Below are 57312 nucleotides of genomic sequence, written 5' to 3'. Positions count from 1 at the left end.
CGCAATCGGTCTCGCCGTCATCCAGGGAGCGCAGATGGCCAAGGCCTCGCGGATCATCGCGATCGACGTCAATCCGGACAAGTTCGAGATGGCGCGTCAGTTCGGGGCGACCGAGTTCGTCAACCCGAAAGAGTACAGCGACCCGATCCAGCAGGTGATCGTCGACCTGACCGACGGCGGCGTCGACTACTCCTTCGAGTGTATCGGCAACGTCAACGTCATGCGCTCGGCGCTTGAGTGCTGTCACAAGGGCTGGGGCGAGTCGATCATCATTGGCGTCGCGGGTGCCGGGGAAGAGATTTCCACGCGTCCGTTCCAGCTGGTCACCGGTCGCGTCTGGAAAGGTTCGGCCTTCGGCGGCGTCAAGGGCCGCACGGAACTGCCGGGCTATGTTCAGCGCTATATGGATGGCGAGATCAAGATCGACGAGTTCGTCACTCACGACATGCCGTTCGAGCAGATCAACGAAGCGTTCGAGCTGCTGCATGCCGGCAAGAGCATCCGGACCGTGCTGCACTTCTGATTCCACGCGCCCGGTGCCGCGCGCAAAGCCAGAGCCTCTGACACACGCGCCCGGTGCTGCGCGCAAAGCCAGAGCCTCTGACATATGCGCCCGGTGCTGCGCGCCTATCGTTCGGTATGCCACGGGCTTACGAAAGGCGCCTGATAAGCGCCCGGGCCGCGAGGAAAACGGCGGTTCCGGGCGCCTCGAGTGCACGGGGTCCGGGGCGCTTGAACAGTCAAGGAGAGATCCATGTCGATGAGCGAACAGCTGGAGCTGGTCTCGGCCACCAAGAGCTTTGGGGGGTGGGTCAAGCGCTACAAGCACTACTCGCGGGCGTTGGACTGCGAGATGATCTTCGCAATCTATCTGCCGCCGCAGGCCGAGGAAGGGCGTGTCCCGCTGATGTGGTGGCTATCCGGTCTGACCTGCAACGACGAGAACTTCATGCAGAAGGCCGGCGCTCAGCGCACAGCCGCCGAACTCGGCATCGCGATCGTTTGCCCGGACACCAGCCCGCGAGGCCTGGACCTGCCGGGCGAGCATGATAGCTACGATTTCGGCTCCGGTGCCGGGTTCTACCTGAACGCCAAGCGTGAGCCGTGGTCGCAGCACTATCGCATGTACGACTACATCACCGAGGAGCTGCCGTCGGTGGTGCGTCTGCACTTCCCGGTCAACGGCCGCGAGTCGATCAGCGGTCATTCCATGGGCGGGCACGGCGCCCTGGTGCTGGCGCTGCGTCAGCCTGGCCGTTATGCGGCGGTATCGGCGTTCGCGCCGATCGTCAATCCGACGCAGGTACCCTGGGGGCAGAAGGCCTTCGAGAACTACCTCGGTGAGGATGCCGGCCTGCGGACTCAGTACGATGCCTGCGAGCTGGTCGCCAAGGGGTCATCGCGTCAGCCGCTGTTCATCGACCAGGGGGAAGCCGACAACTTCCTAGCCGAACAGCTCAAGCCGGAGCGCCTGGAAGCGGTCTGTGAAGAGCACGATCATCCGCTGACGCTACGTCGTCACCCGGGCTACGATCACAGCTACTTCTTTATCGCCAGCTTCATCGATGACCACCTGCGCTATCACGCCGAGCGTCTTCACGCCAAGCGCTGAGTCGTTGCTCCCCCGCGCCAGGACCTTCGTTCACACGAAGCGCCTGGCGCGTCTGTTTCCGCCCTGCCACGGCTAGCCTTGCCGCGAGTTCTATACGTGAACTCCATACTTGAGCCCGACGCGTGAGCCCTATACATGAGCCCTACACCGCTTCTGCGAGTGCGGGGGCCGCATCCCGATGAAACCAGTGCAGATGCTGGACCTTGACGCCGACGCGCTCGCCGACCTCGAGCGCCAGTGCCTTGAAGGCCTGACGGGTGAGTTCGATCGTCAGGCAGTCGTCGTCGATCCTTGGTGCCTCGCCCGCGCCCCGCGCCGGCGTAACGTCGATGCGATAGCTGCTGCCCAGGGGGTGCACGTGGCGAACGCTAACCTGGCAGGGCAGGTGGCGATCGCGAACGATCTCGATGTCGTGGGGGCGCACGAAGACATCCTGGTTCGTCGCGCGCTTTGTGGTGCCGCCATCGGGGAGCGGTAGTCGCCAGCCGCCGCTCTGGAAGTGGCCCGGCTCGAGCGTGCCGTGCAGGACATTGACGCTACCGATGAAGGTCGAGACGAACGGCGTCGCAGGCGTGTCGTAGATCGCGTCCGGCGTTCCCACCTGCTCGATACGACCCTGATTCATCACCACGATACGACTGGCCACCTCCATCGCTTCCTCCTGATCGTGGGTGACGAACAGGCTGGTCACGTGAAGCTCTTCATGCAGTCGTCTCAACCAGCGGCGCAGCTCCTTGCGGACGTTGGCATCCAGCGCGCCGAACGGTTCGTCCAGTAGCAGATAACGGGGTTCCACCGCTAGCGCACGGGCCAGGGCAATGCGCTGGCGCTGTCCACCCGACAGCTGGGGCGGAAAGCGCCTGGCGAGCCAGTCGAGCTGCACCAGGTCCAGCAGTTCGTGAACCCGGCGGCGGATCTCGGCCTCTGGCGGGCGCTGGGCGCGCGGCCTGACGCGCAGTCCGTAGGCCACATTCTCAAATACGCTCATGTGGTTGAACAGCGCGTAGTGCTGGAAGACGAAGCCGACCTGGCGATGGCGGATCGGCTCCCGGGTCATGTCGCGGCCTTCGAGAAGAATACGGCCGCTGTCGGCGAATTCCATGCCGGCGATGCTGCGCAACAGTGTCGTCTTGCCACAGCCGGAAGGGCCGAGCAGCGCGACCAGTTCACCGTCGTCGATGGCCAGATCGATGCCGTCCAGCGCGGTGAAGTCGGCGTAGCGCTTGGTCAGGTGTTCGACATGAATGCTCATGGTGAGGCGTTCTCCCATTGGCGTTGCTGACGCCATTCGATGATCGACTTGAGGACGAGCGTCACGATCGCCAATCCGGCCAACAGCGTGGCGACCGCGAAGGCTGCGCTGAACTGATACTCGTTGTAGAGAATCTCGACGTGCAGCGGCAGGGTATTGGTGGCGCCGCGGATGTGGCCGGAAACGACCGACACGGCGCCGAATTCGCCCATGGCACGGGCGTTGCAGAGAATGACGCCGTAGAGCAGCCCCCATTTGATGCGCGGTAGCGTGATCGTCCAGAACATTCGCCAGGCACTGGCACCGAGCATGATCGAGGCTTCTTCCTGCTCGGCGCCCTGTGCCTGCATCAGCGGAATCAGCTCGCGGGCGACGAAGGGCAGCGTGACGAACAGCGTGGCCAGCACGATGCCGGGCAGGGCGAAGATGACCGGAAAGCCATGTGTGGTGAACCAGCCGCCGAACCAGCCCTGGCTGCCGAAGATCAGGATGAACACGAGGCCGGCGATGACGGGCGACACCGAAAAGGGGAGGTCGATCAGGGTCGTCAACAGGCTGCGTCCCGGAAACTGGAAACGGGCGATGCACCAGGCGGCGGCAATGCCAAACAGCGTGTTCAACGGCACACAGATCAACGCCGTTATCAGCGTGAGCAGCATCGCATGTCGCGTATAGCGATCGGTGATGGCGTCGAGGTAAGCCTGCCACCCTTCGCGAAAAGCTTCCGCGAGAACCGCAACCAGCGGCAGGATCAGGAAGAGTCCAAGGATCGCCAGGGCGAGGGCGCTCAGCCCGTAGCGGACCCAGGGCACCGATCCGGCATCCGGATGTCGCGGCGCCGGGCGTGAGGCGATCGATATCGTGGTGTTCATGCATCGCTCCTCATTCGCGACCGGTGCGTTTGCGGGTCCACTGCTGCAGGCCGTTGACCACCAGCAACATGACGAAGGCCACGACCAGTGAGGCCAGGGCGATCACCGTCGCGCCCGGATAGTTGTATTGCTCGAGTTTGGTCACGATCAGCAGTGGCACGATTTCGGACTTCATCGGCATGTTGCCCGCGATGAAGATGACCGAGCCGTACTCGCCGAGCCCACGGGCGAAGGCCAGAGAGAAGCCGGTCAGCAGCGCCGGCACCAGCGGTGGCAGCAGCACGCGGCGGAACGTCTGCCAGCGCGACGCGCCCAGACTGGTCGACGCCTCCTCCTGCTGACGATCCAGATCCTGAAGAATCGGCTCCACGGTTCTGACCACGAAGGGCAGGCCGATAAAGATCAGGGCGATGGTGATCCCGAGCGGGGTGAAGGCCACTTGGAGACCGAATTCGGCGAACCAGCGACCCAGCCAGCCATTGGGGGCATAAAGCGTCGTCAGCACGATACCGGCGACGGCCGTGGGCAACGCGAACGGCAGGTCGATCAGCGAATCCCAGAGGCGTTTGCACGGGAGCGGGTATCGCACCAGTACCCAGGCGACCACGAGCCCCATGAACAGATTGAGCAAGGCCGCGGCGAATGCGGTCGAGAAGCTAACGCGAAACGCCGCCATGACGCGGCGGTCCGCGAGTGTCTGCCAGATCCCGCCGAGGCCGAGTTCGGCGGAGCGGGTGACGAGGGCCAGCAGCGGGATCATCACCAGCAGCGAGATGGCAAGGACCGTCACCCCCAGGCTCAGCCCGAAACCGGGCAGCATCGATTGACGTTGGCTCATATCGGTCGTGATTCCCTGATATAGCGGCGAGGTGTGGTGGCGTTCAAGGCTGATAGATCGTGTCGAACACGCCGCCGTCGTCGAAATAGGTCGCCTGCGCCTCGCGCCACCCCCCGAATATCTCGTCGATCGTATGGAGTTCGAGATCGGGGAAACGGGCGATATCCTCGGGGTCCGCTGCCTGCGGGGCGATCGGTCGATAATAGTTGGCCGCGATCAGCTTCTGTGCCTCGGGAGAGTAGAGGTGCTCGAGATAGGCGGAGGCCGCCTCTCGAGCGCTATCGCCCTTGCGTTCGATATTGCCGGAGACCACGGCTACCGGGGGTTCGGTCAGAATGCTGACGGCCGGCACGACGATGTCGAACTGGTCCTCTCCCAGCTCTTCGGTGGCGAGAAACGCTTCGTTCTCCCACGCCAGCAGGACATCGCCCAGCCCTCGCTGTACGAAGGTGTTGGTTGCGCCGCGAGCGCCGGAGTCGAGCACGGGCACATGCTGATAGAGCGTTGCTACATACTGCCTGGCCGCCGCCTGGGCCGACGCGACGTCGTCCGCGTACTGCGGATCGTCAAGCTTGCCGAGATCGCCGAGCTCGCGCTTGAGCACGGCGACCCACGCGGCCAGAAAGTTCCAGCGCGCCCCGCCGGAGGTCTTGGGATTCGGCGTAATGACCTCGATGCCGGGCTTCGTCAGGTCATCCCAGTCCTGGATGTGCTTGGGATTGCCCTTGCGAACCAGAAAGACGATCGTCGAGGTATAGGGAGCGCTGTGATGAGGAAACGCACGTTGCCAGTCTTCGGGAATCTTGCCGGTGCGATCGGCGATGGCGTCGATATCGTAGCCCAGCGCCAGGGTGACGACATCCGCGGGCAGCCCATCGATGACCGAACGCGACTGTCCACCGGAACCGCCGTGGCTCTGTTCCACGGTGACGCTGTCACCCGTCTGTTTCTCGTACCACTGACTGAAGAGCGTGTTGTAGTCCTGATAGAGTTCGCGAGTCGGGTCGTAGGAGGCATTCAAAAGCTGGATCTCCTCGGCGTGCGCCGCCAGCGGCATGACGGCAGACAGTCCCAGCGCACCGGTCAGTGCGGCAGTCTTGAGCGTAGGCATCGTCGTTCCTTGCATTCGAGGGTCTCTGTCGCTCGCCCGCAGTTCGCGGGCGAGGTGTCGCCTCACTCTATCCAGCGCACGGAGCTTTGAAGAAGTAATAAAAAACGTAATGCTTATCGCGATTGGCGATTATCGATCAGCGCGAATCCAGTGCCTGCTGCACGCTCGATGCGTCCAGCAGGTTGCTGCAGAGCTGGAGAAACTCGTAGGTGAAGGTGTGCAGAAAATGGCCGCGCCGTAGTGCCAGATAGGTGGTGTTGCGGGGAAACAGCTTCTCGCCCGGCAGCAGCGTTAGGCCCCGGTCTCGTTGGGGATCGTAGGCGAGCGAGGCGATGATGCCGATACCGAGACCTAGCTCGACATAGGTCTTGATCACGTCCGCGTCGAGCGCGGTCAGCACCACGTTCGGCAGCAGACCGGCGTCCGAGAAGGCCTGGTCGATACGCGCTCGCCCGGTGAACCCCTCGTGATAGGTGACGATGGGGTAGTCCGCGATCGTCTCGAGGCGCAGCGTGCCCTGCTGTGCCAGCGGGTGCCCCTCGGGTATGACGACGCTGTGATGCCAGTGGTGGAAGGGGAAGCGCACGAAGGACGAGCCCTCGTCGCTGATGCCTTCGGTGGCGATGCCGATGTCGACCCTGCCCGTCTTGAGCAACGACACGATCTCCGACGGGCTGCACTGATGCAGTTCCAGTTTGACCCGGGGAAAGCGCGCCCGGAATCGGGCGATGATCGGCGGCAGCGAATAGCGCGCTTGGGTGTGGGTCGTGGCGATCGCCAGCTTGCCCTGATCCTGATGGGCCAGCTGGTGGGCCGAGCGCTTGAGGTTCTCGGCCTCGAGCAAAATGCGCTCGACTGTCTCCAGCAGCGTTCCGCCGGCGGTCGTGAGCCCTAGTATGCGTTTACCGCGTCGTTCGAAGAGCTCGACGCCGAGCTCTTCCTCCAGATCCCGGATATGTTTGCTGGCACCGGACTGAGAGGTATACAGCGCGTTCGATGCGTCGGTCAGGTTGAAATGCTGGCGCACGGTCTCGCGCACGATGCGGAGCTGCTGGAGGTTCATGAGATATCCATGGGTTATGGTTATCTTGGAATATAAATAATGTTTTTTATTCCCTTTAATATGGATTTCTCATATCGATAGCCGCCGTCTTGCTGAACCTTCTCCAGCGATGGCTTGGGGATCGGCGAGAAGGTGTTGTCAGTTCGTGTTTAATAGGCGTCGCTTCAGGTCAAATGGCAGGAGGGAAGTCCGTCACAGTAGCCGTAACATGACGCTCGCCCGTGCTGCGGCGTCGTTCACGCTTGACATGTAGCCTGTCCTGCTCGATCCGCGACGGGGTGCGTGCGATGACACGATAACCAGGAGCCAGTTCGATGATGCGACGCCGATTTTTCTCACCTGCATTGGCCGCGGCCGTCATGACCATGACGGGAACGGCGCAGGCCGATCTCGATACCGTTCGCTTTGGCGTGTCGCCGTGGCCGGGTGTGACGGTCAAGACCGAGATCGCCGCGCAGCTGCTCGACGCCATGGGATACCGGACGCAGCAGAACGAGCTGGCGGTGGGCGTGATCATGAACGGGCTGGTCAACGATCAGCTGGATGCCTATCTGGGGAACTGGTATCCGGTTCAGGAGGCGATGACCGAGCCGCGCCTCGAGGATGGCAGCCTCGCCCACGCGGCGAAGAACATCAGCAATGCCAATTCCGGCCTGGTCGTGCCCGAGTACGTACATGAAGCCGGTATCGAGAGCGTTGCCGACCTTGCCGCACATCGTGATCGCTTCGACGGGGAAATTCAGGGGATCGAAGCCGGGACCGGCATCAACGATGCGATCCTGGCAGCCATCGATGCCGACAAGGCCGGTCTCGGTGACTGGCAGCTCAACGAGAGTTCGACGGCCGCCATGCTGGCCTACGCCGACCAGAAGATCGAGGCCAAGGAGTGGGTGACCTTCGTCGGCTGGGAGCCGCACTGGATGAACGTCAACTACGACCTTTACTACCTCCAGGATAGCGACGACAGCGGTGTCGCCGATATCTTGAGCACGGTATGGACGCTGGTGCCGGGCACCCTGGAAGCATCGGATGCCAACCTCTACCGCTTTTTCTCCCAGTACACGGTCGATATCGACGACCAGAACGACTGGGTCTATGCCTACAGTCACGAAGAGCGGCCGGCCGACGAGGTCGCCAGCGCGTGGATTCGTGACCACGACGAGACTGTAGCGCGCTGGCTCGATGGCGTGTCGGCCAAGGACGGTACCCCGGCCATCGAGGCCGTCAGGGCGCAGCTGACGGATTGACGGTTGGCGTCCGTTAGGCCGCCAGTCGTGCCATGATCGCCTCGCAGAAATCCTGCCAGGCGAGCCGCATGGCCGGCAGGTCGGCATGGCCGTGAAGTGCCGAGTGAACCATATTCGGCGCATAGCGGTAGCCGACCGCTGCGCCCGCGTCTCGCCAGTGCTCGACCGCCGACTCGAGCGGGCGCGTCAGTGGGTCCCGCTCGACGGCCAGCGCCTCGATGACCCTGGTAGGTGGACGATGCGGGTGGGTTGGCGGCATCTCGCCCGCGCTCGCCATCTCCCACAGCGCGAGGATGTCGGCGCGCGTCAGCAGCGGGGCATCGTCGCCCAGAGCGGCCAGTGTCGGCGTGCCGACGACCGGATAGACGAGTCCGAGAACGCCCTGCCAGTCCGCGGTGGCGGCTACATCGATCGCCAGGCGTCCGCCGGCGCTATCGCCGATGATCGCGTCTGGCGCCACGGCGGTGACGATACTTCGGCAGTCGGCCAGCGCCTGCGCGTAGCTCGCTTCCGGCAGCAGACGATAATCGACGCTGATCACCTCGCGCTCAAGCCGGGCGGCGAGGTCGGCGGTAATGCCGTGGTGGCTTTCCGTGGACCCCAGATTCCAGCCGCCGCCGTGCAGGTAGACGACGGGCGCTACCGTGGCTGGCGCCGTGTCGGGGCTCGCGGGGAGAAAACGACGGACGCGCACGCCGTCGATCTCGTCGACCGTGACGCGCAAGCCGACTGGATCCATCGGGCGATGTGCACGGTGCAGGGCCTCGTAGAGTCGGCGGCGCTGCGCCAGCGATGCCTCAGGAGTGGCATCGAGCGTGGATAGCCGGCGGATGAACGTCTCGATCTGCATGAACCAGGCTCCAGGTGGGTAAGCTCGCCGATGCACGCCAGCAAGCCCTTGTTATACTGGGCAGCCTACTCTCGACCACGAGCACTTGCCATGCAGTCAGGCTGGCCGCGCACGCTTCTGCGCTATTTGCTGATCGTCATCGCCGCGTTCATCGGCCTGTCGGTGTTGTTCGTGCTGATCTTCCGATTCGTCCCGGTCTTCGGTTCCATGGTGATGGTCGAGCGCAAGGTTTCGTCCTGGCTGCAAGGCGACAATTTGGTGATCGAGCAGACGTGGACGCCCTGGTCGCGGCTTTCCGACAACGCCAAGCTGGCGGTACTGGCCGGCGAGGATCAGCGCTTCCCGGAACACTGGGGATTCGATGTCGCGCAGATCAAGCGCTCGCTGACGACCTGGTCCGACGGCGGCAGCTTGCGCGGTGCCAGCACGCTAAGCCAGCAGACCGCGCGCAACCTGTTCCTCTGGACCGGGCGGAGCTGGATCCGCAAGGGACTGGAAGCCTGGTTCACGCTGCTGATGGAGGCGTTGTGGCCCAAGCAGCGCATCCTCGAGGTCTATCTCAACATTGCCGAGTGGGATACCGGCGTCTTCGGGCTCGAGGCCGCCGCGCAGCGCTACTTCGGTACCTCCGCCGCCAGTCTGACCCCGGCACAGGCCAGCCGACTGGCCGCGATCCTTCCCAACCCGCGAGGCTGGAGCGCCTCGCAGCCGTCCGCCCACGTGCAGCAGCGCGCGGCCTGGATTCAGCGTCAGATGCGCAATCTTGGCGGTACGGCCTTCCTGCGGCGTCTGCAGTGAAGGCCCTCGTTTTATGCCGAGCGCGTCGCGCGAGTGAAACCGTCGATCTCGTCCGGGGCTTGTCATCCGCGTCCTGACGTCGAAAAGGTTTAGACATTGGTCGCAGGCCGCTCATCACCGACGACACCGCGCCGAACGCCGGCAGCGGGCAGGGTAGCGGTGTTCGTCGATGATGGCGATGACACGACGACAACGGATTTGCGGTGGGCAACCGCTTGTCCGTCAATGGATTTCCCGATAACTGCTGACTAGTCTGGAAACGTGCTGGCGAAAGCCGCTGGCGCGCTGGCGATAGACGGTCCCCGATCGCAGGCCGGCCATAACAATTAACGCACCTGGACGAACGGACTCATGGAAGACCTTCAATTCTGGGATTTTGCCGTGGTCGCGGCCTATTTTCTCGTCGTGACATTCATCGGCTTCAAGACGGCACGGGGCAAGACGACGCCCGAAGAGCTGTTTCTGGCGGGCCGCACCCTGGGGCCGATGGCGATCGGTTTCTCGCTGTTCGCCTCCAACATCTCCTCCGACACGCTGATTGGCTTGCCAGGCGCGGCCTATCAGCACGGCATCTCGGCGGCCAACTATGAGTGGATGGCCGGCGTGGTGCTGATGTTCACGGCGATCTTTGTGCTGCCGGTGCTGATGCGGGCGCGCATTACCACCATGCCGGAACTGATGGAAAAGCGCTTCGACTCGCGGCTGCGCAAGTACCTGTCGGTGATTACCCTGTTCCTATCGATCATGCTGGACACCGCCGGGACGCTTTATGCCGGCGGGCTGATCGTCACGACCTTCATACCGGGCACCAATCTCTGGGAGGTCTGTGCGCTGCTGGCGCTGTTCACCAGTATCTACACGGCCTTCGGTGGCCTGCGTGCCGTGGTCTACACCGACGTGCTGCAGGCCTGCGTACTGATCGGTGGCTCGGCGGCGATGACCTGGATCATCTTCGGGCACTTCGACTACAGCTGGAGCAGCGTAAAGGAGGCAGTCAGCCCCGAAAAGCTGTCGCTGATCCGCCCGCTGGACGACCCCAGCGTGCCTTGGTTGGGGCTGATCACCGGTGTGCCGATCGTCGGCTTCTACTACTGGAGCATGAACCAGTACGTCGTCCAGCGCCTGCTCGGCGCCCGCGGTATTCAGGCGGCCGGCCGCGCCTCGGTATTCGCTGCCGCGCTCAAGCTGCTGCCGATCTTTATCATGACGATCCCCGGTGCCATGGTCGTCCCGCTGCTGCCGGGACTCGAGCATCCCGATCAGGTCTACCCGAAAATGGTGCAGGAGTTCACGCCGACCGGGCTGACCGGCCTGATTCTGGCCGGTCTGATCGCGGCACTGATGTCGACGCTGTCATCCACGCTCAACTCGTCCGCCACGCTGCTGACGCTCGACTTCGTCAAGCCGGCCAGGCCGGATCTGAGCGACGGCCAGCTGGCGAAATGGGGGCGTGTCTGCACCTTCCTGCTGGCGGCGGTCGCTGCGCTCTGGGGGCCAATGATCCAGTACTTCTCCGGGCTCTGGGCCTACCTGCAGCAAGTCTTCGCTTTCGTTGCCTCGCCGCTGGTCGCCACGTTCCTGATGGGGCTTTGGGTAAAATCGCTGGGCTCCTCGGCCGCTCTGCGCGGGCTCGCCTGCGGCCATGCGCTCAGCGCCGTGCTGTTCGTGCTGGTCGAGACCGGTCTGGTGCCGATCCACTTCACCATCATCGGCGGCATTCTGTTCCTGGCGACCGGGCTCTTTACCTGGCTGTGGATGACACGGCTGGGCTCGGTGGACCGCCCACCGCAGGAAGATGCGCGTATCGCGGTGATCGCGAAAGAGGGATTGGAGCGAGTACCGCGCGATGTCATGATCGGCATCGCTATCGTCTCGGTCCTGACCGCCATCATCCTCTATATGCTGCGGTGACCTGCGTCGCCGTCCGGGAGCTTTCATGGATATCATTCGTCTCGCGATCGTCGGTTACGGCAAGATTGCGCGCGATCAGCACTATCCCGCGATCACGGGCAATGCCGCCTATCGCTTGAGCGCGGTAGCCAGCCGCAACGCGCAGGTCGATGGCATCGCCCATTTCCCGACGCTCGAGGCGCTGCTCGAGGCTGAAACGCCGATCGATGCCGTGGCGCTGTGCACCCCGGCCAGCGTGCGTACACGACAGGCGCGCCTGGCGATGTCGCATGGCAAGCACGTGCTGCTGGAAAAGCCGCCGGGTGCCACCCTGGCCGAGATCGAGACGCTCAAGGAAGAAGCCCACCGCTGCGGCGTCACGCTGTTCGCGACCTGGCACTCGCGCCACGCCCACTGCGTGGCATCGGCACGACGCTGGCTGACGACGCGACAGATTCTACGAGTGGATATCGACTGGAAAGAGGACGTGCGCGTCTGGCATCCCGGGCAGGCGTGGATCTGGGAGCCCGGCGGCATGGGCGTTTTCGATCCCGGTATCAATGCGCTCTCCATCGCCACCGCGATACTGCCGCGCCCGTTTCACCTCGTCGAGGCGCAGCTGCAGGTGCCGGGCAACTGTCAGACGCCGATCGCCGCGTCACTGGATTTCGTCGATGGCGTCAACGTACCGATTCACGCCGAGTTCGATTTCCGGCAGGCCGATACGCCGCCGATCTGGGACATTCACGTCGAGACCGACGATGGCCGCCTGAGTCTGACCGACGGCGGCAGCCGCATGCTGATCGATGGCGTACTGCAGGAGGAGGGGCCGGATGCCGAGTATGCCGGGCTCTACGAGCGCTTCGCCGCGCTGATCGCTCGCGGGCAGTCGGATGTCGACGTGGCCCCGTTCCGGCACGTCGCCGATGCGCTGATGCTAGGCTATCGCCACACAGTGGAAGACTTTATTGAATAGCCGTTTTCGAATAGCCCTTATCAAATAGTCATAGTCGAGCGCCTTGAACAAAGAGCCTTGATCGTGCCGGCTTGATGGCATCGTGCTCGCCCTTCATACGTCAAAAGGCCCCGGACGCTCATGCGTTCGGGGCCTTTTTCGGAGTCGGGCAGTGCCACCGACAGGGCGGGGAAGCCTCAGCCGCTCATGGCCTGCGGTATATAGAGCACGATCTCCGGGAAGACTCGCATTAGCACGATGGCGACGAGCATCAGCAGGAAGAACGGCAGTGTGGCCTTGGCGATCGTGAAGATATTCTTGCCGGTCAGGCCCTGGATCACGAACAGGTTGAAGCCCACGGGTGGCGTGATCTGCGAGATCTCGACCACGATGATCAGATAGATGCCGAACCAGATCGGGTCGATGCCGGCGGCGGTGACCAGCGGCATGATGATCGAGGTCACCAGCAGAATCAGCGAAATGCCGTCGAGGAAGCAGCCCAGCACCAGCAGGAACAGGGTCAGCATCACCAGCAGCACGTTGGGCGACAGTCCCATCGCCGCAATCGCGTTGGCCAGCTCGCGGGGCAGGTGCGTGAACTCCATTGCCGACGACAGGAACGAGGCGCCGGCAATGATGAAGGCGATCATGCACGATGTGCGCAGCCCGGAGAACATCGATTCGAGGAAGATCGCCTTGTTGAAGTGACCGTTCCAGCGTGCGATCAGCATCGACAGCACCACGCCCACGGCGGCGGCTTCGGTAGGCGAGGCGACGCCGCCGTAAATGCTGCCGAGAATCCCGGCGATGAGCAGCAGCAGCGGAATGAGTCGCCAGCTGTTGCGGACCTTCTCGAGAAACGGCATGGGTGGTTCGGCGTGACCGGCGCCGCCGTGGCGGCCCGCCGTCAGCGACCAGATCACCAGGTAACCCATGAACAGCGCGAGCAGCAGCAGGCCCGGACCGACCCCGGCCATGAATAGCCGCGAGATCGATTGCTCGGTCACCACGCCGTAGACGATCATCATGATCGACGGCGGAATCAGCAGCCCCAGCGTTGATGCGCTTGCCAGCGTGCCCATGGCCAGCGTCTCGCTGTAGCCGCGGCGCTCGAGTTCCGGCAGCGACATCTTGCCGACGGTGGCGCAGGTGGCCGCGGAGGAGCCGCAGACCGCGGCGAACAGGCCGCTACCAATGATATTGGAGTGCAGCAGTCGGCCGGGCAGGCGGTTGAGCCATGGGGAAAGCGCCCGGAACATGTTGTCGGCGAGCCCGGAGCGGAACAGGATTTCGCCCATCCATACGAACATCGGCAGGGCGGTGAGATCCCAGCCATAGCTGGCGCCCCAGAAGTCGGAGGCCAGAATCGGCCCGACCTCGAAGGAAGAGAAGCCGGACAGCGCGACCCAGCCGGTGCCGAGTAGCGCAAAGGCGATCCACACGCCGCCGCCAAGCAGCAACGCGAGGGTGAAGAGCGTAACGAGACTGAGCGTCAGCACGAGTCGAGTCCTCGGTATCGGGCGTCGCTGGTGTGGCCTCGGCGCTGGAGCAGAGCGCTCCAGGCCAGGGGCCGGCGCAGCGCGTCGTCAGGTGTTGTTGTGAAACGGCGAGCTACTCGCCACCGAAGTCGTCGTTGTCGCCGGGCGCTACGTAGCGCGACGGCGCCGTCACGGCCTGGCGCAGCGTGCCCAGCAGCGCTTCGAGAAGCGATAGGGCCAAGAGCACGAGGCCGGCCACCAGCACGGTCTGCGGAATCCATAACGGAATCGCCATCAGCCCCGAGGAGACATCGCCGTACTCGAGGCTTTCACCGACCAGGCCGACCAGTTCCCAGCCGAGCAGCAGACTCAGCGCGAACGCGATGGCCAGGCAGACGACCTCGAACCAGGCGCGCACGGCGGCCGGCAGGCGGGCGATGAGCAGGGTCACGCGAATGTGCGCATGGTGGGTAAACGTGTAGGCCAGACTCAGCGATGTCGCGCCGACGAGAAGATAGGCGGCAATCTCGGAGAGACCGCTGATTTCGTAGCCTAGCCGGCTGATGCCCAGGGCAACGAGCAGTGCATCGATGCAGCGCAACAGCACCTGGATCGTGACCATGGCACAGATCGCGAGCATGCAGGCGGCGGCACCCCAGGCACCTAGCCGGTAGAGCGGGTCGAGTTTGAAAGTCATGGGACTCACCGACGTTCAATAGGTAGGCAAGAGCCCGCCATCCACCGTCGGCGGATGACGGGCGCGGGCGGGGTTACTCGCCCTGCTGGGCCTGACGCTCGCGATAGCGATCGACCAGCGCTTCCGCCTGGTCGCCTGCGCGATCGCGCCAGTCGTCGAACAACTGTTGGCCGGCGGCCTGTAGCTGGCTCTGCAGCTCCTCGCTCGGCTCGCTGATGGTGATGCCGTTCGCTTCCAGCGCCTCGGCGCTCTCGGCACCGTCTTCCTGGCTCATCTGCCAGCCGCGGCGTTCGGCCTGGGCCGCAGCGGCGAGGACGGCCTGTTGCGATGACTCATCGAGACGGTCGAAGGCACGCTTGTTGACAAAGACGATGTTCTTCGGCAGCCACAGGTTGGCGTTGTTGAAGTGCGAGACGTAATCCCACGCCGCCATCGAATCGCCGGTGGAGACCGACGTGATCATCGCGTCGACACGGCCGGTGCTGAACGCGGTCGGAATATCGGACTCTTCCGTCTGCGTCGGAATGCCATCCAGGTTCTCGACGAAACGCTGGGTGTTGATGTTCGGCGCCCGCACGCGCAGCCCTTCCAGCTGGGAAGCGTCGGTCAATTCGAAATCGGTGTAGATGCCCTGAGACGGCCACGGTACGGCGTAGAGCGGCATCAGCCCCTGTTCGGCAAACATCTGGGTGATGATCGGCTTGGAGGCCTGCCACAGGTCGTAGGCGTCCGCGTAGCTGGTGGCCAGCCCCGGCAGGGTGTCGACCTCGTAGATCGGTGACTCGTTGGAGAGCGTGGAGAGGAAGACTTCCCCCGCCTGTACGGTGCCCCGGCGCACCGACGGCTTGATCTCGGCATGGCCGATCAGCGAGCCGCCGCTGTGTACCGTAATGTTCAGCTCGCCGTCGGTCGCTTCCGCGACATCCTCGGCAAACTGCTTGGTGTTCTGGGTGTGGAAGCTGGCATCGCCGTAGGGCGAGGCGAGGTTCCAGTCCGCGGCATAGGCCGGGAGGGCGGCGGTGAGGGAACCGGCCACGGCCAGCGACAGCAGAGAGAGGTTGGGTACGCGCATAGACAGGCCCCGAGTTGTTATTGATTGAAGGAATCATCGGACGACCTCATTCTTCAAGTTCCGCGAGGATATCGTCCAATCGTTAATTCTTATCCGAAGTATCGGGCCAGACTTTCACCTGAGGGACATTGGTATCCTCAACGTGGCGGTCGGCATAGCGAGCGGCGCACTCCTGCGCCAGCTGCGTGACGCCACGGCAAAAGCTGGGATAGTTGCCGGTGCGCCAGATGGCATCGTAATACATGGCGGGCATGGGCGTCGGCAGACCGAGACGCACCAGCTCGCCTCGTTCGCAGGCATCGGCGACGGTCGAGACGGGCAGCGAGCCGATACCGATGCCGTCGACGCTCATGCGCACGATCGTCATCAGCGTGCTGGCGCAGTGAATCTTGGGCTCGTCCAGACCGCGCTCGGCCAGATAGGTGACAAGCTCACTGTAAGGGCGGGCCTGACGAGTGAACGAGACGAACGGAAAGCGAGCCAGCGCGCGCTTGCCGCCGTGGCGCAGGCGCTCGGCATGCTGCGGCGCGACGAACAGGCCCATCTCGTAGGTCGCCAGCGGCAGTTGTTCGACCGACAGCCCCGGCGCGACACCATCCATGGCAAAGATCAGATCGAGATCGTTGTCGGCGAGACGCTGGTGCAATACCGGCGAGATATCCACGGTGAGCTCGATGGTGAGCTGTGGGTGGCGCTCGGCCAGACGCATCAGAAAGGCGCTGAACCAGCTGTGGGCGATGGTTTCGATCACACCGACCCGCAGTGTCCCGGAGAAGTCATCCTGATTCTGGAACAGGCGCAGGGCTTCTTCGCGGCTGTCCAGCAGACGCTCCGCGTGAACATAGAATTCGCGGCCGCGTAGCGTGGGCTGAACGGGGCGGGCGCTACGGTCGAGCAGCGAGTCGCCGACCGCCGCTTCGAGTCGCGTGATGCGATCGGAAATGGAGGGTTGGGTCAGATGCAGGCGGGCGGCGACCTTGCGAAACGAGCCGAGGCGGACCACCCAAACGAAGGCCTCGAGCTCCTTGAAATCGAACATGCCGGATCCCGTCAGCGTCAGCAGAAGAAGGAAGGAGAAGCGCTGATTCTTCGGTGCCGAGGCGCAAACGTCAACTTTCCTCCTGCCGCATCGGCGTCGGTTGGCGACTGCGGAGGCCTCGCACTTGAAAGATTGCGCCGATAATTCGCATCGTGAAAAACGATTGGACCCTATTGCCACGGGTTTCTTAAAGTGCTTTTACAGCCTGCCCGGCGATCATGCTCGGCGACGGCGATCTCTCGAGAACGCTCTCCACTGCGATCTTCCCAGAGCGGTCTTGCGAGACAACGCGCTTTTACAACAACGATACGAGGTAACGCGATGAGCGCTCCGCTGCTCAACTGCGACATGGGCGAAAGTTTCGGCAATTGGCGGCTGGGGCTGGATGATCAAGCCATGCCGTACGTCGACTGCGCCAACATTGCCTGTGGCTTCCACGCGTCCGATCCGGATGTCATGCGCAGAACCGTCATCCTCGCCCGCGACAACGGCGTGCGTATCGGCGCCCATCCCGGCTATCCCGATCTCGCCGGTTTCGGGCGCCGCTCGATGGCCTGTTCGCCGGAAGAGGTCGAGAATCTGATGCTCTATCAGATAGGTGCGCTCGAAGCGATGTGCCGTGCCGAGGGTACCCGGGTCAGCTATGTCAAGCCTCACGGCGCGCTCTACAACGACATGGCCGGCAATCATGATCTGCTGCGTGCCGCCATGCGTGCGGTAGCGCGCTATGACCGCAGCCTGCCGCTGTTGGTCATGTCCACCGCCGACCCCGCGCCGGCGCGCGCGCTGGCCGAAGAGATGGGCGTGACGCTATGGTTCGAGACCTTTGCCGACCGCGCCTACGACGCCCGTGGCCATCTGGTGTCGCGTCGTCAGCCGGGCGCCGTGCATCATGATCGCGAGGTCATCGTCGCGCAGGCGGTAGCGCTGGCCAAGGGCGAGCCGCTGACCGCCAGCGACGGCAGCGAGCTGCGGCTGCCGGCCGACACGCTCTGCGTGCACGGCGACAACGCGGAATCCGTGGCAGCGGTGCAGGCCATTCGTGACGCCTTCCGGCAGTTGGTCGACGCATGAGCCGCCTATCGATTTCCGCCGCCCTCACTCCCCGGCTGGAGACCGTGGGCATGGATGCGCTGATGGTGCGTCTGTTCGATGCCATCGACGAAGCGCACATGCCCTGGATTCTAGCTGCCGACAGCGCCCTGCGTGCGCATCTCGGCGATGCTCTGGTCGACCTCGTGCCGTCCTACACCACGCTGCTGGTGCACTACGATATTGCCCGTCTTGACCAGGCTGAGGCGAAGCGTCGTATCCATACCGCGCTCGAGGGGTTGGCGCCGGCTTCGACGCAGACGGGACGCGAGCATCGCATTCCCGTCTGGTACGACGAGAGCGTGGGCCCCGAGCTGGCAACGATCGCCGAGCGGCTCGGGGTCGATCAAGACGAGATCATCCGCCGCCATACCGCGCGAGACTACTGCGCTTTCGCGCTCGGCTTCACGCCGGGCTACGCCTTCATGGGCATGATCGAAGAGGCGCTGGCCACGCCGCGGCTGAAGACGCCACGCCAGAAGGTGGCGGCCGGCAGTGTCGGCATCGCCGAGCGCCAGACCGCGATCTACTCGATGCGCTCGCCGGGTGGCTGGAACATCCTGGGACGGACTGCCGTGAAACTGTTCGATCGCGGACGCGAGGAGATCAGTCTTTTCCGCCCCGGCGACCGGGTGCGCTTCGAAGCGGTCAGTCGGGATGTCTTTATCGAACAGGGCGGTGATACCACGCCGCTGGAGGAGCGCTGATGCACGCGAAGACTGAAGGTGCGGCGCTGCTCGTCGAGCGCACGGGGCCGTTGGCACTGGTCGAGGATGGTGGGCGTTTCGGCGTACGCCATCTGGGGGTCACACAGGGCGGCGCCCTGGACTGGGTTTCCCTGGGCTGGGCCAACTGGCTGCTCGGCAACCCGCCAGAGGCCGCGGGTATCGAAATCACCGTCGGTGGCCTGTCGCTGCGTGCCGAGGCGACCCAGTGGCTGGCCATCGCGGGTGCCGATCTCGGCGCTACGCTGGATGGCCAGCCACTGGACGCCTGCGGCGGCTTCCTTATCGAGAAGGGGCAGGTGCTTGCCTTTGATCAGCCGCACGCCGGTTTACGGGCCTATCTGGCGCTGCCGGGCGGCGTGGATGCCGAGCCGTTCATGGGTAGCCTGGCCACCGTCGCCCGCGAACAGCTCGGGGGGCTTGACGGCCATGGCAGCGCGCTGAAGGTCGGCGATCGCTTGGTCGCGGCCGCCAATGTCGACGGCTGCCGGACATTGCCGGCGTCGTTGGCGATGCCGGCAGACGACAGCGTTCTCGAACTGGTGACGGGCGCGCAGATTGCCCATTTCGACGGCGCCAGCCTGTTCGCGGCCTTCAACGAGACCTGGCAGGTTGATACCCGGGCTGATCGCATGGGGGTTAGGCTGACCGGTCCGGCGCTGCGCTGCGGGCTGGGCGGCATGGTCTCGGAGGGCATTCCGCTCGGTGCCGTGCAGGTGCCGCCGGATGGGCAGCCAATCATTCTGCTCAATGACCGCCAGACGATCGGCGGCTATCCGCGACTTGGGGCGCTCTCGCCGCTGGCCTGTGCGAAACTGGCCCAGTGCGCCCCGGGCACCACGCTGAAGCTCTCGCCCTCGACGCCGCATCAGGCGCGTCGCGCCTACTTGAAGCAGCTCGGCGAGTGGCAGTAACGCCCGACTAGGCCGTTACGGCGTCGCTTGGCGCCGTGATGTCCGGGCCATGCCACCTCATTCAGCTTCGCGGCGGCGCATGGGCATACGGTCGATGGTGTCGTAGATCTGCTGCAACGACACATGGCCTCGCTGCTGCACTTTTTTGCCGCCATCCTTGCCGACCAGCACCGTGGTCACGCCGTTTGCCGGGTCGATATCCAGCGCCTGCAATAGCGCCTGCGTTTCATAGGGCGTCATGTCCTGGCCGAGGCGCGTGCCGTGGTCACCCTCGATCGTATAGAGCAGCATGTCGCGCGCCTCGAAGGCGTCGCGGCTGGCCTCCAGTTGCTGCCGCAATTCGCGGTAGGCGGGTTGCGTTTCGTTAGGCGTGATCAGAATCAGCGGGCGGAACTGCCCGCGATCGGTGATCAAGGGGTTGGCGGGATCCTTGCCGCCATCGGCTGATGCCGAACTGGTCAGCAGTGCACCGGCAATCATCACGGCGGCGGCCAGTCTGCTTGTCATTCGCTGTCTCCCGGCGGATTGTCGTAGAGCCCCATCAGGGCGCGTCGCATTTTGTCATATAGGCCAAACGTCGTTGTGCACGTTGAGCCCGTGACGACGCGTTATGCCTATAGTAGATGATGAGGCCAGTCGTCGATGACGAGGCTAGTCGTCGATGATGAATCCAGTTTTTCGTAAGGCCAGTCTTTCACGAGACCGCAGGGGGCGATCAAGAGGGAATACAGGGATGCAAAATAATTTTCATATATGCAAATAAAATTGCAGGCTGGCGTGTAGCAGCGTAGCCTGAACGTAACGACGAGGAGGTCTCGGTCATGACAGACCGTGCAGGAGTCACGTTGCCACCGAATTCCATCGCTTCGTTGCAGGCAACCGCCATTGCCGCGCGACGCGGAGAGACAGGAGGCCCCCGGCTGACGCCTGGGGCACTCAAGCTGCTAGAAAAATTGCTGGCCGAGCCCGAGTCGGCGGCGACGCTGAGTATCTCCGCGCTCGCGGCACAGCATGGTGTCAACGCCTCCAGCCTGACTCGTTTGGCGCACGCGCTGGGGCTGGCCGGTTTCAAGCCGCTGCAAGGGCTATTTCGTGCCGATGCGGCCGGGGGGGCTTTCTTTTCGACGCGCGCTGAGCGTCTGCTTGATCTCGACGATATCCCGGGGGTTGCCGGGGGGCTCTCGCGCTCCCAGGCGCTGTGGCAGGAGGAAAAGCGCAACCTGTCGCATACCGTTTCGGTCATCGATGACACCCGGCTGACAAGTGCCGCGCAGGCGCTGATCGCGGCCAATCGCGTTCACGTGGTCGGACAGCGAGCCTGCTTTGCCGGCGCGCACTACCTGAGCTACTACCTCGGCTATCTGCGCAGTGACGTACGGCTGATCGATTCGTTGGGGGGAATCAATCTCGAGGCCGCCCGCGAACTCGAACCGGGGGATCTGGTCGTCGGTATCAGCTTTCGACCGGAGACGCGCGTCAGTGTCGACTACTGTCAGCAGGCCCTGGAACAGGGAGCACAATTGCTTGCGCTCACCAATCAGCCGTCGGCGCGTCTGGCCGAGATGACCGATCTGACCCTGCTGGCCGGTGCGGAAGGCCCGTTCTTCTTCAATCCGATGAGCAGCCTGTTTGTGGTGATCGAGATGTTGTTGTCGACGATGGCCAGCGAGCTCGGGGGCAGTGCCGTGACCTCGATCCGTCGGCGGGAAGCGTTGATTTCGCGCTGGCAGGTGGAGTGACCCGGCGAGCCTTGTCTTCAGCTCGTTGCGTTGCTGGCAGTGTTTGTCTGACTGCGCCTCGTCGTCCCTGCGGCCGTGAGACGGCCGTTTTCTTCGACGCGAGTCGTATCGACTCGATCGTCACCGACCAGGAGAGTTCGGGAGAGTGTTGTCATGACTGCCCACGAAGGGTTGGCCGCAGAGCGGCTGGTACAGGGGTACGCTGTCGATGGGGAGGCCACGGCGGCGTCCGATACGCTGCTGATCAATGAGCAATCGCGTCTGCGCGAATCGCGTGGCGAACGTATCTTCAAGTTCGGCTTCGGCCAGTCGCCGTTTCCCGTCTTTGCGCCGGCGGTGGATGCGTTGGCGGTCAGTGCCGCCAGCAAGGCCTATCTGCCGGTCCAGGGACTGGCGACCCTGCGCGAGCGTGTGGCCGCTTTTCATCGCGAGCTCGATGGCAGCGACTGGCAAGCCTCGCGAGTGCTGGTGGGGCCAGGTAGCAAGCTGCTGCTCTTTGCGTTGATCAAGGCATTGCCGCCGGCCGAGATTCTGATTCCAGGCCCTGCCTGGGTCTCCTATGCGCCGCAGGTACGACTCGCCGGCCAGAAGGCCGTTCGCCTGCCGGCCCGTTACGATGATCGCTGGCAGATCTCCCCCGAGCAGCTCGAGGCGCACTGTCGCGCGGGTGAGTCTTGCCCTCGGGTGCTGATCCTCAATGTGCCGGGTAATCCCACCGGGCTATCGCCCGATGTGGCCACCCAGCAGGCATTGGTCGAGGTGGCACGGCGCTACGGCGTGATCGTGCTGGCGGATGAGATCTACGGACCGCTGAATCACGACGGCTCTCACCGGGCGCTGGCACGCGATTACCCGGAAGGAACGGTCACGACCAGCGGGCTCTCCAAATGGTGCGGCGCCGGTGGCTGGCGGCTCGGTGTGATGCATGTGCCTGCCGCCTTGGGCGAGGCCCTCTTTTCACGATTGCTGGGTATTGCCTCGGAAACGTGGTCCAGCGTGACAAGCCCGGTTCAGGAAGCTGCCTGCGAAGCCTATCGGCGCTCCCCCGAGCTGGACGACTATCTCGCCCGCCAGCGTGCCTGGCTGGGGTTGATCGGACACTGGTGCGCGAGACGCCTTCAGGCCGCCGAGGTTCGCACCCATCTGCCCGACGGCGGCTTTTACCTCTTCCCGGATTTCGAGGCCTACCGTGAGCGTCTGGCGGCGCGTGGCATCCATACTAGCGCCGAGCTGACGACGCGTCTGCTGGAAGAGGCGGGCGTCGCGCTGCTGCCGGGTAGTGCGTTCGGCTGTGAACCGACGGAACTCACGGCACGACTGGCTTACGTCGACTTCGACGGCGCCGAACTGATGGTCGAATGCCCGCAGCGCCACGACAGCCCCCTGGAGGTGCCGGCGCTGCGGAGGCTGCGCGACGGGATCGAGGCGCTGGTGGCCTGGCTGGCCTGAGCCGACACACGCTGGCTTTGCATTGGTGTTGTTTCTTAAGGCAACATTAAGTTGCCCGGTGATACATTTTCGTGGGAACTCTCAGCCTAATTGGGCATCCCACGTGGGGCATACGCAAAAAACTGAAATCTGGAGGTATTCATGCAACGGATCACTGCTTTCATTGCGGCTGCGATGATGACGACCGGCTTGGTCAGCGCACCGGCAATGGCTCAGGACACCGCCGACAGCGGTGCCGAGGCGCAGGCTCCCGCTCAGAACTTCTCTGACGACCAGCTGCAGCAGTTCGCGGACGCCTCCCAGGATATCGCCTCGATCTCTCAGGACTATACTGAGCAGCTGCAGAACGCCTCCGACGAGGGCGAGCAACAGGAAATTCGCCAGGAAGCGAATGATGAAATGGTCGAAGCCGTGCAGAACAGTGGCATGAGCGTCGAGCAGTTCAACTCCATCGGCCAGGCGATCCAACAGGATCCGCAGCTGATGCAGCGTGTTCAGGGCATGGTGCAGCAAGAGCAGTAAGGCACTCATCACGGCCCGCTGGGCCGTGACCCGGACATTAAAAAACCGCCGACATTCGTGTCGGCGGTTTTTTTGGCTTTCCGGTCGGTCTGGCGCCGCAATCAGTTGTCGATGGCGTCGCTGGCGTCCTGCAGCAGGCTGGACGTTGCTGACTTGGTGCTCTGCCAAGCGCTGGAGGCCCCTTCTTTAGTCTGTTCCCAAGCTTGCGCGGCGTTGGTCTTGGCATCCTGCCACCAGTCGTTGGTGTAGACAGGCTGCTGGTTCAACTCGTCGCGGTCCAGATCGAGAATGACGCGATAGTCCATGTCGTCGAGGCTATCGTCATTTTGGGTTTCAACCTGGAAGTGCCCCTTCTCGACCACGAACTCTTCATCGCCCATGTCGAGAACGCCGCCGGCTTCGACCACGATCGCTTGGACCGACATGTCTTCGCCGAGCAGGATGTCTTCGATGTCGCCGATGTCTTCATCCGGTGCGCTCTGCAGATAGACGTCCGCGTCCATCAGCTCGTCCGCCGAATAGAGGCCCTGCGGATCCTGATCCGTATCTTGGGCAATGGCGGCTTGGGACAGTACCGCGCTGCTGGCGGCGAGACTGACCACACCGAGTGTCTGCTTCCATGACAGTTTCTGCATTCTGACTCTCCTTGCCTTGCGGCTACATTGGCGTGCAACTTGCTGTAATCCAAAGGCTTTCAAAAAGATTACAACTTGTAATGTAGTCGTTCGACGCCGGTTTGCAAGCGTTGTTACATACCTTGGAACGGCCGCGCCAGCCCCGGCGTGCGACGCTTTCTCGGTGCTACAGCATGAAGGCGAGTTCGAGCGGCAAATAGAGGAAGGCAAGCAGCGTCGAGCAGAACACCAGACTGGCGACATACTCCGGTTCACGTCGGGAGCGCTGTGCGAAGAGGTAGTTGTAGACCGCGACCGGCATGCTCATCTGCAGCGCCACGGCGCTGGCGGCCAGCGTCGACAGCCCCATCAGGTGGGCGATGCCGAACGAGAGGGCCAACGCCACCGGGACGCGACACAGCGTGAACAGGAAGCCCGAGGAGAGGTTGCGTGCCTGTATACTGGCCAATGAGACGCCGAGGGTGATCAGCATCAGCGGGATGGTGAGGCCGGATAGCAGATGCACGGTGTTATCCAGCCACGCCGGCAGGGGAATACCGGTGAGCATCAGCGTCAGCGAGATCGCGATGCTGTAGAGCGTCGGGTTGCGCACCAGCGCCTTCAGTGGACTGCCGCGCGATGCCATCATCATGCCGACGGTGAACTGGATCAGCGCATTGGCGACCCAGGCCGTCATGGCATAGGTGAACCCGGTCTCGCCGAAGGCGTAGAGCGAGACCGGCAGGCCCATGTTACCGGCATTGGGGTACATCATGGGCGAGATGATGACGCGCCACGATTTACCCAGCAGCCTGGCGACGCCGAAACTGGCCGCAGCCATGCCCGCGAGCACGAGGAATGTCGTGGCGAGTGTCAGGCCGAAAGCATGGGGTTCGACATCGGCGTTGGAGAGCGAGGCCAGTACCAGGGCGGGGGTTCCGATATGGAAGACCAGCTTGGTCACGAACTCGGTAGGGTAGGAGAGGCCGAAGCGAATCCATCCGAACCCGATGCCCGCGCCGACCAGAACGGGAGCCATGACAGCGAACAACTGCGCGAGCATCTGGGGTCCTTAGCGTACGGTAACGGTCGCACAACCGGCTGCGACGAAAGTGGAATACCTATTGTCCACAATTCGCGCCCCGGCTGGCAATGTGCGCAGGATCTCAGCTGACCTCGACGACAATCCTGCCCTGGTGGTTGGCACAGGTCTCGAGATAGCGATGCGCTTCGACGATTTCCTCGAAGGCGAAGCGACGATCGATCTGCGGCCGGATCAGGCCATCACGTGTCATGCGATCGATGTCGGCGATGGCCCGATCCAGCGCTTCGCGATTCTGCGGGATGCCGTTCTGCGGCTTGCCGCTGAAGTTGGACAGACAATGGACGAAAAACTGGATGTTCTTTCGAAACGCCGCCTGAGCCGGGAACGAGGTGTCGTTGCCACCCAGCATGCCATAGAGAATCAGCCGCCCGCGGGTGGCCATGACCTCGCCCAGTAGATTGAGCTGGCGACCGCCGAGCACGTCGAGTGCCACGTCGATGCCATGGTCATCGGTGAGCTTGTTGATACGGCTCACCACATCCTGGCTCTCGGTGTGGATTACCGCGTGCGCCCCCAGCGACTTGAGATACTCGATACCGCTTTCGTATCGCGTCGCTGCGATCACTTTCGCGCCCAGGGCGCGGGCGACCTGAATCGCGTAGGGGCCGCCGATGTGGCAGGCGCTGGTAATCAGTACTGTCTCGTCTGGCTGCAGGTCAGCGACCTCGCGCAACCCCAGCCAACTGACCAGTGACGGCATGTAGTGGACGCAGGCTTCGGCCGGGGAGAGTCTATCCGGGTAGCGGATCAGGGCCGCTTCCGGCAGTAGCGTGCGCTCGGCGTAGGTGGCGTAGCGATTGGGATCGAACGCTGGAATCGAGGCGACGCGGTCGCCCGGTGCGACGCGAGTGACATCGGCGCCGACCTCGATCACGGTACCGGCCATCTCCGTACCCAGACCGGCTGGAAGCTTTGCCTCGGTCGAGCCCATATTGCGCCGCCACAGCATATCGACCCAGTTGACGCCGATGACATCCACTGCGACCAGCACCTCGCCGGGCGCCGGGGCCGGTAACTGCCGATCGATGATCTCGAGTACGTCGGCGTCGCCATATCGTTGAAATTGTATCGCGCGTGGCATGGTAGACCTCGGTTCTGCCGAAACTCGGCTTTTACTCTATCGATGAAGATGGACCAACACTATGTTCGATTGTTGATACTGCCTATAAATTCCATCGATACTGCAGATGTCAGCCACGGCTCGACGTCGGCAGCGTCGACGAGGTCGGCGGCGCGGCAATTCTCCCGGTGAAGCGAGGTGTCGATGAACCGTAGTGATTTGCGTGGGGTCGATTTCAAGCTGTTGATCGTATTCGAAACATTGATGCAGGAACGCAGCGTGTCGCGGGCGGCAGAACGGCTGTTCCTGGGGCAGCCGGCGACCAGTGCCGCCCTGGCGCGGCTACGCGATCTCTTCGAAGACCCGTTGCTGGTGCGTACCGGACGCCAGATGACGCCGACACCGCGAGCGCTGGAGATCTACGAGCAGCTGCAGCCGGCGCTCGATGCGATCTCCAACGTGCTGAGCCACACCCACGAATTCGATCCCGCCACCAGCGAAGCCGTCTTTCGCGTCGGCTTCAGCGATGATGTCGAATTCGCGCTGCTGCCGGCGCTGCTGCAACGCCTGCGCACCGAGGCGCCGGGAATCGTGCTGGTGGTTCGCCGTGCCGACCTCTATCTGATGCCGGAGCTGCTCAATACCGGCGAGGTAACGGTGGCGGTCGGCTACGCCGGCGAGCAACTGCCGGCCAACGCCAAGCGGCGCATTCTGCGTCAGAGTCGGCCCCGCGTGCTGCGCGCCGACAATCGGCCCGGCGCACTCTCGCTGGATGACTACTGTGCCCGTCCGCATGCGCTGGTCTCCTTCGACGGCGACCTGAACGGCTATGTCGACGAACTGCTCAAAGGTCACGACAAGCGGCGGCGGATCGTGCTGGCCGTGCCGCAGTTCAATAGCCTTGCCTCGCTGCTACGGGGAACCGACATGGTGGCCACCGTGCCCGATTACGCCGCCGAGGTGCTGGCGGCTCAGGGCGGCCTGCGCGTCGACGAACTGCCGCTGGAGCGCGCGCCGATGCCGCTGAGCATGGTCTGGCAGAGCGTCTACGACAACGACCCCGCCGAACGCTGGCTGCGCTCGCGCATCCAGATGATGTTTTCCGACGATAGCGACGACGACTAAGCGGCGGCGCCGGCATGGCTTGACTTGCCGCGGCAAGATCAGAATCATTCGCGCTTCGGCGGCGTGTCCCGACGGTGCGGATCTGTCGGCAGCTCCTGGGATCGCCAGCCTTCATCCTCGTGCCCGAATGGGTGCCCTCACCGCAGCTCGGGAGCGGAATGGAACTACTGCGCGTCGTCTTTCGTCACTATCGCTGGCCGTTCATCGGCGTCATGCTGCTCAGCCTGCTGAGCGCGGCGCTGGGGATCGGCGTCATCGCCTTCATCAATCATTACCTGATCGTCACCGCCCCGGGTGGCGGTGACATCAGCGCGGTCACGGCCTTGCTGCCGTTCATCGGGCTGGTGGCACTGCTGCTGGCGGTGACGCTGGGGTCGCAACTGGCGTTGACGACATTGGGGCATCACTTCGTCTATCGGTTACGCGGGCGTTTGATCAAGCGCATCCTCGATACCGATATCGAGCGCCTTGAGCAGCTCGGCAGTGCACATCTCCTGTCGAGCCTTTCCAGCGATATCCGCAACGTGACCATCGCTTTCGTGCGCCTGCCGGAGCTGGTCCAGGGCGTGATCATCACGCTCGCGTCCATCGCCTACCTGATCTGGCTGTCGCCGCCGTTGCTGCTGGTCACTGCGATCTGGATTGCAGTGACCATGGTGGTCGGCTGGTGGCTGGTATCCAGGGTTTACCATCACATTCGAATCACTCGCGCCACGGAGAGCCGGCTCTATCAGGATTACGAGACGATCATTCATGGCCGCAAGGAGCTATCGCTTAATCGGGATCGCGCTCGGCACCTGCTCGAGGAGGTCTACGACGCCGACGCTCAGACTTACCGCGATCACATCATCCGCGCGGACACCTACCACCTGAGCGCCGGCAACTGGACCAATATCATGATGCTGGGCGCGATCGGCGTGGTGTTCTTCCTGGCCAACGGCCTTGGCTGGTCCAATACGGCAGTGGCAGCGACCTTCTCGCTGACCCTGCTATTCCTGCGCTCGCCGTTGATTCAGGCCGTCGGGGCGACTCCCACCCTGATCACTGCCCAGGTGTCGTTCGACAAGCTGCGTGAACTGGAGCTGGCCGAGTACCGCGCCGAGTTCGACCTGGTCGAGACTCACAGCGAGTGGCAGTCGCTAGAGATGCGAGATATCACCTACCGCTATCCGGCCAAGGCGGGGCGAAACGGCTTCTCCGTCGGCCCGCTCAACCTACGGCTGGAACGCGGTGAACAGGTCTACCTGATCGGTGGCAACGGCAGCGGAAAATCGACGCTGGCCAAGCTCTTGACCGGCCTCTATCGACCCCACGCCGGTGAAATCCGGATCGACGACGAGGCGATCGGCGAAACCGGTTGGCACCGCTACCGCCAGCGCTTCTCCGCGGTCTACACCGATTTTCATCAGTTCGATCGCCTGATGGGGCCGCGCGGTGGCGCCGCCGATCCTGCGCTACTGGATAACTGGCTGGACACCCTGCAACTGGCGCAGAAGCTTCAACTCGATAACGGCAAGGTGCTCGATACCGAACTTTCCCAAGGGCAGCGCAAGCGTCTGGCGCTACTGATGGCGCTGGTCGAGCAGCGCCAGATTCTGCTGCTCGATGAGTGGGCGGCGGATCAGGATCCGCAGTTCCGGCGTACGTTCTATCGCGAACTGATGCCGCGCTTCCGCGAGCTGGGGATCACGGTCTTCGCGATCAGTCACGACGACCACTATTTCGCTCACGCCGACCGCCTGCTGGAGATGCGCGAAGGCCAGCTATACGAGCTGGCCGGCGACGAGCGCGCGCTGGCGAGCCAGGACGCGGTAGCCCGGATCGACACCTGAGGACGATCGATCCGAAGCCAGATGCCCCGTGGTTCATGACAGGATAAGCTGCCCCGGGTCGAGATGATCGAGCCCGCCTACGCCAATCACCAGCTCCGGAATGCCATCACCGTTGGTGTCACCCTGGAGCTGGCCATCGTCAAAGCGTAGTTGCCCGGCTTCACCGCTGAAGCCCTTGCCGTCCTGCCACTCGAAAGCCTGATGGCCGGCCTGCGTGGTATCCGCATCCAGCGCGGAGAGGTCGATATGGTCGTCGTCGCCGAAGTCGAGAATTTCGTCGATCGACAGGGGCGTTGACTCCATGGCCGCGTGCCAGACGAAGCGATCCTCGCCACCGCCGCCAATCAATCGATCGCTACCCATGCCGCCGATCAGGATGTCATCCCCGGCGCTGCCGGTGAGAATGTCGTTGCCGCTGCCGCCGGTCAGGATATCGCTGCCGTCGAGCTGCCGGTCGACGTCGGTCAGCAGCTCCGGCAGGCGCACGCCGCCGGGCAGCGATCCCTCGTCGATGGCGACGTCGCGATTGCCGAGCTGGATCGCCCGCGGTATCTCGCTGGTCTCGGCGTAGGCCTTGAACGAAATGCGCAGGCTGTCGCCGGCTTCCAGATCGCCCTTGGCGTGACTCAGCGTGTAGACGTCACCGTCGCGCTGGTTCAGGTCGGCGCCGTAGACGGTGTCGATCGTGCCCGGCAGCGTTACGCGAATCGGGTCGCCGGCCACGGCGTCATCGCCCTGGTTGGTGATGGTGATACCCAGTACGTAGCCGTTCGACCAGCGACTGACGACATCGAAGCTGGCGTGTAGCGGGCTCTCGTCGGCGGCGACTTCGCGCTGGTCCCGGTAGGCGTCGGGCGTGATCGCTGCCGGCGAACCGACCTGGCTGACGTCGCCGGTGACGAGATTCATCAGTTGGCCGTCGTCGAACAGGGCGAGCTCGATATCGCTCAGCGTATCCTCGGTACCGTGGCCCTTGATGCGCCAGGCGCCGTCGTCGAGTGCGGTCAGCGTGTAGTCGTCCAGCGCGCCGCCGAACAGGGCGGTGTCGTGGCCGGCGCCGCCTGCCAATCGATTGTCTCCCCAACCGCCGCCGCCGGCGAGTATGTCGTCGCCCAGGCCGCCGATCAGGGTGTCATCGCCCAGACCACCATCGAGATAAGCGCCGTCGTCCCCGGCCTGGACCGTATCGTCACGCCGGGAGCCAACGAGATAGTCGACCGTGACCTGGTTGGCATCCGGAGCCGTCGGGGCACCGAAGCTCTCGCCTTCGTTGAGCCAGACGCTGGTCGACATGGGATCGTTGTCGGCGTCGCGCACCGACTGCTCGACATGCACGCGATTGTCGTGATCGCGCCCGCCATGAAAGTTGATGTCGCGATCGGTCGAGGTCACCGTGATGTCGTTGCCGACAGAGGAGTGCCAGGAGGCGAACAGCACGCTGTGGCGCATACCGCTGTCGCTCAGGTCGTTGAACTGACCGTCGTAGTTCTGACGCAGCTCGAAGGCATAGCCGTTGCCGCCGCTGCCCTTGTTGAAACTGCCATCGGCGCTCAGCTCGGTTGCCGACACGTCAAGCGAGTTGCTGAATTCGAAGGCGACGGACGGGCCATTGGTGACCGAGACATCCTCGAGACTGGCGCCCTGAGTGTAGGCGAGTTCGACGGCGTGATAGCGCGACAGATCGGAAAGGGTGTTGCTGAACTTGCCGGCATCGGGTTGGCCAAGTGTAAAGGCAACGCCGAACCCGGCCAGCGAGACGCCCTCCAGTGCGGTCACCTTGGCCACCTGCGTCGCGCCGGCCTCCAGGTCAAAGTGAACGCCGCGATCGAGAGTCACGGTGTTGCCGTCGATGGCGGTGATCTTCGCCATGCTGGTGCGCAGTGGCGAGTCGGTTTCCCGCCAATCGCTGTCGCCGATCGCATCGAGAAAGGCATCGTCGTTGGGTTGGGCTAGCTTGAGCACGTCGCCGACCGCGAAGGCATCCGTATCGGCGAGTACGAGGCGCGTGTCGCCTTCGTTGGCGCTGGCATTCAAGGTGGTGAGCGGCTCGCCCTCGCGCCCGGTCACGCGAATGGCATTGGCCGTGTCGTTTGCCAGGGCGGCGTCGGTAAAGGTCAGCGTCGTGGCGTCTGAACCCGCGCCGACGAGACGAAGGTCATCGCGTGCCACGACGATCGCGTCATCGAAGCGATAGTCACCGGCGGCGAGGTTGATGGTGGCCCCTTTGGGGGCCGCGTCGATCAGGGCGTTGAGCGTGGCCGCGTCAATGCTGTCATCCACGGTGATCGTATCGTTGCCACGCTCGTCTTGATCGAAGACGTAAGCGTCGCCCAGTAGATCTGGCGGAGTGTAGGTGTCGCTGAGTCGAGTGGCCTGGTCGCTGAGCGAGGGGGTGTTGCCATCGATCTCGACCGCTTCCGGCATGCGGATATCGTCACCGAGCGCCTTGATCTTGAAGCGAGCCGAATCGCCCGCGGCGATCGCCGTCTCATCATGGATCGTGTAGCGGGAGCCATCTCGGGTGAGCGCGTCCGCGCCCCAGTACTGCGTGATGTCGGCGTCGAGATCGAAGTCAATCTGATAGCCGGGAAGCTTGCTCTCGCTCTGATTGGTGACGACGAGTTCGAGAACGTAGCCGCCGTTCCAGGTGCTGGTAATTGCGTAGTCGAGCTGTAGTTGAGACTGGTGTTGTGACATGTGCGCATCTCGGTAGACAGACTGTCGATGCGTCCTGCTGTGACGTCTCCGCGACCTCCTATGCCGCGGTTCGAACGTTCGTTTCAAGCGCTGAAACGAAGCCTGCCTACCTTGCCGGAATCAAGCGTGCGGCATGTCTAAAATAAGTGACATCTTATGGACTATTTGTTGCCTTTGGCGGATAACGTATGGCTAACGTAATTATTACGTAACGATATTGGCTTGCCATCGCGTTGGCCGACGCTGGCCACCTGGGCCAAGCGTTGCCCGCCGTGGCGTGCGCCAGCTTCCAGCGTGGGTATCAGGTCTCCTTCGCTGAGCTGGCGCCAGAATCGCTGCGGCATATGCTGCGTCATGACGCGGGAATTGAGACGGGCCGGGTTGAAGGTGCTGACGAAATAGGCACGCCATAGCGCATGATCGTCGTCACCTGTCATGGCGGTGCGCGCGGCTTCGGCCCAGGCGACCGGGCAGGGCATGCGGTAGTCGAATTCGTGCCCGTTCCAGGCGACCCCGCCGCGAGGCGTCGCGATCAGGAAGCGAGAGCTGCCGAGACGATCCGCGAAGTGCTCGGCACCCAGGTCGAGGACGTCGTGTGCTGGCTCGAACCAGGCCAGGAACTCGCTGTCCCGCAGGACGATATCACGGCTCGTCTCATCGCCACTCGCCTCATCGCCACTCGCCACATTCCCCTTTGGCGCCTCACGATGAAAGCGCAGGAAGGCATGCATATGGTGCGCCTCGCGCCTGACCGCATGGGCGCGTCGATGCAGCTCGCTGCCGTCGCTGTCCGCCGGATGCGATGCCGCGGTATCGCCCCGGGCCAGGCGCCAGACGATACGATAGAGCAGCGACCAGCGGTCGTGGCAGGCGTCATCCCGGTAGCGCGCACTCTGCTCGAGCAGTGCTAGCTGGTCTCGCGACAGCGTCAGCCGGGCGCCGCGATCCGCTGGCGGCAGCGCTGCGCTGTCGGCCGCCGGTGTCGCGAACAGGTCGTCGTGAAGCGCATCGCCATCCTGCCAGGTGATGTCAGCCGGCTGGATGCCGGCCTGAAGCAGCTGGCGAGCACGTTGACGCCATTCGGTAAAATCCGTGGCCCGGGCGACATGGCGGGCATCCGAGCGTGTAGCCGTCATATTGGTTGTTTCATGGCGATAGCATGCCTCATCTCTCGACGCCAGACCGACCTCATAGCAGTGCCATTTGTGCCGGCTGCGGGGCTGTCAGCTGACGACGCAGGCGCGAGCTCTCCCACTGGATCTCGGCGGGGCGGTAATCCTGGGTGGTGACGAACGGGCGCAAAGACGCCATCCGGCAGCGCAGCGCGATCAGATCCTGATAGCGAATCCGGCGCTGACGACGCAGGTCGATCAGGCGTTGCACGCTGCGCAGGCCGATCCCCGGCACGCGGGCGATCATCGCCGGTTCGGCGCGGTTGAGATCGACGGGAAAGTGCTCGCGGTGATCGAGCGCCCAGGCCAGCTTGGGATCGACCTCCAGATCCAGGTTGCCGGGGCGATTCAGCAGTTCTTCCGCCTGAAAACCATAACCACGGATCAGGAAATCGGCCTGGTAAAGGCGATGTTCGCGCAGCAGCGGCGGGGCGGCTGGCGGCAGGCCGCTGGGGCTTTCGGGAATCGGGCTGAAGGCCGAATAGTAGACGCGCTTGAGCCGGAAGCGTTGGTAGAGGTGCTGGGCGGACTGCAGGATGGTGCGGTCATCGGTGGCATCCGCGCCGACGATCATCTGCGTGCTCTGGCCACCGGGCGCATAACGCGGCGCCAGGCGCTTCGGGTTCGCGCTGCGCGGTAGATGCTTTGCGTCCCGCTGGGCATCGTCGTTGGCGGCATCGATACGCTGGCGCATTTGGCCCATGGCCGAGTGGATGGTGCCGAGCTCCTTTTCCGGGGCCAGCGTTTTCAGGCTGGTCAAGGTCGGCAGCTCGATGTTCGCGCTAAGCCGGTCGGCGTAACGTCCCGCCTCCTCGATCAGCGCCGGGTCCGCTTCCGGAATCGCCTTGAGATGAATATAGCCGCGGAACTGATGTGTCTCGCGCAGTTGTCTCGCGACCTGGATCAGCTGCTCCATGGTGTAGTCGCTGGAGCGGATGATCCCCGAGCTCAGGAACAGTCCGCTGATGGTATTGCGGCGATAGAAGGAGAGCGTCAGGCGTACGACCTCCTCTGGAGTGAAGCGTGCCCGGGGAATACTGCTGGAGCGGCGGTTGATGCAGTACTGGCAGTCGAACAGGCAGAAGTTGGTCAGCAGTACCTTGAGTAGCGAGACGCAGCGGCCGTCCGGCGTGAAGCTATGGCAGATGCCCATGCCGCTGGACGCGCCAAGGCCCGCCTTGCCACGGGAGGAGCGCGTCGGCGCGCCGCTACTGGCGCAGGACGCATCGTACTTGGCGGCATCGGCCAGAATGGAAAGCTTGTCGATCAGCTCCACGCATCACTCCATGAGGGGCGAGCCCTCTCGAATACTGTTTGTGTATACAGTATTCGAGAGGCGTGGCGACGACAATAACCTAAGCGAAATTCGATATCGGTGCTGAGCGGGAATCAGCCGGCGGGCGCCTCGCGGCCCTGCGCGGTGGCCCAGTCGCGAATATCGGGATAGGGATAGTGCTCGTAGTGGCCGAAGGCCGGCAGCTGCCGCGCCTTGAGCGGCGTGAACAGCGGCATCGGCAGGCCGCAGAGGAAATGCGCGATACGTCGGGCGCCGGGTGTGCTCCCTAGCTGCTGGCAATGGCGCTCGATGAACGGGACGGCGTCGCGGGCGAAGGCGTCGGCGGTCAGCGCGGGCAGCGGCGGGGCGGGCGGCAGGCGCGCGACATGGCCATGGCAGACCGAGCAGTGACCGCAGTGGGGGTGGCGCCCCATGGCGTTGTCGCCGAAATAGGCGGTGAGGCGCCCCGTCAGGCAGGCGTCGGATTCGAACAGCGCGACCATGGCATGCAGGCGCTCGATTTCGCTGCGCTCGCGCTGCTCCGCCTCCTCTGCCAGGCGGTCGGTGAGCGCCTCGACGTCGACCTCCGACTGGCAGATCTCGTAGACGTCGGTCATGCGTTTGCCTTCGAGCACGCCCCAGCCCTTTTCCTGAAAGTACTCGAGCGCCGCGATCACCCGCGCGCGCGAGGCGTCGATGCCCGCCGCGACGCCCGCCTGGTAGAGGCGCTCGAAATCCACCGTGCCCCAGGTGCGCGCGACCGGCACGTTATCGACGATCAGCTGTACGAAGTCGGCGCGTTCGCCCTGGAAGCGCGCGATCAGGCCCTCGACCGGCTCGAGATAGCGCAGACGGTATTCGGCGAGGAAGGCATAGCGCGGCGCGATTACGCCATGCATTTCCAGGCGCACCAGCAGTGTCTTCAAGGGCAGCAGGCGCACGTTGGATTCTCGCGAGAGGGTGTTGAGAAGCACGGGCCACTGGCGATCCGGTTGACGCCCGGCGGCCGCGATCTCCTCGAGCACGTGCTGGATGCCCTCACGCTCCGGGGTATCGCCGTAGACAAAGTTCTCGAGTACGCGCAGGCCGTCGCGACCGGCCAGGGTCAGGCAGCGCGAGGGCTGGCCGTCGCGGCCGGCACGACCGATCTCCTGGCTGTAGTTCTCGATCGACTTGGGCAGGTCGAAGTGCACGACATTGCGGATATCGCCCTTGTCGATGCCCATGCCGAAGGCGATCGTGGCAACGATGCAGGGCAGCTCGCCGCGCATGAAGCCCTGCTGGATCGCCTCGCGGGTCTCGCTGTCGAGCCCCGCATGATAGGCGCTTGCGGCGATGCCGCGCTGGCTCAGGTCACGGGCGAGGGTCTCGGCCGTCTGCTGCAGCGTCACGTAGACGATGGTCGGCGCTTCCTGTCCGGGCTGCTGCTGCGGTGCGAGCCAGTCGACCAGGGCCGCGGTGCGCTGCGCGGCCGGTACCGGTTCGATGCGCAGCTCGAGATTGGGGCGGTGGAAGCCGGTGGCGATGACATCCTCTTCGGCGATGGCGAATTTCTCGCGCATGTCGGCGATTACCGCGGGCGTGGCGGTCGCGGTCAGCAGCAGCGCCTGCGGGATCGAGAATTCGCGCTGATAGTCCGGCAGCTTCAAATAATCGGGGCGGAAGTTGTGGCCCCACTCCGAGATACAGTGGGCCTCGTCGACCACCAGCAGCGAGATGGCGATCTGGCGCAGGAAGTGGCGAAAACGTTCGTTCTTGAGCCGCTCCACCGAGACCATCAGGATCTTCAGTTCGCCGCGCCGCGCCTGCTCCATGATCTCGCGGCTGGTATCGCGGTCCTGGGTCGAGTCCAGCGTCGCCGCGGCGATGCCATGACGCGTCAGGAAGGCGAGCTGATCCTGCATCAGCGCCAGCAGCGGCGAGACGACCAGCGTCAGGTGCGGCAGGTGCAGCGCCGGCAGCTGATAGCAGAGTGACTTGCCGGCACCGGTGGCGAAGATAGCCGCCGTCGAGCGACCGGCAACGACCCGGTCGATGACGGCTTCCTGGCTGCCGCGAAAGTCGGGAAAGCCGAAGACATTCTGCAGCGTCTGGCGGGGTGACAGGGTGGCCGTCATGGCGTCTCCGTTGAGTGGGGCGGGCGCGCCGGCTCAGGCCGATGTGCCGCTGGAGGCCTGGCTGGGCCTCTCTTCCGGGGTTTCGGTCTGGTTTGGGGTCAGCGTCGGCGCGGCGTGCCGCGACGAGCGGTAGCTCACGCCGTGGCGGACCCGCGGCGCCTCGCTACCGCCGTGTAGGGCGTTGACCCGATCCATGATCGCACGGTCGTCCAGGGTCAGGCGATCCAGCATGCGCAGGTGCTGCAGCCAGTTGGGGACCAGGAAGACCTCCTGCCACAGGTCGCGATCGACGATATCGCGATAGAGCGACCAGCGCTTGGCGCCGTTGCGCAGACGCAGCTTGCGTAGCGGCCGCACCGCGCGGGCAAACTCGCGCAGGTTATCGCCATCGATTCGATATTCGATCGTCACCATGACCGAACCGCGAGCCGGATCGAAATCGAAGTCCGGGTTTTCAGTGTGGGCTTCCGGCGCTTCGGTCAGGCCGCTGGCGTCCAGCGCCGGCAGTCGCGAGGAGATCAACAGCGTCGCGGAGACAATCAGGAGTATGCCGGCCAGCAGCAGCGCCATTGCCACGCCGAGGCCATCGGCGAGCTGGCCCCATAGCAGTGATCCCAGCGTCAGGCCGGCATACAGTGCGGTCTGGTAGAGCGCCAGGGCGCGCGCCTTGACCCAGTCCGGGACCAGAACCTGCACCGCCGAGTTGTAGGAAGCCACGGCGGCGATCCAGCAGCTGCCGCCGATCACCAGCGCAGGGAACAGGACCCAGAGCGTCTCGATGCTGCCCAGCGTCATCATTACCACGCCAAGGGTAAGTGCAGCGATGCTGATCAGGCGGCTGCTGCCGAGACGCTGGCGTGCGCGAGCGACCAGCGTGCTGGCGGCGATCGCGCCGATGCCCAGGCCGCCGAGCATATAGCCATAGAGCGAGGCGTTGCCGCTGGGGTGCTGATGCGCCAGCAGCGGCAGCAGTGCCCAGATCGCACTGGCGGAGATGCCGAAGATGAACGCGCGCAGCATGACCAGCCGGGTGACGCTGGAGTACTGGACGAAATGCATGGCGGCCTTGACGCCTTCCCAGAGCCGCTCCGGCGGCAGCGACTTGGGCAGTACCGCGCGCCGCCAGCGCCACAGCGCCACGATCAGTCCGCCGAAGCAGAGCACGTTGAGCAGAAAGATCCAGGCCGGCCCCACGGCCGCCAGCAATAGACCGCCGATAGCCGGGCCGATGGCGCGCGCCGCGTTGTAGTTGACGCTGTTGAGCAGCACTGCGCTGGAGACAAGGTTGCGCGGCACCTGTTCGTTGACCGCCGCCTGCCACGCCGGCGTGGTGATGGCGCCGCCGAGTGAGACACAGAGAATCGAGGCGATCAGCAGGGTCGGCGAGAGCAATCCGAGAAACGCCACCGTGGTGATGAAGGCGCCGCCGAGTACCTCGATCGCCAGACCGAACAGCATCACCTTGCGACGGTCGTAGTTGTCGGCGATCACGCCGGTGACGATCGATAGCAGCACCAGTGGCAGCGCAGCCGCGACCTGGATCATCGCCACCAGCACCGCGCCGCCGTCGTTGGAGGTGACGACCCAGGCAGCCGCGACCGACTGTGCCCACACGCCAAGATTGGCGAACAGGTTGGCGATCCAGATCATGCGGAAGGCGGGCACGGCCAGGGGGGCGAAGGTGCTGACGTCAGCGGGGCGGGGTGGGGCTTGTTCGGTCTCGAGTGTCAGGTCGCTCTGACGGGAAACGGGCTGCAGCATGTCGAACTCGCGGTCGAAAGGCGTAACGGATGCCTCGACGACGGGCGGCGGGGCTTGTCGTTAGCATCCGGTTTTCGCGCGCGAGCGTCCAGCGCGATTGTCGGTCGCCTCGATCCGGGCGGCACGGGATCACCGGCCCTGGAGGGAGTCGGTGGTGGGAAGCCGCAGGTCGGTTACTGCAGGACAGCGATAGGGCAGGCGTTGCCCGGGTGGTTCATCACGCGCATGGGGATGCCGTAGATCGCTTCCAGCGTATCGTCGCTCATCATCATGGACGGCGATCCTTCCGCCAGCAGGCGGCCGCTGTGCAATGCCACCAGATGGTCGCAGTAACGCGCCGCCATGTTGACATCGTGCAGAACGATGATCACGCCAAGGCCGAGTTCATGGCAGAGCTTGCGCACCAGCGCCAGCACCTCTACCTGATGCGCGATATCCAGTGCCGCCAGCGGTTCGTCGAGCAGCAGATAGCGGCTGCCCTGGGCCAGCAGCATGGCGAGCCAGACGCGCTGGCGTTCGCCGCCGGAGAGCGTGTCGACCAGGCGGTCGGCAAACGCTTCGGTGTGAGTCAGTGCAATGGCGCGTTCGATCTGCTGGTGATCGTGGGCGCCGAGCCGGCCGAGCAGGCCGTGCCACGGGTAGCGGCCGAAACCGATCAGCTCGCGGCAGGTGAGGTTCTCCGCGCTGGGCAGATGCTGAGGCAGATAGGCGACATGGCGAGCGAATTCGCGTGGTTTCCACTGCGCTAGCGGCCGGCCGTCCAGCGTGATACTACCGTGGCTCACCGGTTGCTGCTGGGCGAGCAGCTTGAGTAGCGTCGACTTGCCGGAGCCGTTGTGGCCGATCAGCCCGTAGATCTGCCCTTCGCCGAAGGTCACGTCGATAGGGGAGAGCAGTGTCTTGCCCGCAATCTCGAAGCTCGCCGACTGGACTTCGAACATGGCAGGCTGACCTCGCGGCGGAGAGTGGAATCGAGAGAGAATGCAATCCTAATTCAAATACGAACGCTTATCAAAGTCGCCGTGTCGTGGGCGGCCATTGCCACGCCGTTGATCGTCACGTAGGCCATCACCGTACCGTCGGGAGTCCGACCATGAAGACCGCCATATCGATGCTTGTCATCGCGCTGTTGCTCGCCGGCTTGCTGACCGCCACGGCGTCGACGGCACCGTTCGGCGACCGCTTGCTGCGGCTTGAAGCGCAGTGGGCGCTGCCCGCCATGTCGACTGAACTGGCCAATGAGTCGCCGGCAATCCATGCGGTATTCGTGAGCTATGCCGACGAGCCAGCGCTGTGGATGAGCGCGCGGTTGGCCCTGTTGCGCCATGGTCCGTTGGCCCGCCGGGCGCTGACCGATTTCGGCTCCGATCCCGCCTTCCAGCGTGTTCTTATGCGCTATGGCGCCGATGCGGTGCTGCCGGTGGTCTACTACCGCGATCATGACCTGACCTCCCTGCGGTTGCAGCAATGGTTGGGTACACAGTATCGGGCGGCGAGCGAGCGTCTCGATGACTGGTGGCCCGGCAGCGAGCGTTCGCCGACGGCGGACGAGACGCCGGGCGCCGAAGCCTCGCCGACGTTGTCGCCGCAGCGGCGAGGCCAGATCGCGATCGCGATTCTCGCGCGGCAGGGCCACGGCTTTCTCGACCAGTTCGTGGTCGATCCGCAGGGCAAGATCCAGTGGCTGCAGAGCGAGCGTCTGATCAGCGGTCTCAATGATTTTTTCACTGGCGGTCTCCGCGATCTGGAAAGCCAGTGGCGTCAGGGGGAGCCGCTGGGCGTGACCGATATCGGCTGGGCGGGCGTCGACCTGCTGGTGATGGCCAGTGCGGTGAAGGTGCTGCGCGCAGGCCGCCTGGTGCGTGCGAGCGCGGCCGTCGAGGGGCAGAGCGCGCGGGTCGCGGCGAGTGAGGTCATCGCCGGCGGCGGACGCTTCGCCAATCTGTCACGCGCGGCCAAGGTTGCCGCCGTGGCCGGTACTGCCTATGTGGTAGTCCGCCACCCGAGTCTGGTCAGTGCGCTGGGCGCGACGATGGCGTCCTGGCTCGGCTGGCCCGCCTGGCTCGGCCAGTTTCTGGTCTGGGCCCTGGTGCTGATGCCGCTGTTGGTCATGGCGCGATTCGCCTATCGCTGGCTGGTGGCGCCTGTTCTGTGGCTGCTGGTACCGCTGCTGAGAGCGACCTCCCACGTGCCACGCTGGATGCGCGAGCGCGACGCGGCACGACAGCGGCCCACCTCGGCTGGCGGTGTGATCGAGTGACCGGCGCGTCAGTTTGGCGCCAGCGTTTCCAGCTCGGCCTGGCATCGGGTGACGGCCTGGGCGATATAGCGCCCCGCCATGCGTTCGGAGACGCCGAGGCGTTCGCCGATCTCGCGCTGGGTCAGTCCTTCCAGTCGATGCCAGATGAGTGCCTGGCGCTGTCGCTCTGGCAGCCTCGACAGTGTCTGGCCGAGCTGGCGCAGGCACTGCTTGTCGCAGAGCGCGGTTTCCGGGCAGGCGCGGGGACAGGCTAGCGCGGGCTCCACCGATTCGAGCGCGATGCGTTCCGGCATGGCGCGGCGATGCTGGTCGATCAGCAGATTGCGGGCCACCCGAAAGAGGTAGGCGCGGGGATTCTCGGGTAGTGCGCCGACGTCCGTCTTGAACAGCCGCAAATAGACTTCGTGACAGAGGTCCGCGGCCTGATCCCGACAACCGGTGCGATGGGTTAGAAAGCCCAGCAGCTCCGGATGATGTTGGCGGTAGAGCGTGTCGATGTGAGAAGCATGCATGATGGCGGCCATGACGGGGTCCAGGTCGCCATTGTTTCATAAATGATAATCATTATCTTTTGTGGTCCTGTCGGGGAAACGTTCGATATCGGTTTCTCGACGTATCCCCGAGGTTAACGTCGACCTATTGGGCTGGAGGATTTCCCTGGCGATTCGCGATCGTCGAGGGTCGAAATTCGGCGATCGGATTGATCAGCTCCCCGGCGAACTGCAGATTCTTGGCCGGGTCGGCGAGGTCGATCATCTGCCGGTTGTCACGCAGCTGCAGGCGGTTGAGACAAGAGAGCTGGAAGGTTGGGGCGAACAGGTCGAAGCGTGCGAACTTGTCGGCGAGCGCAGGGTGGCGCCGCTGATAGTCTTCGATGCAGGCAGCGACCCGCTGCCAGAACGCGTGTGCGGTCATTAGGCCGGATTCGTCCAGAATCGGTGCCAGAAAGCGGAAGAAACAATCGAACAGGTCGGTCAGAATCGACAGGATCTTGAGCGATTCCGGCACCTCGACGGCGATCCGGCGAGCGGCTTCCGGCAGCGCCTGGCCGTTGTCGAAGATGCCGGTCTCCTCGCCGATGTCCTTGAGGATCGCGCCGACCGGCACGTCGTTCTCCAACTGCAGGATCAGATTCTCGCCGTGGGGCATGAAGACCATGTCATGGGCGTAGAAGCAGTGCAGCAGCGGGGTCATGTAAGCGCCGAGGTAGCGGTCGATCCAGGCCGGCGCGTCGATGCCGGAAGCGCGGATCAGCGCCGGCAGCAGCGGACGATCCTCGCTGTCCCGATGCAGCAGCGCTGCCATGGTCATCAAGCGGCGGTTGGGGGGCAGCTTCGTGTAGGGGCTTTCGCGCCAGAGACAGGCGAGCATCTTCTGGTAGGGGCTCTGGCGGTCCGTGGCGGCCTCGAAATGGGCGTGGTGATAACCGAGCGTGGCAACTTCGCGAAGCACGCTGAACCCCTGCGCCTGTAGCTCGGGGTCGTTGGCCACCGTCTGCTCGACCCAGGCGTTGATAGCGGGCGTGCCATGCATGTAATAGGTGGACAGCCCGCGCATGAACCCCATGTTGAGGATCGACAGCGCGAACTTGACGTAGCGCCGCTCGGGACGCGAAACGTTGAACCAGGTGCGGATCGACTGCTGTGCGCGGTAGTCGTCGTCGCCTTCGCCAAGCAGGACTAGCCGACGTTCGGCGACCTCGCCGGCGAAGGTGATCGCCAGCTTGTGCCGCCACTGCCAGGGATGGACCGGCATGTAGACGTAGTCGTCGGGATCGAGCGCCAGGGCACGCAGCGTCTCCTCGAAGCGCGTACGCGTCGCGGCGTCGAGTTCGTCGCGCATCAGAGTGGTGATATCCAGGCCGTCGATGGCGCTGTATTCGGTGCAGGATCTGGCGGCGGCGAGCCACAGCGGGCGCACCGAGGCACCTGCTTCCGGCGCGTAGCGGTGATAGTCCTCGACATCGAAGCCGATTCGCCCGCTGTTGGCGACGAAGCAAGGGTGCCCTTCGCTCATCGCCATTTCCAGCGTCTGGAAGTCGGCTTGAGCCAGATGCTCGGCGGGCGGCAGGTCGCGGCCGAGTTTGTAGGCGATACCGGCCAGCGTGCTGGCGATCTCCTCGAGGTAGGTCGGCAGGTTGTCCGGCGCGATGCCCAACTGCTCGCGGAATTCGAGCAGGAAGGCGGCGACGTCGAGCGCCTTCGGTTCGCCGTTTCGGGTCGCGGTCAGGGTGGCCTTGTCGATGACCCAGTGGTCCAGAGCCATGACGCGTGCCCGGAAGCGATACTCGATTCGCGCGCCTGTCGGCGTGTCCTCGACCGCCAGGATATAGCCATGGCTTTCGCCGGATCGTTCGCCCGATACCTTGGGGCGCACCGTCTCGCCGGCTTCGGCAGGCTCGGGATGCAGCAGCCGCTCGTGAATGAATTCGGCCAGCGCTTTGGCCAGCAGGTCCCGGTTGGCGCGGGCCCAGCGCGTTGGTTCCAGGTGAGCGGTTGCGGCCGTCTTGGAGCCGACGGCCTTGGCCTTGGGGGCTTGCTCGGGCCAGGTGTCGCGAGTGCAGAAGGCCAGATGGGCGGTTTTCTCGGCGAGCCGGATTTCACGGTCGTAGACGAAACCGGCACGACGGTTGAGCGGATGGATGCCGACATTGGTGACATCCGGCTCGACCACGATGCGTCGGGTGGCCGAATCGCTGAAGAGAAAGGCGACAATGGTGTCGATCACCGCCTGGCTGAAGCCGTGGATTGGCTTCGGCGAGGTCGTGCCCACCGGCGCGACCAGGAAGTGCATGCCGCGGTCGCCCGGTTCGACCGGGTAGTGCTCGCCGACCGGGTCGCTGGATGGCTCGTAGAGTTCGACCAGGAAGGCGGGCTGGCCATCGTGCAGTCCCAGATAGGCCTGGGCGTTCATGCTTTCCTGCATCTCGCGATAGAACCCGGCGACCTGTTCTCGGCTGTCGCGTGTCATGCCCCAGAAGCGGGCATAGTCGCGGCTTACCCAGTCATACACGGTATCGATGTCGCGCGCCGGGTCCAACGGCCGCAGCGTCAGCGTGCCAATGCCGGCCCATTCGCGGCGGAAGTGCCGTGTCTTTGCGTAGAAGTTGTCGGTTTGCTGATCGCGGTTCGGCAGGCCAGTCTGTGGCAGATTCATGATCGTGTCTCCTGTCGGATGTTTGGTTCAGGCGGAAGCGCGCGGGGATTCGAGACGAGGCGTGAAACGCGCGTTGTCCGGGGCACCGAAATCCTGGAAGGTGAAGCCGCGTTCGACCGGGTAGATTTCGCGGCCGGCGAGTTCGCGAATGATGCAGGCGTTGCGATAGCACGCCATGCCGAGGTCCGGCGCCACCAGCCCGTGCGTGTGCAGTTCGGCGTTCTGCACGAAGATCTCGGCGTTGGCATCTACGCTGTAGTAGCGTCCGACGGCGTAGCGTCCGGCGGCATCGCGCTGGATACGATGCTCGATCGGCGCGAGAAACTCGGGCCGACGCGGGGCGTAACCGGTGGCGAGAATCAGGCCTTCGGTGCGGTGGTCGAAATAGGTCTCCTGCTCGGTGTGGGAGAAGCTCAGCTCGAAGCGGTGGTGAGCCGGATCGAAGTGGCAGTTCTCCAGCGCCGCGCAGGTCAGCAGGTGGGTATTCACCGGGCCATCGAGCGAGCGGGCGTAGAGCCGGTCGTAGATGGCGTTGATCAGATCGAGGTTGATGCCCTTGTAGAGCCCTTTCTGCTCGCGCATCAGCCGGTCCCGAGTCGTCTCCGGCAGCGCGTGGAAATAGTCGATGTAGTCCGGCGAGGTCATCTCCAGCGTCAGCTTGCCGTACTCCAGCGGAAAGAAGCGCGGCGACCGGGTGACCCAGTCCAGGGTGTAGCCATGCGCTTCCTGCTCTTCCAGCAGGTCGAGATAGATCTCGGCGGCGCTTTGGCCACTGCCGACCAGCGTGATCGACGACTTTGCCTGCAGTGCGGCCTTGTGCTCGAGATAATCCGCGGAATGGACCAGGCGGTCGCGGGCGTCGCGGCAGCAGGCGGGGATCATCGGTTCGGTGCCGGTTCCCAGCACCAGCTTGCGACAGCGGTAGCGCTGCGGCTCGCCGCTGAGCGTATCGCGGGCCAGGACCTCGTAGCAGCCGGCGTCGTCGTCGTAATCGATGCGTTCCACGTGGCGCCCGAAGCACAGCGTGTCGAGCTGCGTGGTCACCCATTGGCAGTAGCGGTTGTACTCATTGCGCAGCAGGAAGAAATTCTCGCGGATGTAGAAGTTGTAGAGCCGCCCCTCGGCTTTCAGGTAGTTGAGGAAACTGAAGCGGCTGGTCGGGTCCGCCAGCGTGACGAGATCGGCGAGGAAGGGCGTCTGCAGGCTGGCATCTTCCAGCAGTAGACCGGGATGCCAGTCGAAGGCCGCTTCGCGTTCGAGAAACAGGCCATCGAGCGACTCGATCGGATCGGTGAGGCAGGCGAGTCCGAGGTTGAACGGACCGAGTCCGATGGCGATGAAGTCATGAATCCTGTTCGACATGCGAATGTGCTCCTGGCAACCGCGCGGTGGCGGCGTGGGTCGAAGGGTAAAGCCCGGCAGGCAAGCCGGGCGGTGACGTCTTGGATCGAGAGCTTGACGAGACGTTTGCGGCGACAGACAAGGGTTACGGGGTTTGCCGAGCGAGTGCGGGCGATGCCGATGCGCCGCTGGCGAAATCGGTGGCTCGCGCCGCGCCGTATTCGGCGATTCTCTCGATCAGTCGCGCGAGGTCCTCGGCCTGCGTCAGCGGGTTGAGCAGCGTGAACTTCAGATAGAGCCGGCCCGCGACGCGGGTAGCGGCAATGACCGCTTCGCCCTGACGCGATAGCGCCTGACGGATATCCCGGTTGACGGCTTCGATGTCGGCGTCTGCCTCGACGCCCGCGGGGGTATAGCGGAAGACCAGGGTCGAGAGAGCCGGCGCCGTCAGCACCTCGAAATCGTCTCGTGCCGTCAGTGTTCGGTAAGTCTCCCGCGTCAGATCTATCACCGTTTCCAGATAGCGGCCGAGCTGGTCGGCGCCCTGCATTCGCAACGTCATCCAGAGCTTCAGCGCGTCGAAGCGGCGCGTGGTCTGCAGGCTCTTGTTGACCAGGTCCGGAGTGCCTTCATCGGCCTGGTCGCGCGGATTGAGGTAGTCGGCGTGATAGGTGACATAGCGCAGGTGCGTACGGTCCCGAACCAGGCAGGCGCTGCAACTCACCGGCTGGAAGAAGGTCTTGTGGAAATCGACGCCGACGGAGTCCGCCTGCTCGATGCCGGCCAGCCAGTGGCGGTAGCGGCGCGACAGCAGCAGGCCGCCGCCATAGGCGGCATCGACGTGCAGCCACAGCCCGCGCGATTGACAGATCGCGGCCAGTCGCGGCAGCGGGTCGATACTGCCGAAATCCGTGGTGCCGGCGGTCGCGACCAGGGCAAAGGGAACGCGGCCGTCGCGGTCGCACTCGGCCAGGATTGTCTCCAGCGCCTCGGCGTCCAGGCGTTGTTCGGCGTCGGTCGGTACCGGAATGACCGCGTCGTAGCCCAGCCCCATCAAGGCGGCGGCCTTCTGCACGCTGAAGTGGCTGACATCCGAGGTCAGTATCCGCAGCTGGCGGAAGTTGTCCGGGAGGCCGTGGTGACGATTGCCGGCGTGGCCGGGCATCGCGGCACAGGCGTGATCGCGGGCGATCATCAGTGCCATCAGGTTGGATTGGGTACCGCCACTGGTGAAGACGCCGTCGGCGGCGTCGCCGAGCCCGATACGGGCGGTAGTCCAGTCGATCAGCTTCTGCTCGATCAGCGTGGCGCCGGCGCTCTGATCCCAGGTCTCCACGGCGGTATTGAGCGGCGTGGCGATCGCTTCGGCGAGGATCGACGGCAGCGTGATCGGGCAGTTGAGGTGTGCGACGTAGCGACTGTCGTGGAAGTGAACGGCATGGTCGAGGTAGAGCCGCTGGACCTCCTCGAGGCTCGATTCTAGGTTTTCCAGCGGGCGGTCGAGATCGATGGCATCGAAGGCCGGCTGCAGTTCGCCGGGCTCGACCCCGCTGTTGGGCCGGCGGTTACGGTCGAGCGTGCGCCGGACCTGATCGACGCAGCGCTGCATGCCTTGATGGTAAGCCGCGAGCGACTGCTCGCTGAACAGCGTCAGCAGGCTTTCTCGCGGTTGAGAGTAGGGCTGGCGCAGCGGGATGGCAGTGGCGAATTCCGTGTCGTATCGCATGGCGGCGTCTCCTGACTGACCGATAGTCGGCGATGTTTCGAACTGAGCGCCGTATCCCGGCTAGCGGCAGAACCGGGGACGAGATAGCGCGACCTGAATCGGGGATCTCCCCTTCAGCCCTTCGATGATGCCGGAATTGAGAATGCAAACCGTTTTCATCGAATGGCAGGGTGAAGACGTAATGCCGGAAGATTTCTGAACCGAAATAACATCTTGTTGCAAAAAGGGGCGAAGGCGAGGGCCACGCAGGGCTCAGTGAGAGGCAGGGACCAGGACAGCTTGAGCATCGGCGCCGCAACCGGAGAGCAGCACAAAGAACGTCTATCTGGCGTGGCGGTCGGTGGGTGTCTGGCGGTAGGCCGGCTCGGCCTACCGGGCCAAGCGGAAACGGAAAGCTTCAACCATGGCGGGTCAGAGAAGGGAGCGTCGATGGCTTGTCGCCAGAGCGATTCGCCCCGGCTATCTGGCGATCAGATGGCCGGGGCGGGGCAGGGTAAGCCGCTTGGCGGTCGAATCAGAACTGGTAACTGACCGTGGCCGTCACATTTCTCTCGGCGCCGAAGTAGCAGTACTCGAGGGAGTTACAGGAGGCGACGTACTCCTTGTCGAGCAGGTTCCCGACATTCACCCGAGCGTTGACTCCTTGTAGTCCGATCTTGCTCAAGTCATAACCCACGGTGGCGTCAACCAGCGTGTAGTCAGGCACGGTTTCCGTGTTGGCGCGGTCAGCGTAGACATCAGCGTAATAGCGTACGCCGAGTCCGGCATCCAGTCCGTCGAGCGGACCCTGGTCAAAGCTGTAGTTCCCCCAGACGCTGGCTTGATGGCGGGGCGAGTAGATGGCGTAGTTGCCGTCCTCGGTCGGGTCATCGCTCTTGGTGTAGCGGATGTCCGTGTAGCTATAGCCAAGCTGAAGGCGGAAATTATCGGTCAGCCACGTGCGCGCTTCCAGCTCGACACCCTGCGAGCGGATTTCACCGACCGAGCGATAAGGATCTGTGGGTTGCTCCTTGGTCGCGACATTTTCCTGATTGATTCTAAAGAGCGACAGGCTGTAGCGGTCCCGGGTTCCAGGGGGTTGGTATTTGAGACCAGTTTCCCACTGTTCGCCTTCCATCGGCTCGAGAAGGTCCCCATCGGCATCGACAAAGCTGGTCGGCGTGAAAGCCGTGTTATAGCTGAGATAGGGAGCAACGCCGTTATCGAACAGATAGAGTACGCCGGCGCGACCGCTGAACTGGGTATCGTCGAGCTTGCTTTCGGTGTTGTTGAGGTGGTCGGTATTCTTGATATCCACCCAGTCATAACGCCCGCCCAGCGTCAATCTCCAGCGGTCGATCTCCATCTGGTCCTGCAGGTAGATACCGGTCTGACTCAGCTCGTGCCGCTCGTCGTTGGTGACGGCGATATCACCGACCGGGTCGGCGCCGTAGTTGGGGCTGAACGGGTTGATGTTCGGGAAGGTTCCCGCGGTCCAGACAACATCGTTGTCTCGCTTCTGGTAGTCGATGCCGACCAGTAGCGTGTGGTCAATGAAGCCACTCCGGAAGTTCGCCTCGACCTGGTTATCGAGTGTCCAGGCGTCCAGCGATTCGCGACCACCGGAATAATAGCGATAGAGATCGTTCGAGTTGCCGACCCAGCCGTACTGGTAGACCTGATTGAGTTCGACGTCGGAATTCAGGTAGCGCAATTTCTGGCGTGCGGTGATGTCGTCGCTGAAACGGTGCTCGAGGTCGTAGCCGAACATCCGCTGGGTGCGCTCGAACTTGTCGTAGTCATCTTCGCCGTCAAAAAAATCGTTATCGATATGTTGGCCGTTATGGCTGCTGACGGCGCCTTCGTAAGGTACGCCCGAGTGGTAACCGCCCTCCGGATCCTTCTGCAGATAGGCCATGAACGTGACGCTGGTTCGGTCCGTCGCGTCCCAGGTGATCGAGGGCATGATCGCGTAGCGCTCTTCCTCGATCGGGTCGAACTGGGTATCGGCCTTGCTGCCGATGCCGACCAGCCGGTAGGCGACACGCCGCTCGTCATCCAGGGGGCCGGAAAAGTCGAAGGCGGCACTGCGTTGATCATTGTTGCCGGCACTGAAGCGGAGTTCGTTGCGGTTCTCGAAAAGTGGCTTCTTGCTGGTCAGCGCGACCAGTCCGCCGGGCGAGGAGCGGCCATAGAGCACCGAGGCCGGGCCTTTGACGATTTCCATGCTTTCCAGGAACCAAGGATCGATCACCATCGAGCTATAGCCATTGGTGTCGCCCATCACCTTCAAACCGTCGAGGTAGGTATTGCTTAGGCTGCCGTCGGAGAAGCCCCGCATGACCAGGTAGTCGTAGCGGTTGGAGGCGCCGACCTGATTGGTGTAAACCCCCGGCGTATATTGCGCGGCTTCGCGCAGCGTTCGTACGCCGCGCTCGTCCATCTCATCGCGATCGACAGTAGAGACTGTCTGCGGTGTCTCCAGAAACGGCGTCTCGGTCTTGGTCGCGGCGGACTGCGCCGTGACGGTGACGGTATCCAGATCACTGGTGCTGTCCGAGGACACACTGCCGGTCGATTGGGCGGCCGCCGTGAGTGGCAGCAGCGACATGCCCAGCAGGCAGATCGGTAAGGAGGAACGGTGGCGCCTGACCGGCATAAATAGAGCTCCTGTTGAGAATCGTATGTTTATGTGATCGAGAATTATTCCTGATTGGCGGCAGGATGACCTATGCCCAGCGTCGCGAAGGCTATGCGAAATGCCATAACTGCGTTCGAACAGGAACTTTTTGTCGGAGGGTGAGGGTTCAGCGAATGGCGCTGGGAGAGATGCCGTGATGTTGTCGGAAAGCCGTGGCGAAATTGGTCGGATGACGATAGCCAACGCGAAACGCCACTTCCTGCACCTTGTAGCCCTCTTGCAGCAGACGCAGGGCGAGCTGCAGGCGGTATTCGCGCAGGTGGTCGAAAATCGAACGACCATAGTGGCGGCGGTACTTGTCGCGCAGCGCGCTCTGGCTCATGCAGGCCAGTTTTGCCAGTTCCGCCAGCGTATGCGGCATTTCTGGCGTGACTTCCAGGTGGTGGCGCACGCGTTCCAGAAATTCATGATCCCGAGAGCGCGTAGAGATGGCGTGAGGCGCCGTGACGGGTTGCCGCGTCGCCTGTGACAGCGCTTGCAAGGCCAGGCCTTCCATCATCAGCGAGTCCCCGATGCTGCCGTGGGCTGTCTCGACCCACTCGTCGAGTGATCGCATCAGGCCCGGCGTCAATGATAGCCGGCGACATTCACTGCGCCTGGCCATCAGCGCGCGGAACGGCGCCAGGCGGGCATCGCTCCCCAGGGCTTCCGCCATCAGAGTGATATTGACGGCTCTGATCCGCTGCCGTGCCGCATGGCGCGCGCTCAGGCGCTGGCGATGAGCGTAGGCGATCAGCGCCCCCTGGCCGGCGCCAAGCTGGCACTGGTGCTCGCCCAGCTTCAGTTCTGCCTGGCCTTCGAGCAACACGATGATCGATAGGTGGGGCGGCGCACTATCGAGGGCATGGGTTTCATAGGTCTGGTGAATATCGAGATCCGAGCTCACGAAATGGCAACCGGGCAGCGGTTGCCCCTCAGTGATACGACCTTCGACAACCAGTTGCTGCATCGACGCCGGGTTTCGATCCCGCTCAGGAAAGTGGTGAGCGAGATGGTAGCGATGCTCGAAACGGGTGAAATCGTCGATGCCCAGTGCACAGTGTCGGGAAACACCGGCGGGTTCGGTGGCAAGCGACATGGTGAGCTCCAGGAAATCGAAAAATCGGATAAAACGATAATACGTTTCATTTACGATTGATTTCCAGTCTTTCGTCTGTGGCGTGGATCCAGTGTTGGAGGGGCGGAACGACGAGTTTATCGATGCGCCCTGTTAGGTATGAATAGGGGTAAGGATATGGATAGGAATAGGGATCGGAGAAAGGCAACGCCGTCTGGCGTTGCCTTTCTGTTTGGCGGGAAGGGTAGCGAGGTCCTGCGAGTGAACTCGCTTGTCTGCCTCACCAAGCCAGAATCGCGACCACGACCAGCGCGAACAGCGCCCACTTGATGAGGTAGTAGAGCGTCTTGTTGCGTTTCTTCAGCGCCTTGCCCTGCTTGCGCACGGCGTAGAGATACTTGAAGGCGCGATTGAGGCCGCCGGTCCGGTCGTTCTCATCATTCGGCGAGGCCGCAGCGGCCATCAGTGTGCGACCGACGAAGCGGTTCAGGCGACGTGCCCAGGCGTATTTCATCGGTCGTTCGATGTCGCAGAAGAGAATGAGCCGGTCCTGCTCGCTGCCGTTTTCGGCGCGATGCAGGTAGGTCTCGTCGAACATCACCGCCTCGCCGTCACGCCAGCTGTAGGTTTCGCCGTCGACATCGATGTAGCAACGATCATCATTGGGCGTTACCAGCCCGAGGTGGTAGCGCAGCGAGCCGGCGTAGGGGTCCCGGTGCAGCGTCAGATGGCTACCGGCCGGCAGCTCGGCGAACATCGCCGCCTTGACGTTGGGAATGCTCGCCAGTAGCTGTGTGGTCTGCGGACAGAGCCGGCGCGCCGAGGGGTGGCTGTCGCCGTACCACTTGAGATAGAAGCGTTTCCAGCCGCGACGGAAGAAGGAGTTGAAGCCGGCATCGTCGTAGCGCGAGGACGCCTTAATGTGCTCCTGCATGGCCAACGCCTCGTCGCGGATCGTCTGCCAGTTGGCGGTCAGGCGCTCCAGCTCGGGATATTGGGTCAGGTCATGATAGGGGCGATCCTTGTCACGCCCACACAGCGTCATCAGGGCGTTGATCGGCGCCATGAACGTGGAGTGATCCGACACCTGGCGCATCGGGCGGTGGCGTACTCGTCCGCGAAAATGCGTGTAGAGCACGCTGGCCACAAACAGCAGAATGAGAAGCCACTTGATCATATCGGTAGGTCGTCCTTGAGCTGGCCGGCACGCTGTCTTTCCCTGACAGTGCCGTGGCAGTGAAAGTTCGTTGCCTCATGATTGTCGAGGAATCGCGATCAACGTCAACAGGTGGTCTTCGAGATCGGCCACCTGTCCTTCCAGCCGGGTGCCGGCGCCCCACCTTGCCGAGAGTGTCTTGCGCAGCGTGATCGTGACCTCGCCGCTGGCGGGGTCCCAGTTGCTCAACTGGGCATCGGGAAAGTAGAAGCGCTGTCGGACGAGCGGGTAGAGCGCCTTGAACAGGCTCTCCTTGAGCGAGAAGACCAGCGTGACGAATCGGCCCTGCTGCGACGTCTCGAGTGACGCCAGCCAGGCTCGTTCCGTATTCACGAGAATCTGAGGGGCCAGACGCAACGCCCGCTCCGTCGTCAACAAGCGTTCCGCATCCAGACCGAGGCCTTCATAGGCGCGCTGGTGGCCGACGACGGCAGCCGCGAGGCCATGACTGTGGGTGATCGAGCCGATGATACCGGCAGGCCATCGGGGCAGGCGCTCGGCATCCTGCGATGGAGCCTCGGGGGCGCCGCAGAGTGCCGCGACGCTGTCTCGGGCGGCAAGGCGCCCGGCCAGAAACTCCGCCCGGCGCTTGCTGGCGGCACTTTCGAGCTTGGCCGGAAGCGCGATCTCCCACGCGCTCAGGTCGGACTCGCTCAGCGCGGCGGGTGCGAAATGAAGCGCGGAGAACGCCACATCCGGTAGCGGCCCTGGCCATGGCCAGGTTGACTCAAGAGCCTGACAGCCAGCGGGCAGCGCGCTCGGGACAGGGAACGGCATCGCTCAGCGATCGACCAGCAGCGCGTCGAGCACGACCGGGACCTCGTCACCGATGCGCTGGTAGCCCATGAGCGACAGAATCGAACGGACGGTCTGATTGTTCATCAGCACGCGACCATCCAGCGAGACCGGCTCGGCGTTGGTCGCCCGCACCCGGTCGCTCGCTTCGCGGGTAAAGCGAACGGGCAATTGTTCTTGGCGCTGCTCGCCGCCGGAATCCGTGCTCAGCGTGAGTGTCTCGACGGTGGATTCGCCAACTGCCAGCGAATTGATGCGCTCGGGCGGCAGCCGTGTGACCACGGTGACCAGGCGTGTCTCGGTCAGCGACGCCATCCATGGCGGCAGGTTGCCGAGGCTATCGAGCAGATCCGTCTGATTGAGCCGGACCGGCAGGCGAAGGGTGCCATCCGCGCTGATGCTCCCCTCCATTCGGCGCAGCGCATGCTCGTGCGGTATCTGCTGGTTGTCGCCGGTGATCTCCGTGACGGTCGCCGTGACATGAGACCGGTTAGGGTCCAACTGCCAGGCGGCCTGGGCGACGCTGGCCAGTAGCGCCGCGCCGGCGACCAGACCGCTGACCGCGAGCCGGCGCATGATCGTTGTCGATATCATCGTGTCCTCCCTGGACGCTGGTGCGTTCGGTGGCTGGTCTGCGCCTACCGCTTCCGTTATCATACGGCTCCCGCGTTTCCGGGCCTATAGCTCAGTTGGTTAGAGCAGGGGACTCATAATCCCTTGGTCGTAGGTTCAAGTCCTACTGGGCCCACCATCAAATCAATAACTTACCGCTTTTTTCTGCCCGTCTCGGTGTTCCATTTTTCGTCGGTGTCAACGAAGTGTCGACGGGGCGATTGGGGCCCAAATTTCAGGCTATCCGCCAAGTGATCCGGTGACAGATGAGCATAGCGCATGGTCATCTGAATCGTCTGATGGCCCAGGATCTTTTGCAGCGTCAGCAGGTCGCCACCGTTCATGATGAAGTGACTCGCGAAGGTGTGCCGCAAAACGTGCGTGCGCTGTCCCTTTGGCAACTCGATACCGGAACGGTTCAAGGCTTCGGTAAAAGCCTGATAGGCGTCTTGGGGAAATAGGCGGCCCAATGGTTTGCCGTGTCGCTGTAGACGGCCAAAGAGATCTTCACTGATCGGGACGGTTCGGTTGCGGCCGTTCTTGGTGTCGACGTAGGTGACGCGTTGATGGCGAACGTTCTCGGCTCTCAATTGCTGAGCTTCACTCCAGCGGCAACCGGTCATCAGGCATAGCGAGGCGATCAGATAGACGTGTGCATTGCGTGACTGTTGTAGCTCATTGAACAGAAGGTCGATCTGTTCTGGCGTGAGGTAGGCCAGCTCTGTCTCGGGCAGGCGAATGGCTTTCACAGCAGCAAACGGGTTGTCACCGTGGTACTCACCCATGCGGATGGCGACGTTGACCATGGCCCGGAGGTGAGCAAGGTCGTGGTTGGTGGTGCTAGGTGTCAGACCGGCGTCGAGTCTTGATTGGCGAAAGCGGACGATATCCATGGGCGTGACACTCGCCAGAATCGGGTTGCCCATGAGTTCGCACAGATGGCGCATCTTGCCATAGCGACCTTTGCCGTCTTTGAGTGAGACGCCTTGCACTTCGTACCAAAGCTGAGCGAATTCGAGCACACGTCGCTTGTCCCGTTTTCTTGGGCCGTAATCTTCCCCTGCCGCAGCTTTGCCGAGCGTGACATTTTTGAAGCGTTGAGCCTCGGCTTTGGTCGCGAACGTCTTGCGTATACGGCGTTGTCCACGGCCCCCAGGTTGAATATCGACCCGCCAGCCGGCATCCGTTTTCTTGATGGTCACTAGGCAGCTTTCCCGAGTAATCGTCGCTCGATGAGGCGCTGGGATATGAGCTGTCTGAGCATGTCCGCGTCTAATCCCCGTCGCCGGTAATAGTTGGCGATATCGTCCCAGGCACCGCAGCGGGAGAGGCCTTGCATGGCTTGCTGTGTGGTGAAGCTCTGACGTGCATAGAGGGAGATCAGATTACCCACGACCAGTGCGACGTTCTTTTCGTTGCCGAGGCCAGGAGCCTTGCGGGCTCGCTTGTACAGGAAGTGCGGTTCGTGGTCGTAGAACCGGGCATCCTCCTGGAAGAGCTGCCATGAGCTGTCGATCAGGTTCTTGGCATGGTCGAGACGGTATTTGCCCAGGGCGGTACGCCAGAGGCCGGTCAGGTGGGGAACGGTGTCGCTGAATCGCTTGAAGCCGTGATCCATGTCGAGGGCTTCACCGGTGTCGACGTTGCAGGGGATACCCTGGGCGAACTCGCGCAGCACGGATTGATGAAAGCGCATCTCGATACGCCACACCTCCTTGTCGGGGTTGTAGTCGGAGACGGTGGGATCGTCGTCAGAGGCTTTGTTCCAGACGCTTTCCCAGAAGTGGATCTTGTCGCGGGCGTGGGCTTCCTTGGTCTTGTTGTAGATGCAGCACTGGAGAGCGCTGGCGGTCCCGAACATGAAGGTTTCATCGTTGCCGTAGGTGGTCGCGATGCTGCCGTGTTTGAAGGTGAAATCGTCGATGCCGCTGATCTTGGTGACTTTCTTGGAGCGGGTGACGAAGCGTTCCATAAAGTCTTTGGGTGGCTTCCAGCCTTGCACGTCGAGGGCGAGGTGGACGGCACAGCCCATAGGTTCGATGTAGGCGAGCATGCGCTTGGCAATGTCGTCGAGATAGGCCTGGAGGTCGGCGGTGCTGTGTTCCTGGATGAAGTGCGGGGATAGCTCGATTTTCAGGTGGGTGCCGATGTTATCGACCTTCACGTGACGGGCGTAGAACAGGACGATAACGCCAAGATCGTTGTTCTGGAGACGGTAGCGAAAGCCGCTGTTGGTGTTGCCGGCCCCGACGATCCAGGTAGAGCCAAACAGGTTGATGGTGGCGCCTCGTCCTTCGCGATAAGTCTCGATGATCTGATCGAACAGATCCATGCAGGGTTTACCGGCGTAGAGCTGACGCACGGTGTCGACGCCAGCGTGGAGAAGCTTGATATGGCCGAGCTGTTTCTGGCCCTTGGGACTGAGAAAAAGACGACCCTTCGGATCTTCGCGGTCTTCGATCAGTGACTCGATGGAGTAGCGTTCCCAGCGGTTCATAAGCATTGTCCAGTAATGACGGTTTGTGACGGGTTATTGATGGTTGTCTTGGTTAATCTGCGAGACGTGTTACAGGGAGGGTCTCGCTTAATTCATGATTCGATGCTGCACCGAAGATTTAGATAAGTCACTGCTTTGAATGCACAAATAGGAAAATAGGCATGCATTTTTTGCGAGTGACGGTTAGTGACAAACAAAGACAGGAACGATTTTTGCCGCTGATAAAATTGGGCAAGTGACAGCTCGACTACCGTTGATCGACGACAGACTCGTAAACCCACACTCGCTAGTCGTCGGTCCCCGGCAGTCCGTGATAAGGGCGTCATAGGGCACCTACCAGCATGACCAGGGCGATCACAGCCAGATGAAGCGGATACCAGGAGAGACGTAGACCGCGAGGCAGAGCGGGCACCCGGTCGAGTCCTGAGACGTTCGGGAGCAGTACCAGGACGCCGGCCGTGGCGGTGGCGATGACCATGTGAAGCGGGGCGCCATTGAGAAGCGATGCCACGGTGAGCAGGGGCAGCAGAGCCAGCCGACTATCGGGATGACGAAACGCCAGCACGAACACGGGGACCAGGAAGAGACCGACGCTGTGATATTCGACGTGGGGCCCGAGGGCGAACGCCAGCCAGCCGAGGGGAATCAGCGCCGCCAGCTTCAACAGTCGATCCGTGAATTGATCCAGCACCCACACCACGGCCAGCCCGGCGGCCAGGGTAAAACAGACGTTGAGCTTATCCGGCGTGACAACCAGGACGTAGGGCAGTTGAGCTAACGAGCCGACGACGAGCAGGCGTAGGCCGTAGCGGATCGGGCGACGGGTATTGTGGACCAGATGCCACGCGACCATACCGGCGAAGAGGGGGAAGGCCACACGGCCGAGCGCGATGGCCCAGGGCGTGAACGGGGAGCCGGGCCAGATAAACTTGGTCGCGTGTTCGATGGTCATGGCGAGGATCGCGAGCCACTGGGCAAGCGGCACCCAGGCGTTGCGAGTACTCACCGGGGCGGGCAGTGAAGTCGAGGCAATCACGGGTAGCGAGGTCATGACGCGGCCTCCTGGGTGGGCAAGACGGTGGCTTGCAGCAGCACGTAGAGGTTGCTGGTCTGGCTGCTGGTCGAGGTGGAGCGGAACAGGTGGCCGATCAGCGGGATCGACGAGAGAACGGGAACGCTGGATGACTGCTGGCGGTTTTCTTCGGCGACGAGACCGCCTAGGAGGATCGACTGGCCGGACTGGATCTGGACCGTTGTCGCGATGCTGCGCTGGTTGGTGATGATGTCCGACGCCATCAGGGAGTCGGTCAGGCTATCGGCGGCGGTGTTCACGTCCATCACTACCAGCCCCGAGGGCGTGACCACTGGGAAGACGTTCAGCGTGATGCCGATGTCGCGACGCTCGATGGTCTGAAACGGGTTTTCGATGTTGGCCGCTTCGCCCGTGACGCGGCCAGTGATAAAGGGCACGTTCTGGCCGACGCTGATGGTGCCTTGCTGGCCGGAGAGCGTGAGAATTTGCGGTGTCGATAGCACCCGAGCTTCCGAGTCGCGCCGAATCGCCGTCACGGCCAACGCCAACACGTCACCGTCGAAGATCCCGAACGAAGCCCCCGGCGTCGATAGCGACCGGCCCAGGTTGGAGGTATTGAAGCCCCCGGCCGGGTTGCTGCCACCACGCGCCCGACCGAAAGCCGTGCTGAAATCGAAGGAGTCGCCATCGGTCGTCTCGAAGATGATGGCCCGGATCAACACCTGATCGCGGCTCACGTCGATGCTGGGGAGCAGGCGTTCGAGATCCGCGATGCGTTCCTGAGAGCCGCTGACCAGGAGTGCGTTAGCCGCGTGGAGTACCTGGGCGCTGGCCGTCGAGAGACCGCCGTTGGTGGTGCCGGCCAGGAACACATCGACCAGGGGCGCCAAATCGTCGGCGCGTAGATGCTTGATCGGCAGCACGCGGGAGACGACCGGCGTCGATGATGTCTGCAACGGCAGTTG

48 protein-coding genes and 1 tRNA gene (2 of these 49 only partly in view) are annotated in these 57312 nt (G+C 63.4%); 16 read left to right on the top strand and 33 right to left on the bottom strand.

Annotation, left to right across the window (positions count from 1 at the left end; translation table 11 throughout):
- Nucleotides 1-523, top strand: the end of a protein-coding gene (locus MC381_RS16190) for an S-(hydroxymethyl)glutathione dehydrogenase/class III alcohol dehydrogenase (RefSeq protein WP_251978793.1). 587 nt of this gene lie to the left of the window's left edge; 523 of the gene's 1110 nt are visible here — the last part of the coding sequence; its start codon lies beyond the left edge, outside the window; its stop codon occupies nucleotides 521-523.
- A 231-nt stretch (nucleotides 524-754) separates the two neighbouring features.
- Entirely contained in the window at nucleotides 755-1612 is an 858-nt protein-coding gene (gene fghA, locus MC381_RS16185) for an S-formylglutathione hydrolase (protein WP_251978792.1), read from the top strand.
- Nucleotides 1613-1754: 142 nt separating this feature from the next.
- On the opposite strand, the gene MC381_RS16180 is transcribed toward fghA, so the two are convergent.
- The 5 genes from MC381_RS16180 to MC381_RS16160 form a co-directional block, all read right to left on the bottom strand.
- Nucleotides 1755-2864, bottom strand: a complete 1110-nt coding sequence (locus tag MC381_RS16180; RefSeq protein ID WP_251978791.1) for a sulfate/molybdate ABC transporter ATP-binding protein — start codon at nucleotides 2862-2864, stop codon at nucleotides 1755-1757.
- Nucleotides 2861-3736, bottom strand: coding sequence for a sulfate ABC transporter permease subunit CysW (cysW, locus tag MC381_RS16175; protein WP_251978790.1), 876 nt, complete (start codon nucleotides 3734-3736; stop codon nucleotides 2861-2863). The genes MC381_RS16180 and cysW overlap by 4 nt, the downstream gene beginning before the upstream one ends.
- 10 nt (nucleotides 3737-3746) lie before the next feature.
- Entirely contained in the window at nucleotides 3747-4574 is an 828-nt protein-coding gene (gene cysT, locus MC381_RS16170; protein ID WP_251978789.1) for a sulfate ABC transporter permease subunit CysT, read from the bottom strand.
- Nucleotides 4575-4617: 43 nt separating this feature from the next.
- Nucleotides 4618-5685 (bottom strand): sulfate ABC transporter substrate-binding protein, encoded by a 1068-nt coding sequence (locus MC381_RS16165; RefSeq protein ID WP_286009774.1) that lies wholly within the window; start codon nucleotides 5683-5685, stop codon nucleotides 4618-4620.
- 136 nt (nucleotides 5686-5821) lie between these two features.
- Complete coding sequence (locus MC381_RS16160; RefSeq protein WP_251978788.1) at nucleotides 5822-6748, bottom strand: CysB family HTH-type transcriptional regulator; 927 nt, start codon at nucleotides 6746-6748, stop codon at nucleotides 5822-5824.
- A 314-nt stretch (nucleotides 6749-7062) separates the two neighbouring features.
- On the opposite strand from MC381_RS16160, the gene MC381_RS16155 reads away from it, so the two are divergent.
- Nucleotides 7063-7995 (top strand): ABC transporter substrate-binding protein, encoded by a 933-nt coding sequence (locus MC381_RS16155; protein WP_319022846.1) that lies wholly within the window; start codon nucleotides 7063-7065, stop codon nucleotides 7993-7995.
- Nucleotides 7996-8008: 13 nt separating this feature from the next.
- Here MC381_RS16155 and MC381_RS16150 read toward each other — a convergent pair whose 3' ends face one another.
- Complete coding sequence (locus MC381_RS16150; RefSeq protein ID WP_251978787.1) at nucleotides 8009-8845, bottom strand: alpha/beta hydrolase fold domain-containing protein; 837 nt, start codon at nucleotides 8843-8845, stop codon at nucleotides 8009-8011.
- A gap of 90 nt (nucleotides 8846-8935) precedes the next feature.
- Here MC381_RS16150 and mtgA point away from each other — a divergent pair, with 90 nt between their 5' ends.
- The 3 genes from mtgA (at nucleotide 8936) to MC381_RS16135 (ending at nucleotide 12509) form a co-directional block, all read left to right on the top strand.
- Entirely contained in the window at nucleotides 8936-9643 is a 708-nt protein-coding gene (mtgA, locus tag MC381_RS16145; protein ID WP_251978786.1) for a monofunctional biosynthetic peptidoglycan transglycosylase, read from the top strand.
- 351 nt (nucleotides 9644-9994) lie between these two features.
- On the top strand, nucleotides 9995-11554 hold the full coding sequence (locus MC381_RS16140; protein WP_251978785.1) for a sodium:solute symporter family transporter: 1560 nt from the start codon (nucleotides 9995-9997) through the stop codon (nucleotides 11552-11554).
- Between the two features lie 25 nt (nucleotides 11555-11579).
- Nucleotides 11580-12509 carry a Gfo/Idh/MocA family protein gene (locus MC381_RS16135; protein WP_251978784.1) on the top strand — a complete coding sequence of 310 codons (930 nt, stop codon included), beginning with the start codon at nucleotides 11580-11582 and terminating at the stop codon, nucleotides 12507-12509.
- Between the two features lie 176 nt (nucleotides 12510-12685).
- Here the strand turns inward: MC381_RS16135 and MC381_RS16130 are convergent, their stop codons facing one another.
- From MC381_RS16130 to MC381_RS16115, 4 genes are all read right to left on the bottom strand, one after another.
- A complete protein-coding gene (locus MC381_RS16130) occupies nucleotides 12686-13987 on the bottom strand; it encodes a TRAP transporter large permease (protein WP_251978783.1) in 1302 nt (433 codons plus the stop codon).
- Between the two features lie 112 nt (nucleotides 13988-14099).
- Nucleotides 14100-14663, bottom strand: a complete 564-nt coding sequence (locus tag MC381_RS16125; RefSeq protein WP_251978782.1) for a TRAP transporter small permease — start codon at nucleotides 14661-14663, stop codon at nucleotides 14100-14102.
- Between the two features lie 73 nt (nucleotides 14664-14736).
- Complete coding sequence (locus MC381_RS16120) at nucleotides 14737-15735, bottom strand: TRAP transporter substrate-binding protein (protein WP_251978781.1); 999 nt, start codon at nucleotides 15733-15735, stop codon at nucleotides 14737-14739.
- Nucleotides 15736-15817: 82 nt separating this feature from the next.
- Nucleotides 15818-16774: a LysR family transcriptional regulator gene (locus tag MC381_RS16115; protein WP_251978780.1), complete on the bottom strand. Its 957-nt coding sequence runs from the start codon at nucleotides 16772-16774 to the stop codon at nucleotides 15818-15820.
- 321 nt (nucleotides 16775-17095) lie between these two features.
- On the opposite strand from MC381_RS16115, the gene MC381_RS16110 reads away from it, so the two are divergent.
- The 3 genes from MC381_RS16110 to MC381_RS16100 are packed head-to-tail and all read left to right on the top strand — an operon-like array spanning nucleotide 17096 to nucleotide 19505.
- Entirely contained in the window at nucleotides 17096-17848 is a 753-nt protein-coding gene (locus MC381_RS16110; RefSeq protein ID WP_251978779.1) for a 5-oxoprolinase subunit PxpA, read from the top strand.
- Nucleotides 17845-18573: a 5-oxoprolinase subunit B family protein gene (locus MC381_RS16105; protein WP_251978778.1), complete on the top strand. Its 729-nt coding sequence runs from the start codon at nucleotides 17845-17847 to the stop codon at nucleotides 18571-18573. Before MC381_RS16110 ends, MC381_RS16105 begins: the two co-directional genes overlap by 4 nt.
- Entirely contained in the window at nucleotides 18573-19505 is a 933-nt protein-coding gene (locus MC381_RS16100; RefSeq protein ID WP_251978777.1) for a 5-oxoprolinase subunit C family protein, read from the top strand. The genes MC381_RS16105 and MC381_RS16100 overlap by 1 nt, the downstream gene beginning before the upstream one ends.
- A 57-nt stretch (nucleotides 19506-19562) precedes the next feature.
- Here the strand turns inward: MC381_RS16100 and MC381_RS16095 are convergent, their stop codons facing one another.
- Nucleotides 19563-20012, bottom strand: a complete 450-nt coding sequence (locus tag MC381_RS16095) for a DUF4174 domain-containing protein (protein ID WP_251978776.1) — start codon at nucleotides 20010-20012, stop codon at nucleotides 19563-19565.
- A gap of 314 nt (nucleotides 20013-20326) precedes the next feature.
- Here MC381_RS16095 and MC381_RS16090 point away from each other — a divergent pair, with 314 nt between their 5' ends.
- The 3 genes from MC381_RS16090 (at nucleotide 20327) to MC381_RS16080 (ending at nucleotide 23215) form a co-directional block, all read left to right on the top strand.
- Complete coding sequence (locus MC381_RS16090) at nucleotides 20327-21244, top strand: MurR/RpiR family transcriptional regulator (protein ID WP_251978775.1); 918 nt, start codon at nucleotides 20327-20329, stop codon at nucleotides 21242-21244.
- Nucleotides 21245-21397: 153 nt separating this feature from the next.
- A complete protein-coding gene (locus MC381_RS16085) occupies nucleotides 21398-22693 on the top strand; it encodes a pyridoxal phosphate-dependent aminotransferase (RefSeq protein ID WP_251978774.1) in 1296 nt (431 codons plus the stop codon).
- A 141-nt stretch (nucleotides 22694-22834) separates the two neighbouring features.
- Complete coding sequence (locus tag MC381_RS16080) at nucleotides 22835-23215, top strand: DUF4168 domain-containing protein (RefSeq protein ID WP_251978773.1); 381 nt, start codon at nucleotides 22835-22837, stop codon at nucleotides 23213-23215.
- 101 nt (nucleotides 23216-23316) lie between these two features.
- On the opposite strand, the gene MC381_RS16075 is transcribed toward MC381_RS16080, so the two are convergent.
- From MC381_RS16075 to MC381_RS16065, 3 genes are all read right to left on the bottom strand, one after another.
- On the bottom strand, nucleotides 23317-23850 hold the full coding sequence (locus tag MC381_RS16075; RefSeq protein WP_251978772.1) for a PRC-barrel domain-containing protein: 534 nt from the start codon (nucleotides 23848-23850) through the stop codon (nucleotides 23317-23319).
- Nucleotides 23851-24016: 166 nt separating this feature from the next.
- Nucleotides 24017-24892 carry an AEC family transporter gene (locus MC381_RS16070; RefSeq protein ID WP_251978771.1) on the bottom strand — a complete coding sequence of 292 codons (876 nt, stop codon included), beginning with the start codon at nucleotides 24890-24892 and terminating at the stop codon, nucleotides 24017-24019.
- 103 nt (nucleotides 24893-24995) lie between these two features.
- Complete coding sequence (locus tag MC381_RS16065; RefSeq protein ID WP_251978770.1) at nucleotides 24996-26015, bottom strand: zinc-dependent alcohol dehydrogenase family protein; 1020 nt, start codon at nucleotides 26013-26015, stop codon at nucleotides 24996-24998.
- A 183-nt stretch (nucleotides 26016-26198) separates the two neighbouring features.
- Here MC381_RS16065 and MC381_RS16060 point away from each other — a divergent pair, with 183 nt between their 5' ends.
- Nucleotides 26199-27119, top strand: a complete 921-nt coding sequence (locus tag MC381_RS16060) for a LysR family transcriptional regulator (protein WP_251978769.1) — start codon at nucleotides 26199-26201, stop codon at nucleotides 27117-27119.
- A 158-nt stretch (nucleotides 27120-27277) separates the two neighbouring features.
- Entirely contained in the window at nucleotides 27278-28951 is a 1674-nt protein-coding gene (locus tag MC381_RS16055) for a multidrug ABC transporter permease/ATP-binding protein (RefSeq protein WP_251978768.1), read from the top strand.
- Between the two features lie 33 nt (nucleotides 28952-28984).
- Here the strand turns inward: MC381_RS16055 and MC381_RS18325 are convergent, their stop codons facing one another.
- From MC381_RS18325 to MC381_RS16020, 6 genes are all read right to left on the bottom strand, one after another.
- Nucleotides 28985-31648, bottom strand: coding sequence for a cellulose binding domain-containing protein (locus MC381_RS18325; RefSeq protein WP_286009773.1), 2664 nt, complete (start codon nucleotides 31646-31648; stop codon nucleotides 28985-28987).
- A 161-nt stretch (nucleotides 31649-31809) separates the two neighbouring features.
- Complete coding sequence (locus tag MC381_RS16040) at nucleotides 31810-32784, bottom strand: TIGR03915 family putative DNA repair protein (protein ID WP_251978767.1); 975 nt, start codon at nucleotides 32782-32784, stop codon at nucleotides 31810-31812.
- Nucleotides 32785-32836: 52 nt separating this feature from the next.
- Nucleotides 32837-34096: a putative DNA modification/repair radical SAM protein gene (locus MC381_RS16035; protein ID WP_251978766.1), complete on the bottom strand. Its 1260-nt coding sequence runs from the start codon at nucleotides 34094-34096 to the stop codon at nucleotides 32837-32839.
- 113 nt (nucleotides 34097-34209) lie between these two features.
- A complete protein-coding gene (locus MC381_RS16030; protein ID WP_251978765.1) occupies nucleotides 34210-36213 on the bottom strand; it encodes a RecQ family ATP-dependent DNA helicase in 2004 nt (667 codons plus the stop codon).
- A 33-nt stretch (nucleotides 36214-36246) separates the two neighbouring features.
- A complete protein-coding gene (locus MC381_RS16025) occupies nucleotides 36247-37974 on the bottom strand; it encodes an MFS transporter (protein ID WP_251978764.1) in 1728 nt (575 codons plus the stop codon).
- A gap of 173 nt (nucleotides 37975-38147) precedes the next feature.
- Nucleotides 38148-38915, bottom strand: coding sequence for an ATP-binding cassette domain-containing protein (locus tag MC381_RS16020; RefSeq protein ID WP_251978763.1), 768 nt, complete (start codon nucleotides 38913-38915; stop codon nucleotides 38148-38150).
- 152 nt (nucleotides 38916-39067) lie between these two features.
- On the opposite strand from MC381_RS16020, the gene MC381_RS16015 reads away from it, so the two are divergent.
- The gene (locus MC381_RS16015) at nucleotides 39068-40234 is read left to right on the top strand and encodes a hypothetical protein (protein ID WP_251978762.1); all 1167 of its coding nucleotides are present in this window, start codon (nucleotides 39068-39070) and stop codon (nucleotides 40232-40234) included.
- Nucleotides 40235-40242: 8 nt separating this feature from the next.
- On the opposite strand, the gene MC381_RS16010 is transcribed toward MC381_RS16015, so the two are convergent.
- The 9 genes from MC381_RS16010 to MC381_RS15965 form a co-directional block, all read right to left on the bottom strand.
- Nucleotides 40243-40758, bottom strand: coding sequence for an RNA polymerase sigma factor (locus MC381_RS16010; protein WP_251978761.1), 516 nt, complete (start codon nucleotides 40756-40758; stop codon nucleotides 40243-40245).
- A gap of 112 nt (nucleotides 40759-40870) precedes the next feature.
- Nucleotides 40871-43390 (bottom strand): GNAT family N-acetyltransferase, encoded by a 2520-nt coding sequence (locus MC381_RS16005; RefSeq protein WP_286009772.1) that lies wholly within the window; start codon nucleotides 43388-43390, stop codon nucleotides 40871-40873.
- Nucleotides 43391-43417: 27 nt separating this feature from the next.
- Nucleotides 43418-44752 (bottom strand): lysine N(6)-hydroxylase/L-ornithine N(5)-oxygenase family protein, encoded by a 1335-nt coding sequence (locus MC381_RS15995; RefSeq protein WP_251978760.1) that lies wholly within the window; start codon nucleotides 44750-44752, stop codon nucleotides 43418-43420.
- Between the two features lie 124 nt (nucleotides 44753-44876).
- Nucleotides 44877-46457 (bottom strand): pyridoxal phosphate-dependent decarboxylase family protein, encoded by a 1581-nt coding sequence (locus tag MC381_RS15990; RefSeq protein WP_251978759.1) that lies wholly within the window; start codon nucleotides 46455-46457, stop codon nucleotides 44877-44879.
- 514 nt (nucleotides 46458-46971) lie between these two features.
- A complete protein-coding gene (locus MC381_RS15985; protein WP_251978758.1) occupies nucleotides 46972-49095 on the bottom strand; it encodes a TonB-dependent siderophore receptor in 2124 nt (707 codons plus the stop codon).
- A 148-nt stretch (nucleotides 49096-49243) separates the two neighbouring features.
- Entirely contained in the window at nucleotides 49244-50215 is a 972-nt protein-coding gene (locus tag MC381_RS15980; RefSeq protein WP_251978757.1) for a helix-turn-helix transcriptional regulator, read from the bottom strand.
- Nucleotides 50216-50474: 259 nt separating this feature from the next.
- Nucleotides 50475-51371 (bottom strand): lipid A hydroxylase LpxO, encoded by an 897-nt coding sequence (gene lpxO, locus MC381_RS15975; RefSeq protein WP_251978756.1) that lies wholly within the window; start codon nucleotides 51369-51371, stop codon nucleotides 50475-50477.
- A gap of 75 nt (nucleotides 51372-51446) precedes the next feature.
- Nucleotides 51447-52187 (bottom strand): 4'-phosphopantetheinyl transferase family protein, encoded by a 741-nt coding sequence (locus MC381_RS15970; protein WP_251978755.1) that lies wholly within the window; start codon nucleotides 52185-52187, stop codon nucleotides 51447-51449.
- Between the two features lie 3 nt (nucleotides 52188-52190).
- Nucleotides 52191-52799, bottom strand: coding sequence for a hypothetical protein (locus tag MC381_RS15965; RefSeq protein ID WP_251978754.1), 609 nt, complete (start codon nucleotides 52797-52799; stop codon nucleotides 52191-52193).
- A gap of 80 nt (nucleotides 52800-52879) precedes the next feature.
- Here MC381_RS15965 and MC381_RS15960 point away from each other — a divergent pair.
- A tRNA-Ile gene (locus tag MC381_RS15960) sits at nucleotides 52880-52956 on the top strand.
- 13 nt (nucleotides 52957-52969) lie between these two features.
- Here the strand turns inward: MC381_RS15960 and MC381_RS18380 are convergent.
- The 4 genes from MC381_RS18380 to MC381_RS15940 form a co-directional block, all read right to left on the bottom strand.
- Nucleotides 52970-54019: a phage integrase gene (locus MC381_RS18380; protein ID WP_251978753.1), complete on the bottom strand. Its 1050-nt coding sequence runs from the start codon at nucleotides 54017-54019 to the stop codon at nucleotides 52970-52972.
- Complete coding sequence (locus tag MC381_RS15950) at nucleotides 54019-55314, bottom strand: phage replication initiation factor (protein WP_251978752.1); 1296 nt, start codon at nucleotides 55312-55314, stop codon at nucleotides 54019-54021. The genes MC381_RS18380 and MC381_RS15950 overlap by 1 nt, the downstream gene beginning before the upstream one ends.
- Before the next feature lie 322 nt (nucleotides 55315-55636).
- Nucleotides 55637-56365 (bottom strand): TraX family protein, encoded by a 729-nt coding sequence (locus tag MC381_RS15945; RefSeq protein WP_251978751.1) that lies wholly within the window; start codon nucleotides 56363-56365, stop codon nucleotides 55637-55639.
- Nucleotides 56362-57312, bottom strand: partial view of a secretin GspD/PilQ domain-containing protein gene (locus tag MC381_RS15940; RefSeq protein WP_251978750.1) — the 3' portion only. Its footprint extends 312 nt past the window's final position; only the last 951 of its 1263 coding nucleotides appear in the window; the start codon falls outside the window, past its right edge; its stop codon occupies nucleotides 56362-56364. Before MC381_RS15940 ends, MC381_RS15945 begins: the two co-directional genes overlap by 4 nt.

Source organism: Salinicola avicenniae (genome assembly GCF_023736115.1).
GTDB lineage: Bacteria > Pseudomonadota > Gammaproteobacteria > Pseudomonadales > Halomonadaceae > Salinicola > Salinicola avicenniae.
This window is presented reverse-complemented; position numbering and strand designations above follow the sequence as displayed.

What these genes read in the sequence shown, in the direction of transcription:
- fghA (WP_251978792.1), top strand. Translation starts at nt 755, where the DNA reads ATGTCGATGAGCGAACAGCTGGAGCTGGTCTCGGCCACCAAGAGCTTT.
- MC381_RS16180 (WP_251978791.1), bottom strand. Translation starts at nt 2,864, where the DNA reads ATGAGCATTCATGTCGAACACCTGACCAAGCGCTACGCCGACTTCACC.
- cysW (WP_251978790.1), bottom strand. Translation starts at nt 3,736, where the DNA reads ATGAACACCACGATATCGATCGCCTCACGCCCGGCGCCGCGACATCCG.
- cysT (WP_251978789.1), bottom strand. Translation starts at nt 4,574, where the DNA reads ATGAGCCAACGTCAATCGATGCTGCCCGGTTTCGGGCTGAGCCTGGGG.
- MC381_RS16165 (WP_286009774.1), bottom strand. Translation starts at nt 5,685, where the DNA reads ATGCCTACGCTCAAGACTGCCGCACTGACCGGTGCGCTGGGACTGTCT.
- MC381_RS16160 (WP_251978788.1), bottom strand. Translation starts at nt 6,748, where the DNA reads ATGAACCTCCAGCAGCTCCGCATCGTGCGCGAGACCGTGCGCCAGCAT.
- MC381_RS16155 (WP_319022846.1), top strand. Translation starts at nt 7,063, where the DNA reads ATGATGCGACGCCGATTTTTCTCACCTGCATTGGCCGCGGCCGTCATG.
- MC381_RS16150 (WP_251978787.1), bottom strand. Translation starts at nt 8,845, where the DNA reads ATGCAGATCGAGACGTTCATCCGCCGGCTATCCACGCTCGATGCCACT.
- mtgA (WP_251978786.1), top strand. Translation starts at nt 8,936, where the DNA reads ATGCAGTCAGGCTGGCCGCGCACGCTTCTGCGCTATTTGCTGATCGTC.
- MC381_RS16140 (WP_251978785.1), top strand. Translation starts at nt 9,995, where the DNA reads ATGGAAGACCTTCAATTCTGGGATTTTGCCGTGGTCGCGGCCTATTTT.
- MC381_RS16135 (WP_251978784.1), top strand. Translation starts at nt 11,580, where the DNA reads ATGGATATCATTCGTCTCGCGATCGTCGGTTACGGCAAGATTGCGCGC.
- MC381_RS16125 (WP_251978782.1), bottom strand. Translation starts at nt 14,663, where the DNA reads ATGACTTTCAAACTCGACCCGCTCTACCGGCTAGGTGCCTGGGGTGCC.
- MC381_RS16120 (WP_251978781.1), bottom strand. Translation starts at nt 15,735, where the DNA reads ATGCGCGTACCCAACCTCTCTCTGCTGTCGCTGGCCGTGGCCGGTTCC.
- MC381_RS16115 (WP_251978780.1), bottom strand. Translation starts at nt 16,774, where the DNA reads ATGTTCGATTTCAAGGAGCTCGAGGCCTTCGTTTGGGTGGTCCGCCTC.
- MC381_RS16110 (WP_251978779.1), top strand. Translation starts at nt 17,096, where the DNA reads ATGAGCGCTCCGCTGCTCAACTGCGACATGGGCGAAAGTTTCGGCAAT.
- MC381_RS16105 (WP_251978778.1), top strand. Translation starts at nt 17,845, where the DNA reads ATGAGCCGCCTATCGATTTCCGCCGCCCTCACTCCCCGGCTGGAGACC.
- MC381_RS16100 (WP_251978777.1), top strand. Translation starts at nt 18,573, where the DNA reads ATGCACGCGAAGACTGAAGGTGCGGCGCTGCTCGTCGAGCGCACGGGG.
- MC381_RS16095 (WP_251978776.1), bottom strand. Translation starts at nt 20,012, where the DNA reads ATGACAAGCAGACTGGCCGCCGCCGTGATGATTGCCGGTGCACTGCTG.
- MC381_RS16090 (WP_251978775.1), top strand. Translation starts at nt 20,327, where the DNA reads ATGACAGACCGTGCAGGAGTCACGTTGCCACCGAATTCCATCGCTTCG.
- MC381_RS16085 (WP_251978774.1), top strand. Translation starts at nt 21,398, where the DNA reads ATGACTGCCCACGAAGGGTTGGCCGCAGAGCGGCTGGTACAGGGGTAC.
- MC381_RS16080 (WP_251978773.1), top strand. Translation starts at nt 22,835, where the DNA reads ATGCAACGGATCACTGCTTTCATTGCGGCTGCGATGATGACGACCGGC.
- MC381_RS16075 (WP_251978772.1), bottom strand. Translation starts at nt 23,850, where the DNA reads ATGCAGAAACTGTCATGGAAGCAGACACTCGGTGTGGTCAGTCTCGCC.
- MC381_RS16070 (WP_251978771.1), bottom strand. Translation starts at nt 24,892, where the DNA reads ATGCTCGCGCAGTTGTTCGCTGTCATGGCTCCCGTTCTGGTCGGCGCG.
- MC381_RS16065 (WP_251978770.1), bottom strand. Translation starts at nt 26,015, where the DNA reads ATGCCACGCGCGATACAATTTCAACGATATGGCGACGCCGACGTACTC.
- MC381_RS16060 (WP_251978769.1), top strand. Translation starts at nt 26,199, where the DNA reads ATGAACCGTAGTGATTTGCGTGGGGTCGATTTCAAGCTGTTGATCGTA.
- MC381_RS16055 (WP_251978768.1), top strand. Translation starts at nt 27,278, where the DNA reads ATGGAACTACTGCGCGTCGTCTTTCGTCACTATCGCTGGCCGTTCATC.
- MC381_RS18325 (WP_286009773.1), bottom strand. Translation starts at nt 31,648, where the DNA reads ATGTCACAACACCAGTCTCAACTACAGCTCGACTACGCAATTACCAGC.
- MC381_RS16040 (WP_251978767.1), bottom strand. Translation starts at nt 32,784, where the DNA reads ATGACGGCTACACGCTCGGATGCCCGCCATGTCGCCCGGGCCACGGAT.
- MC381_RS16030 (WP_251978765.1), bottom strand. Translation starts at nt 36,213, where the DNA reads ATGACGGCCACCCTGTCACCCCGCCAGACGCTGCAGAATGTCTTCGGC.
- MC381_RS16025 (WP_251978764.1), bottom strand. Translation starts at nt 37,974, where the DNA reads ATGCTGCAGCCCGTTTCCCGTCAGAGCGACCTGACACTCGAGACCGAA.
- MC381_RS16020 (WP_251978763.1), bottom strand. Translation starts at nt 38,915, where the DNA reads ATGTTCGAAGTCCAGTCGGCGAGCTTCGAGATTGCGGGCAAGACACTG.
- MC381_RS16015 (WP_251978762.1), top strand. Translation starts at nt 39,068, where the DNA reads ATGAAGACCGCCATATCGATGCTTGTCATCGCGCTGTTGCTCGCCGGC.
- MC381_RS16010 (WP_251978761.1), bottom strand. Translation starts at nt 40,758, where the DNA reads ATGGCCGCCATCATGCATGCTTCTCACATCGACACGCTCTACCGCCAA.
- MC381_RS16005 (WP_286009772.1), bottom strand. Translation starts at nt 43,390, where the DNA reads ATGAATCTGCCACAGACTGGCCTGCCGAACCGCGATCAGCAAACCGAC.
- MC381_RS15995 (WP_251978760.1), bottom strand. Translation starts at nt 44,752, where the DNA reads ATGTCGAACAGGATTCATGACTTCATCGCCATCGGACTCGGTCCGTTC.
- MC381_RS15990 (WP_251978759.1), bottom strand. Translation starts at nt 46,457, where the DNA reads ATGCGATACGACACGGAATTCGCCACTGCCATCCCGCTGCGCCAGCCC.
- MC381_RS15985 (WP_251978758.1), bottom strand. Translation starts at nt 49,095, where the DNA reads ATGCCGGTCAGGCGCCACCGTTCCTCCTTACCGATCTGCCTGCTGGGC.
- MC381_RS15980 (WP_251978757.1), bottom strand. Translation starts at nt 50,215, where the DNA reads ATGTCGCTTGCCACCGAACCCGCCGGTGTTTCCCGACACTGTGCACTG.
- lpxO (WP_251978756.1), bottom strand. Translation starts at nt 51,371, where the DNA reads ATGATCAAGTGGCTTCTCATTCTGCTGTTTGTGGCCAGCGTGCTCTAC.
- MC381_RS15970 (WP_251978755.1), bottom strand. Translation starts at nt 52,187, where the DNA reads ATGCCGTTCCCTGTCCCGAGCGCGCTGCCCGCTGGCTGTCAGGCTCTT.
- MC381_RS15965 (WP_251978754.1), bottom strand. Translation starts at nt 52,799, where the DNA reads ATGATATCGACAACGATCATGCGCCGGCTCGCGGTCAGCGGTCTGGTC.
- MC381_RS15950 (WP_251978752.1), bottom strand. Translation starts at nt 55,314, where the DNA reads ATGAACCGCTGGGAACGCTACTCCATCGAGTCACTGATCGAAGACCGC.
- MC381_RS15945 (WP_251978751.1), bottom strand. Translation starts at nt 56,365, where the DNA reads ATGACCTCGCTACCCGTGATTGCCTCGACTTCACTGCCCGCCCCGGTG.